General features: G+C 68.6%; 56 protein-coding genes and 2 tRNA genes (2 of these 58 running past the window's edge). 29 read left to right on the top strand and 29 right to left on the bottom strand.

What is annotated here, in order from left to right:
• Window positions 1-379, top strand: the 3' portion of a protein-coding gene (locus ACRAQ3_RS11650) for a DUF1801 domain-containing protein (RefSeq protein ID WP_432254729.1). It extends 50 nt beyond the left edge of the window; 379 of the gene's 429 nt are visible here — the last part of the coding sequence; its start codon lies beyond the left edge, outside the window; it ends in the stop codon at window positions 377-379.
• Window positions 380-404: 25 nt separating this feature from the next.
• Window positions 405-1,856 (top strand): MFS transporter, encoded by a 1,452-nt coding sequence (locus ACRAQ3_RS11645; protein WP_432254728.1) that lies wholly within the window; start codon window positions 405-407, stop codon window positions 1,854-1,856.
• Here the strand turns inward: ACRAQ3_RS11645 and ACRAQ3_RS11640 are convergent, their stop codons facing one another.
• Together ACRAQ3_RS11640 and ACRAQ3_RS11635 are read right to left on the bottom strand one after the other, a co-directional pair.
• Window positions 1,857-2,789 carry an MBL fold metallo-hydrolase gene (locus tag ACRAQ3_RS11640; protein WP_432254727.1) on the bottom strand — a complete coding sequence of 311 codons (933 nt, stop codon included), beginning with the start codon at window positions 2,787-2,789 and terminating at the stop codon, window positions 1,857-1,859.
• An 84-nt stretch (window positions 2,790-2,873) separates the two neighbouring features.
• Window positions 2,874-3,293: a metallopeptidase family protein gene (locus ACRAQ3_RS11635; protein WP_269398183.1), complete on the bottom strand. Its 420-nt coding sequence runs from the start codon at window positions 3,291-3,293 to the stop codon at window positions 2,874-2,876.
• A gap of 62 nt (window positions 3,294-3,355) precedes the next feature.
• Here ACRAQ3_RS11635 and gltX point away from each other — a divergent pair, with 62 nt between their 5' ends.
• Both gltX and ACRAQ3_RS11625 read left to right on the top strand, forming a co-directional pair.
• A complete protein-coding gene (gltX, locus tag ACRAQ3_RS11630) occupies window positions 3,356-4,675 on the top strand; it encodes a glutamate--tRNA ligase (RefSeq protein ID WP_432254726.1) in 1,320 nt (439 codons plus the stop codon).
• Between the two features lie 80 nt (window positions 4,676-4,755).
• Window positions 4,756-5,646, top strand: coding sequence for an NAD(P)/FAD-dependent oxidoreductase (locus ACRAQ3_RS11625; protein WP_432254725.1), 891 nt, complete (start codon window positions 4,756-4,758; stop codon window positions 5,644-5,646).
• Between the two features lies 1 nt (window position 5,647).
• Here ACRAQ3_RS11625 and ACRAQ3_RS11620 read toward each other — a convergent pair whose 3' ends face one another.
• On the bottom strand, window positions 5,648-8,173 hold the full coding sequence (locus ACRAQ3_RS11620) for an ABC transporter permease (RefSeq protein ID WP_432254724.1): 2,526 nt from the start codon (window positions 8,171-8,173) through the stop codon (window positions 5,648-5,650).
• Window positions 8,170-8,841, bottom strand: a complete 672-nt coding sequence (locus ACRAQ3_RS11615) for an ABC transporter ATP-binding protein (RefSeq protein ID WP_269398187.1) — start codon at window positions 8,839-8,841, stop codon at window positions 8,170-8,172. Before ACRAQ3_RS11615 ends, ACRAQ3_RS11620 begins: the two co-directional genes overlap by 4 nt.
• 52 nt (window positions 8,842-8,893) lie before the next feature.
• On the opposite strand from ACRAQ3_RS11615, the gene ACRAQ3_RS11610 reads away from it, so the two are divergent.
• Window positions 8,894-9,556, top strand: a complete 663-nt coding sequence (locus ACRAQ3_RS11610) for an arylesterase (protein ID WP_269398188.1) — start codon at window positions 8,894-8,896, stop codon at window positions 9,554-9,556.
• 34 nt (window positions 9,557-9,590) lie between these two features.
• Entirely contained in the window at window positions 9,591-9,794 is a 204-nt protein-coding gene (locus tag ACRAQ3_RS11605; RefSeq protein WP_085895531.1) for a dodecin family protein, read from the top strand.
• A 117-nt stretch (window positions 9,795-9,911) separates the two neighbouring features.
• Here the strand turns inward: ACRAQ3_RS11605 and ACRAQ3_RS11600 are convergent, their stop codons facing one another.
• On the bottom strand, window positions 9,912-10,118 hold the full coding sequence (locus ACRAQ3_RS11600; protein WP_085895532.1) for a cold-shock protein: 207 nt from the start codon (window positions 10,116-10,118) through the stop codon (window positions 9,912-9,914).
• Between the two features lie 235 nt (window positions 10,119-10,353).
• On the opposite strand from ACRAQ3_RS11600, the gene ACRAQ3_RS11595 reads away from it, so the two are divergent.
• The 3 genes from ACRAQ3_RS11595 to dacB all read left to right on the top strand — a co-directional run bounded on the left by ACRAQ3_RS11595 (window position 10,354) and on the right by dacB (window position 13,375).
• Entirely contained in the window at window positions 10,354-11,172 is an 819-nt protein-coding gene (locus ACRAQ3_RS11595) for a TolB family protein (protein ID WP_432254723.1), read from the top strand.
• Entirely contained in the window at window positions 11,169-11,777 is a 609-nt protein-coding gene (locus ACRAQ3_RS11590; protein WP_432254722.1) for a nicotinate-nucleotide adenylyltransferase, read from the top strand. The genes ACRAQ3_RS11595 and ACRAQ3_RS11590 overlap by 4 nt, the downstream gene beginning before the upstream one ends.
• A gap of 65 nt (window positions 11,778-11,842) precedes the next feature.
• On the top strand, window positions 11,843-13,375 hold the full coding sequence (gene dacB, locus ACRAQ3_RS11585) for a D-alanyl-D-alanine carboxypeptidase/D-alanyl-D-alanine endopeptidase (RefSeq protein WP_432254721.1): 1,533 nt from the start codon (window positions 11,843-11,845) through the stop codon (window positions 13,373-13,375).
• Window positions 13,376-13,406: 31 nt separating this feature from the next.
• On the opposite strand, the gene ACRAQ3_RS11580 is transcribed toward dacB, so the two are convergent.
• Window positions 13,407-13,586: a PLD nuclease N-terminal domain-containing protein gene (locus ACRAQ3_RS11580; protein ID WP_085895535.1), complete on the bottom strand. Its 180-nt coding sequence runs from the start codon at window positions 13,584-13,586 to the stop codon at window positions 13,407-13,409.
• Between the two features lie 58 nt (window positions 13,587-13,644).
• A complete protein-coding gene (locus ACRAQ3_RS11575; protein ID WP_269398192.1) occupies window positions 13,645-14,061 on the bottom strand; it encodes a tellurite resistance TerB family protein in 417 nt (138 codons plus the stop codon).
• 91 nt (window positions 14,062-14,152) lie between these two features.
• On the opposite strand from ACRAQ3_RS11575, the gene ACRAQ3_RS11570 reads away from it, so the two are divergent.
• Entirely contained in the window at window positions 14,153-15,733 is a 1,581-nt protein-coding gene (locus tag ACRAQ3_RS11570) for a lysine--tRNA ligase (protein ID WP_432254720.1), read from the top strand.
• Between the two features lie 55 nt (window positions 15,734-15,788).
• On the opposite strand, the gene ACRAQ3_RS11565 is transcribed toward ACRAQ3_RS11570, so the two are convergent.
• Window positions 15,789-16,688, bottom strand: a complete 900-nt coding sequence (locus ACRAQ3_RS11565; protein ID WP_432254719.1) for a CHAD domain-containing protein — start codon at window positions 16,686-16,688, stop codon at window positions 15,789-15,791.
• A gap of 135 nt (window positions 16,689-16,823) precedes the next feature.
• Here ACRAQ3_RS11565 and ACRAQ3_RS11560 point away from each other — a divergent pair, with 135 nt between their 5' ends.
• The 4 genes from ACRAQ3_RS11560 (at window position 16,824) to ACRAQ3_RS11545 (ending at window position 20,474) form a co-directional block, all read left to right on the top strand.
• Window positions 16,824-17,234 (top strand): DUF4864 domain-containing protein, encoded by a 411-nt coding sequence (locus tag ACRAQ3_RS11560; protein ID WP_432254718.1) that lies wholly within the window; start codon window positions 16,824-16,826, stop codon window positions 17,232-17,234.
• A gap of 206 nt (window positions 17,235-17,440) precedes the next feature.
• Window positions 17,441-19,699, top strand: coding sequence for a glycosyl hydrolase family 28-related protein (locus ACRAQ3_RS11555; protein WP_432254717.1), 2,259 nt, complete (start codon window positions 17,441-17,443; stop codon window positions 19,697-19,699).
• Between the two features lie 98 nt (window positions 19,700-19,797).
• Entirely contained in the window at window positions 19,798-20,124 is a 327-nt protein-coding gene (locus tag ACRAQ3_RS11550) for an antifreeze protein (protein WP_269398197.1), read from the top strand.
• A 95-nt stretch (window positions 20,125-20,219) separates the two neighbouring features.
• Window positions 20,220-20,474 carry a hypothetical protein gene (locus tag ACRAQ3_RS11545; protein ID WP_432254716.1) on the top strand — a complete coding sequence of 85 codons (255 nt, stop codon included), beginning with the start codon at window positions 20,220-20,222 and terminating at the stop codon, window positions 20,472-20,474.
• A 100-nt stretch (window positions 20,475-20,574) separates the two neighbouring features.
• Here ACRAQ3_RS11545 and ACRAQ3_RS11540 read toward each other — a convergent pair.
• The 4 genes from ACRAQ3_RS11540 to ACRAQ3_RS11525 all read right to left on the bottom strand — a co-directional run bounded on the left by ACRAQ3_RS11540 (window position 20,575) and on the right by ACRAQ3_RS11525 (window position 22,412).
• Window positions 20,575-20,650: transfer RNA gene (locus ACRAQ3_RS11540), tRNA-Ala, on the bottom strand.
• Window positions 20,651-20,685: 35 nt separating this feature from the next.
• A complete protein-coding gene (locus ACRAQ3_RS11535) occupies window positions 20,686-21,165 on the bottom strand; it encodes a pyridoxamine 5'-phosphate oxidase family protein (RefSeq protein ID WP_432254715.1) in 480 nt (159 codons plus the stop codon).
• Window positions 21,166-21,204: 39 nt separating this feature from the next.
• The gene (locus tag ACRAQ3_RS11530; RefSeq protein WP_432254714.1) at window positions 21,205-21,861 is read right to left on the bottom strand and encodes a hypothetical protein; all 657 of its coding nucleotides are present in this window, start codon (window positions 21,859-21,861) and stop codon (window positions 21,205-21,207) included.
• A 68-nt stretch (window positions 21,862-21,929) separates the two neighbouring features.
• Entirely contained in the window at window positions 21,930-22,412 is a 483-nt protein-coding gene (locus tag ACRAQ3_RS11525) for a YdcF family protein (RefSeq protein ID WP_432254713.1), read from the bottom strand.
• Between the two features lie 132 nt (window positions 22,413-22,544).
• On the opposite strand from ACRAQ3_RS11525, the gene ACRAQ3_RS11520 reads away from it, so the two are divergent.
• A complete protein-coding gene (locus tag ACRAQ3_RS11520; RefSeq protein ID WP_432254712.1) occupies window positions 22,545-22,817 on the top strand; it encodes a GlsB/YeaQ/YmgE family stress response membrane protein in 273 nt (90 codons plus the stop codon).
• A gap of 24 nt (window positions 22,818-22,841) precedes the next feature.
• On the opposite strand, the gene uvrB is transcribed toward ACRAQ3_RS11520, so the two are convergent.
• Window positions 22,842-25,049, bottom strand: a complete 2,208-nt coding sequence (gene uvrB, locus ACRAQ3_RS11515; RefSeq protein ID WP_432254711.1) for an excinuclease ABC subunit UvrB — start codon at window positions 25,047-25,049, stop codon at window positions 22,842-22,844.
• Between the two features lie 130 nt (window positions 25,050-25,179).
• Here uvrB and ACRAQ3_RS11510 point away from each other — a divergent pair, with 130 nt between their 5' ends.
• The 3 genes from ACRAQ3_RS11510 (at window position 25,180) to ACRAQ3_RS11500 (ending at window position 28,019) form a co-directional block, all read left to right on the top strand.
• Window positions 25,180-25,491 (top strand): ETC complex I subunit, encoded by a 312-nt coding sequence (locus tag ACRAQ3_RS11510; protein WP_085895881.1) that lies wholly within the window; start codon window positions 25,180-25,182, stop codon window positions 25,489-25,491.
• 151 nt (window positions 25,492-25,642) lie between these two features.
• Complete coding sequence (locus ACRAQ3_RS11505; RefSeq protein ID WP_432254710.1) at window positions 25,643-26,569, top strand: MYG1 family protein; 927 nt, start codon at window positions 25,643-25,645, stop codon at window positions 26,567-26,569.
• A 400-nt stretch (window positions 26,570-26,969) separates the two neighbouring features.
• The gene (locus tag ACRAQ3_RS11500) at window positions 26,970-28,019 is read left to right on the top strand and encodes a YihY/virulence factor BrkB family protein (protein WP_432254709.1); all 1,050 of its coding nucleotides are present in this window, start codon (window positions 26,970-26,972) and stop codon (window positions 28,017-28,019) included.
• A 183-nt stretch (window positions 28,020-28,202) separates the two neighbouring features.
• Here the strand turns inward: ACRAQ3_RS11500 and ACRAQ3_RS11495 are convergent, their stop codons facing one another.
• Together ACRAQ3_RS11495 and ACRAQ3_RS11490 are read right to left on the bottom strand one after the other, a co-directional pair.
• Window positions 28,203-28,595, bottom strand: coding sequence for a septal ring lytic transglycosylase RlpA family protein (locus ACRAQ3_RS11495; protein WP_269396152.1), 393 nt, complete (start codon window positions 28,593-28,595; stop codon window positions 28,203-28,205).
• Window positions 28,596-29,031: 436 nt separating this feature from the next.
• A complete protein-coding gene (locus ACRAQ3_RS11490; RefSeq protein WP_432254708.1) occupies window positions 29,032-29,622 on the bottom strand; it encodes a metallophosphoesterase in 591 nt (196 codons plus the stop codon).
• Window positions 29,623-29,816: 194 nt separating this feature from the next.
• Here ACRAQ3_RS11490 and ACRAQ3_RS11485 point away from each other — a divergent pair, with 194 nt between their 5' ends.
• Complete coding sequence (locus ACRAQ3_RS11485) at window positions 29,817-31,574, top strand: purine-cytosine permease family protein (protein ID WP_432254707.1); 1,758 nt, start codon at window positions 29,817-29,819, stop codon at window positions 31,572-31,574.
• A 166-nt stretch (window positions 31,575-31,740) separates the two neighbouring features.
• Here the strand turns inward: ACRAQ3_RS11485 and ACRAQ3_RS11480 are convergent, their stop codons facing one another.
• The 3 genes from ACRAQ3_RS11480 to ACRAQ3_RS11470 all read right to left on the bottom strand — a co-directional run bounded on the left by ACRAQ3_RS11480 (window position 31,741) and on the right by ACRAQ3_RS11470 (window position 34,206).
• A complete protein-coding gene (locus tag ACRAQ3_RS11480; RefSeq protein WP_432254706.1) occupies window positions 31,741-32,907 on the bottom strand; it encodes a benzoate/H(+) symporter BenE family transporter in 1,167 nt (388 codons plus the stop codon).
• A 179-nt stretch (window positions 32,908-33,086) separates the two neighbouring features.
• On the bottom strand, window positions 33,087-33,689 hold the full coding sequence (locus ACRAQ3_RS11475) for a ferric reductase-like transmembrane domain-containing protein (protein WP_432256283.1): 603 nt from the start codon (window positions 33,687-33,689) through the stop codon (window positions 33,087-33,089).
• A 13-nt stretch (window positions 33,690-33,702) separates the two neighbouring features.
• Entirely contained in the window at window positions 33,703-34,206 is a 504-nt protein-coding gene (locus ACRAQ3_RS11470; RefSeq protein WP_432254705.1) for a twin-arginine translocation pathway signal, read from the bottom strand.
• A 376-nt stretch (window positions 34,207-34,582) separates the two neighbouring features.
• On the opposite strand from ACRAQ3_RS11470, the gene ACRAQ3_RS11465 reads away from it, so the two are divergent.
• A tRNA-Arg gene (locus ACRAQ3_RS11465) sits at window positions 34,583-34,659 on the top strand.
• Between the two features lie 29 nt (window positions 34,660-34,688).
• On the opposite strand, the gene ACRAQ3_RS11460 is transcribed toward ACRAQ3_RS11465, so the two are convergent.
• Window positions 34,689-34,904 carry a hypothetical protein gene (locus tag ACRAQ3_RS11460; RefSeq protein ID WP_432254704.1) on the bottom strand — a complete coding sequence of 72 codons (216 nt, stop codon included), beginning with the start codon at window positions 34,902-34,904 and terminating at the stop codon, window positions 34,689-34,691.
• 226 nt (window positions 34,905-35,130) lie between these two features.
• Here ACRAQ3_RS11460 and ACRAQ3_RS11455 point away from each other — a divergent pair, with 226 nt between their 5' ends.
• Window positions 35,131-35,856, top strand: a complete 726-nt coding sequence (locus tag ACRAQ3_RS11455; RefSeq protein WP_085895553.1) for a hypothetical protein — start codon at window positions 35,131-35,133, stop codon at window positions 35,854-35,856.
• A gap of 14 nt (window positions 35,857-35,870) precedes the next feature.
• Here the strand turns inward: ACRAQ3_RS11455 and pcaD are convergent, their stop codons facing one another.
• From pcaD to ACRAQ3_RS11435, 4 genes are read right to left on the bottom strand one after another with little or no spacing between them, the layout of a single operon-like run.
• Window positions 35,871-36,680: a 3-oxoadipate enol-lactonase gene (gene pcaD / locus ACRAQ3_RS11450; protein ID WP_432254703.1), complete on the bottom strand. Its 810-nt coding sequence runs from the start codon at window positions 36,678-36,680 to the stop codon at window positions 35,871-35,873.
• Window positions 36,677-37,651: a threonine ammonia-lyase gene (locus ACRAQ3_RS11445; RefSeq protein WP_432254702.1), complete on the bottom strand. Its 975-nt coding sequence runs from the start codon at window positions 37,649-37,651 to the stop codon at window positions 36,677-36,679. The genes pcaD and ACRAQ3_RS11445 overlap by 4 nt, the downstream gene beginning before the upstream one ends.
• Window positions 37,648-38,490: an alpha/beta fold hydrolase gene (locus tag ACRAQ3_RS11440; RefSeq protein WP_432254701.1), complete on the bottom strand. Its 843-nt coding sequence runs from the start codon at window positions 38,488-38,490 to the stop codon at window positions 37,648-37,650. Before ACRAQ3_RS11440 ends, ACRAQ3_RS11445 begins: the two co-directional genes overlap by 4 nt.
• Window positions 38,490-39,167, bottom strand: a complete 678-nt coding sequence (locus ACRAQ3_RS11435; RefSeq protein WP_432254700.1) for a haloacid dehalogenase type II — start codon at window positions 39,165-39,167, stop codon at window positions 38,490-38,492. The genes ACRAQ3_RS11440 and ACRAQ3_RS11435 overlap by 1 nt, the downstream gene beginning before the upstream one ends.
• Before the next feature lie 177 nt (window positions 39,168-39,344).
• Here ACRAQ3_RS11435 and ACRAQ3_RS11430 point away from each other — a divergent pair, with 177 nt between their 5' ends.
• Window positions 39,345-39,779 carry an FKBP-type peptidyl-prolyl cis-trans isomerase gene (locus ACRAQ3_RS11430; protein ID WP_085895558.1) on the top strand — a complete coding sequence of 145 codons (435 nt, stop codon included), beginning with the start codon at window positions 39,345-39,347 and terminating at the stop codon, window positions 39,777-39,779.
• Between the two features lie 356 nt (window positions 39,780-40,135).
• On the opposite strand, the gene ACRAQ3_RS11425 is transcribed toward ACRAQ3_RS11430, so the two are convergent.
• Genes ACRAQ3_RS11425 through fabA form a run of 3 tightly spaced genes read right to left on the bottom strand, consistent with a single transcriptional unit; the run spans window position 40,136 to window position 42,706 of the window.
• Entirely contained in the window at window positions 40,136-40,921 is a 786-nt protein-coding gene (locus tag ACRAQ3_RS11425; protein WP_432254699.1) for an enoyl-ACP reductase FabI, read from the bottom strand.
• A 23-nt stretch (window positions 40,922-40,944) separates the two neighbouring features.
• The gene (fabB, locus tag ACRAQ3_RS11420) at window positions 40,945-42,174 is read right to left on the bottom strand and encodes a beta-ketoacyl-ACP synthase I (RefSeq protein WP_432254698.1); all 1,230 of its coding nucleotides are present in this window, start codon (window positions 42,172-42,174) and stop codon (window positions 40,945-40,947) included.
• A gap of 22 nt (window positions 42,175-42,196) precedes the next feature.
• Window positions 42,197-42,706, bottom strand: a complete 510-nt coding sequence (fabA, locus tag ACRAQ3_RS11415) for a bifunctional 3-hydroxydecanoyl-ACP dehydratase/trans-2-decenoyl-ACP isomerase (protein ID WP_269396140.1) — start codon at window positions 42,704-42,706, stop codon at window positions 42,197-42,199.
• Between the two features lie 138 nt (window positions 42,707-42,844).
• On the opposite strand from fabA, the gene irrA reads away from it, so the two are divergent.
• From irrA to ACRAQ3_RS11395, 4 genes are all read left to right on the top strand, one after another.
• Complete coding sequence (gene irrA / locus ACRAQ3_RS11410; protein ID WP_269396139.1) at window positions 42,845-43,270, top strand: iron response transcriptional regulator IrrA; 426 nt, start codon at window positions 42,845-42,847, stop codon at window positions 43,268-43,270.
• Window positions 43,271-43,474: 204 nt separating this feature from the next.
• Window positions 43,475-44,290 carry a pyrroline-5-carboxylate reductase gene (proC, locus tag ACRAQ3_RS11405; protein ID WP_432254697.1) on the top strand — a complete coding sequence of 272 codons (816 nt, stop codon included), beginning with the start codon at window positions 43,475-43,477 and terminating at the stop codon, window positions 44,288-44,290.
• Window positions 44,283-44,636 (top strand): tRNA-binding protein, encoded by a 354-nt coding sequence (locus tag ACRAQ3_RS11400; RefSeq protein WP_370160689.1) that lies wholly within the window; start codon window positions 44,283-44,285, stop codon window positions 44,634-44,636. Before proC ends, ACRAQ3_RS11400 begins: the two co-directional genes overlap by 8 nt.
• Window positions 44,633-45,595, top strand: coding sequence for a 2-hydroxyacid dehydrogenase (locus tag ACRAQ3_RS11395; RefSeq protein ID WP_269396136.1), 963 nt, complete (start codon window positions 44,633-44,635; stop codon window positions 45,593-45,595). Before ACRAQ3_RS11400 ends, ACRAQ3_RS11395 begins: the two co-directional genes overlap by 4 nt.
• Window positions 45,596-45,598: 3 nt before the next feature.
• Here the strand turns inward: ACRAQ3_RS11395 and ACRAQ3_RS11390 are convergent, their stop codons facing one another.
• The 3 genes from ACRAQ3_RS11390 to carB all read right to left on the bottom strand — a co-directional run bounded on the left by ACRAQ3_RS11390 (window position 45,599) and on the right by carB (window position 50,264).
• Entirely contained in the window at window positions 45,599-46,183 is a 585-nt protein-coding gene (locus ACRAQ3_RS11390; RefSeq protein ID WP_432254696.1) for a thymidine kinase, read from the bottom strand.
• Between the two features lie 103 nt (window positions 46,184-46,286).
• Window positions 46,287-46,871, bottom strand: coding sequence for an HPF/RaiA family ribosome-associated protein (locus ACRAQ3_RS11385; protein ID WP_269396134.1), 585 nt, complete (start codon window positions 46,869-46,871; stop codon window positions 46,287-46,289).
• Between the two features lie 63 nt (window positions 46,872-46,934).
• Window positions 46,935-50,264: a carbamoyl-phosphate synthase large subunit gene (gene carB / locus ACRAQ3_RS11380; RefSeq protein ID WP_432254695.1), complete on the bottom strand. Its 3,330-nt coding sequence runs from the start codon at window positions 50,262-50,264 to the stop codon at window positions 46,935-46,937.
• A gap of 181 nt (window positions 50,265-50,445) precedes the next feature.
• Here carB and ACRAQ3_RS11375 point away from each other — a divergent pair, with 181 nt between their 5' ends.
• The 3 genes from ACRAQ3_RS11375 to aspS form a co-directional block, all read left to right on the top strand.
• On the top strand, window positions 50,446-51,558 hold the full coding sequence (locus ACRAQ3_RS11375) for an aminodeoxychorismate synthase component I (RefSeq protein WP_432256282.1): 1,113 nt from the start codon (window positions 50,446-50,448) through the stop codon (window positions 51,556-51,558).
• Window positions 51,559-51,561: 3 nt separating this feature from the next.
• Complete coding sequence (locus ACRAQ3_RS11370; RefSeq protein ID WP_432254694.1) at window positions 51,562-52,203, top strand: aminotransferase class IV family protein; 642 nt, start codon at window positions 51,562-51,564, stop codon at window positions 52,201-52,203.
• Between the two features lie 71 nt (window positions 52,204-52,274).
• On the top strand, window positions 52,275-52,788 hold the start of the coding sequence (gene aspS, locus ACRAQ3_RS11365) for an aspartate--tRNA ligase (RefSeq protein WP_269396131.1). The gene runs 1,262 nt beyond the window's last position; only the first 514 of its 1,776 coding nucleotides appear in the window; the start codon lies at window positions 52,275-52,277; its stop codon lies beyond the right edge, outside the window.

Here is a 52,788-nt window from a genome sequence, read left to right as displayed (position 1 = left end):
CGAGGCAGTGACCCCGGACCGCCGACGCGAGGACGCCCTGGCACTGGATGCGCTGTTCCGGGAAGTGACCGGTTTCGTGCCGCAGATGTGGGGGCCGTCGATCGTGGGCTACGGCTCCTACGACTACGTCTACGAGAGCGGCCATGCCGGACGCTTCCTCGCCACCGGGTTTTCGCCTCGAAAGGCCAATCTCGTGCTCTACATCATGCCGGGATACGACGAGGCCAACCCGATCCTTGCCCGGCTGGGCAAGCACCGGATGGGAAAGTCGTGCCTTTACATCAACAAGCTCGCCGACGTGGATCGCGGCGCGCTGGCGGAGCTGATCCGGCACGGGCTCGACCGGCTGGCGGGGTATTGGCCGGTGCATCCGATCTGAGCGGCGGCGCGCGCCAGGGATCGCCATGACCGAAGAGGACACCCCGCTCAGGGGCCGCTGGATCGCCATGGCAGCGCTGTTGGTGGCGGGTTTCATGAACCTGATCGACGTCACCATCGTCAACGTCGCCATCCCCTCGCTGCAGGACGCCTTTCAAGCCAGCGACAGCCAGATCGAATGGGTCGTCGCGGCCTATATCCTGAGCTTCGCGCTGTTTCTGCTGCCCGCCGGTCGTCTCGGCGACGTGGTCGGGCGGCGGCGGATGTTCGTGATCGGGGTCGCGGTCTTCACCATCGCTTCGGCGCTATGCGGCCTCGCGCCCGGCATCGGCAGCCTCGTGGCCGCGCGGGTGCTGCAGGGCTTGGGCGGCGCGATGATGACGCCGCAGACGCTGGCGCTGGTGCCGGCGCTGTTCCCGCCGCGCGAACGCGGTGCCGCCTTCGCGCTGTTCGGGCTTTCGGCCGGGCTCGCCAGCGTCGCCGGCCCGCTCTTGGGCGGGGTGCTGATCGGGGCCGATATCATGGGGCTCGACTGGCGGCCGATCTTTCTCGTCAATATCCCGGTCGGCGCGGTGGCGGTGCTCGGGGCGCTGCGCTTCGTGCCCAAGGTGCCGGGCGACGCGGCGCTCAGGCTCGACCTCGTCGGCATGGCGCTGGCGGGCACCGGGCTGATGCTGCTGCTGTTTCCGCTGATCGAGGGGCGTCAGCTCGGCTGGCCCGTCTGGGTTTTCGCGATGATGGTCGCCGCCATGCCGACCGGCGCGGGCTTCGTCGCATGGCAGCGGCGGCAGGCGCGGCGGGGGGCGCCGCAGCTGATCCCGGCGAGCCTTCTGGCGAATGCCGACTACGTCACCGGCTCGGTGCTGGCGACGCTGCTCTTCGCCGGCATCCCCGGCTTCTTCCTCGTCTTCGCGATCTTCCTGCAGGTGGGCTACGGGCTGACGCCGCTCGAATCCGGAATCACCACCATGCCGTTCTCGCTCGGGGTGCTGGGCGCATCGGTCCTGTCGGGCCGTCTCGGGACCCGCTGGCCGCGCGAGCGGATCACGGCAGGCGCGGTGCTGCTGGTGATCGGCATGACCGCGCTGCGGCTGATGCTCCCCGAGGCGGGCGAGGCGCTGTCGCGCGCGGCTTTCATCCTGCCTCTGGCGCTCTCGGGGCTCGGCCTCGGCACCGCCGTCTCGCCGCTGTTCCAGACGGTGCTCGCCAACGTCGCCGACCGCGACACCGGCGCGGGCTCGGGCGCGCTGCAAAGCTTCCAGCAGGTCGGCGGCGCGCTGGGCGTGGCGGTGATGGGACAGCTGTTCTTCGGGATGCTGCGCGGGGGCGGCGGCTATCCGGATGCGCTGACGGCCGCGCTGTGGTTCAACGCGGCCGCCTTCGTCGCCGTGGCGCTGCTGGTCTGGCGGCTGCCCGAGCCGCGCCTCGTGCCGGGGCAGGGACCGGGCGGAAAGCCCGAGCCCACCCCGGCGGAATGATCACAGCGTCAGCTGGTAGCTGTGCGGCACCCAGGCAAAGCCGTCATCCACCGCCATGACGTAGCCCGCCCCCGGGAAGGGCATGTGGTAGCCGATCACCGGCATCTTGCGTTCGGCTGCCATCGACAGCACCCGGCGCCGGGTCTCGACCGCCATCTCCTTGTCGGAATCGAAGCTGACATGCCAATCGGGCTCGCCCACCGACCAGACGTAGTGGTTGGCGGTATCGGCCATCAGCAGCAACTCGCCTTCGCTCCCCGCCACGGTGAAGACGAGGTGGCCCGGCGTATGGCCGAAGGCCGCCATCGCGGTGAGCGGGCCGACCTGGTCGCCGTCCTCGAGGAATTGCAGTTCCCCCTCGAGCGGCCGCACCTTGGCCTCGAAGCCCTCGTTGTTCTGTCCGGCCCAGTGGTCGAACTCGACCCGGCCCGCGTGATGCGAGGCGTTGGGAAAGGTCTTTTCCCCGGCCTCGGTCATCAGCCCGCCGATATGGTCGCCATGCATGTGGGTCAGCACCACGTGGGTGACGTCCCCGGGCGAGCGGCCGGAGGCCTCCAGCGCCGCGGTGATGCCCGCCGCGTCGAGGCCGGTATCGACGAGGATCACGTCCTCGCCCGCCTCGACCAGCACCGGGTTGAAGAAGAACCGCGCCTCGTCGGAGGGGATGAAGTTCTCCTCGCTGACCTGCGCGAAGGTCTCGTCGTCGACATTGAGCCCGAAGATCGAGTGCGGCTCGGGCACGACGCGGCTGCCGGCAAGCAGGGTGGTCACCTTGACATCGCCCAGCGTAAAGGCGCGGTGCGTCGGAAGCTCGACCGCGTCGCCCGAGGGCGCGGTCTGGGCAATGGCGGTACCGGGCAGGCCCGCACTCGCAGCCAGCGGCAGCGCCGCGCCGGCCATGAGCGCCGCGCGGCGGCTGATGGAATGTGACATCTCACGTCTCCTCTGCGTTGTATGACGCAAAGGTTAGGGCATGCCGGGGCTTTGCCTAGCGCGGGGATGCACAAAGCCCCTGCATCACAGCCACCATTGGTCGATCGCGGCGATGTCGTCGTCGGACCAGCCGAAATGATGGGCGAATTCATGCACCGTCACATGCGCCACCATCTCGGCCACGGTCACGTCGCCGCGCTCGGCCCATTCGTCGAGGATCGGCCGCCGGAACAGCCAGACCACGTCCGGGCCCTGCGGCACGTCCCAGTTCGACTTCTCGGTCATCGGCGTGCCGTCATAGAGCCCTGTCAGCTCGAACGGCTCCATCTCCATCTGCTCGAGAATGTCGTCGGGCGCGAAATCGACGACGCGCAGCGCCACCTCTGCGGCCGCGCGGCGGAACGGCTCGGGCAGGGTGGCGATGACATGGCGCGCGATCGTCTCGATCTCATCGAGACTGGGCGCGAGAGGGCTGCCCGCGAAGGGGTCGGATGTGCTGTCCATGGCCCCCGATATGGACAAAACGGCCCGCCTGTGAAAGAGCCCATGGCGAACAGGAGAGCCCCATGACAACGACCCGTTTCGCCCCGTCCCCCACCGGTTGGCTGCATATCGGCAACCTGCGCGCCGCGCTGTTCAACCATGCCATCGCGCGCCAACAGGGCGGCGAGTTCATCCTGCGCATCGACGACACCGACCAGGAGCGCTCGAAGCCCGAATACGTGGACGGCATCCTCGAGGCGCTGGATTGGCTCGGCATCACCCATGACCGGGTGGAACGGCAATCCGACCGGATGGAGCGCTACGCGGCGGCGCGCGAGAAGCTGGTGGCCGACGGGCGGCTCTACGAATGCTTCGAGACCCCGACCGAGCTCGACCTCAAGCGCAAGAAGCAGCTCAACATGGGCAAGCCGCCGGTCTATGACCGGGCGGCTCTCGACCTGTCTGAAGAGGAAAAGAACCGGCTGCGCGCCGAGCGCGGCAGCCATTGGCGCTTCAAACTCGACCGCGAGCGGATCGAGTGGGAGGACGGCATCCTCGGGCCGATCTCGATCGATGCCGCGAGCGTGTCGGACCCGGTTCTGATCAAGGAAAGCGGGCAGGTGCTCTACACCTTCGCCTCCTCGGTGGACGATGCCGAGATGGGCATCACCGACGTGGTGCGCGGCTCGGACCACGTGACCAACACCGCGACGCAGATCCAGATCATCCGGGCGCTGGGCTACGAGCCGCCGCGCTTCGCGCATCACTCGCTGCTCACCGGCCCGCAGGGCGAGGCGCTGTCGAAGCGGCTCGGCACGCTGTCCTTGCGCGATCTCAAGGCGGCGGGGATCGAGCCGATGGCGATCCTGAGCCTGATGGCGCGGTTGGGCTCCTCGCAGCCCGTGGAACTGCGCCAGACGCCTGCCGAGGTGATCGAGGGCTTCGACATCTCGACCTTCGGCTCGGCACCCACCAAGTTCGACCCCGCCGATCTGGAGCCGCTAACCGCGCGCTGGCTGTCGCAGCAGTCGCTTTCGGAGGTCGCCGAGGACGTGCGCGCGGCGGGGGTGCCCGAGGATCTGGCCGAGGCGTTCTGGGCCACGGTGCGCGGCAACCTCAAGACCCGCGCCACGATTGCCAAGTGGTGGGCGGTGTTCCGCGACGGCGATGCGGGCCGCGCCGAGCCCGAGGATGCCGAATTCGTGGGGCAGGCTCTGGGGATGCTGGGCGAGCCGCCCTATGGCCCCGAGACTTGGAAATCCTGGACCGACGCGGTGAAGGCCGAGACCGGCCGCAAGGGCAAGTCGCTGTTCCTGCCGCTGCGCCGCGCCGTCACCGGCATGGATCATGGCCCGGAAATGGCCGATGTCATGGCGCTGATGCAGGTCAAGCCGCGGGTCTGATCGGGCAGGACCCGGGCTTCGGGCTGGACCCGGCCCGCCCGCGCCATATCTCCCGCCTCTGACGAGGCGGGAGATCGGCCATGAAGGATTGCATCATCGTGGGCGGCGGTCCGGCGGGGCTCACCGCCGGGATCTACCTCGCCCGGTTCCTGCGCGACACGGCGCTGTTCGATGCGGGCCGGCCTCGCGCGCATCGCATTCCGCGCACCCGCAACCTGCCGGGCTACCCGGACGGGATCGAGGGGCCGGAACTGCTCGACCGGATGCGCCGCCAGCTCGATCACTACGATGTGGAGATCCGCCGCGACCACGTCACATCGGCCAGCCGCATCGATGGCGGTTTCCGGGTCGAGGCCGATGGCGGCGCGCTCGAGACGCGGATGCTGATCCTTGCCACCGGCGTCACCAACCGCCCGCCGCAGATCCCCGAGGAGATCCATGACGAAGGGGTGGCGCGCGGGCTGATCCGCTATTGTCCGATCTGCGACGCCTACGAGGTGCGCGGCAAGAAGGTGGCGATCCTCGGCTCGGGTCCGCACGCCGTGGCCGAGGGCCGCTTCGTGCGTCACTACGCCGAGGACGTGACCGTGGTGCGTCCCGAGCACGCGCCGCTCGACGATGACGGCGAGCGGGCGCTGTCCAAGGCGGGGCTGAAGATCCTGCCGTCGCATCGCCGCAAGATCCGGCTCGTCGGTGACGAGATCGTGGTCGAGATGCAGGACGGGCGCGAGGCCCGTTTCGACACGCTCTATGTCGCGCTCGGCACCGATCCGCATTCCGATCTCGCCCGCGACCTCGGCGCGGATCTGACCGAGGCGGGCTGCATCCCGGTCGACGCGCATTGCGAGACCAGCATCGAGGGGCTCTTCGCCATAGGCGACGTGATCGCCGGGCTCGACCAGATCGCCTATGGCATGGGTCATGCCGCCGTGGCGACCACGGCGATCCATAACCGGCTGCTCGGGCGCTAGCTCAGTCCTGCGCCCGGAGCACCTGCGCCGGGCGCACCTTCAGGGGCCGCCAGGCGAAGCCCAGCCCCGCCAGCAGGCTCGCCAGCGCGCCGCCCAGCACGATGCCCACGGCCGAGGACCAGATCACCGAGAAATCGGTCTCCATCACGAAGCGCGCCACGGCCCAGCCGCCGAGCACGCCGGCGCCGAGCGCCACCAGCCCGGCCGCCGCCCCCAGAAGCGCCGCGCGCAGCGCGAAGCTCGACAGGATGCGGCGACGCGAGGCGCCCAGCGTCTTGAGGATCGCCGCCTCGTAGGTGCGCGACCGCTCGCCCGCCGCCGCCGCGCCGATCAGCACCAGGAAACCGGTGAGCAGAGTGGCGGCGGCGCCGTAGCGGGTCGCGGCGGCGATGCCATCGACCACCCGGGTGACCTGATCGATCGCATCGCGGACCCGGATCGCGGTGATGTTGGGATAGGCATCGGCGAGGTCGCGCAGGATCGCGGCCTCGGCCTCCTCCGCGGCATAGACCGTCGAAATCCAGCTATGCGGCGCACCGGCGAGCGCGCCGGGGTTCATCGACATCACGAAGGCGATGGCCGCCGAGCCGAAATCGACGCGCCGCAGATTGGCGATGGTCGCGGTCACGTCGCGGCCCAGAACATTGACGGTGATCTCGTCGCCGATCCCGAGGCCAATCTCCAGCGCTTCCTCCTCGGCGAAGCTCACCAGAGGCGGGCCCGCGTAGTCCTCGGCCCACCATTCCCCCGCGACGATCTCCTCGCCATCCGGCGGCGTGGCGGAATAGGTCAGGCCGCGATCGCCATGCAGCACCCAGTGATCGGCGACCTCGCGCGCGGCCCGGCCGTTGATCTCGCTGACGATGCCGCGCAGCATCGGCGCGCTGTCGACCCGGCTGACCTGCGGATCGTCGTCGAGCCGGGCCCGGAAGCCCTCGATCTGATCAGGCTGGATGTCGACGAAGAAATAGGCGGGCGCGACCTCCGGCAGGTCGTTCTGGATCGCCCGGCGCAGATTGCCGTCGATCTGGCCCACGGCCGCCAGCACCGACAGGCCGAGCCCCAGAGACAGCACCACCGAGCCGGTCTCGCCGCCGCGCTTGCCGATCGCACCGAGCGCCAGCCGCAGGCCGGGGCGTCCGCGCAGGCCGCGGCCGAAGCGGCGCGCCAAGGCCTGCACGCCGAGCGCGGCGAGAGTCAGCAGCAACAGCGCCCCCGCGATGCCGCCCGCGGTCGAGAGGGTGAGCTTCCACGTGCCCGAGAACAGCACCGCCGCGCCCAGAAGCACCGCCAGCAGCCCGAGGATCGCGCCCATATAGCGCCGCCGGGGCAGGGCGCGGCCCGCCCCCATCGCATCGCGAAACAGCGTCGCGGCCCGCACGTTCTCGGTCCGCGCCAGCGGCCAGAGGGTGAAGATCATGGCGACCAGCGCGCCGTAGAGCGCCGCCTCGATCAGCGGGCGCGGATAGATCGCGAACTCCGCCGGGATCGGCAGCCGCGCGGTGATCAGCGGCGCCAGCGCAAGCGGCACCGCAATGCCCAGCGCCAGGCCGATGGCAAGGCCCAGCAACGTCAGCGCGCCGATCTGCAGGAAATAGGTGAGGAAGATGGTGGCGCGCGTCGCGCCCAGCGTCCTGAGCGTGGCGATGGTCGCGGTCTTGCCCGCGAGATAGGCGCGCACCGCGGCCGAGATGCCGACACCGCCCACGGCAAGGCCCGACAGGCCGATCAGCACGAGGAAGGAGCCGAGCCGGTCGATGAAGCGCTCGGTGCCGCCGGCGCCGCGCCGCGCATCGCGCCAGCGCAGCCCGCTGCCCTCGAACCGGCTCTCGGCCTCGTCCTCGAGCGCCTGCAGATCGGCTTCGGGCGGCAGGTCGAGCCGGTAGGCGGTCGAGAACAGCGTGCCCTCGGCCAGAAGCCCCGATTCCGACAGGTCATCGGCCAGTACTAGGCTGCGCGGCCCCAGACCGAAGCCGCCCGCCGCGCTGTCGGGATAGCGCGCCAGCACCGCCATCAGCACGAAGTCCTGCGTGCCGAGCCGCAGCCGGTCGCCGGGCGACAGCGCCAGCCGGTCGGCCAGCGCCCGCTCCACCACGATGCCGGGCAGGCCGTCCGCACCCGCGAAGGCCGCTTCGATCGGCATTTCCGGTTCGAGCCGGACCTCGCCCACCAGCGGATAGGCCCCGTCGACGGCGCGGATCTGGGTCAAGGCGCGCTCGGTGCCGCCATCGCGCTCGACCACCGCCATGGAGCGGAAATCCACGGTTTCCGAGACGGTGGTCGCGACGCCCTGCATCCATTCCAGCTCGGCCGGATCGGCATAGCGATAGGTCAGCTCGATCTCGGCATCGCCACCGAGGATCGCGGCGCTCTCGCGCTCCAATCCGGCCTGGATCGCCGAGCGCACCATGCCGACCGCGGCGATCGCGGCGACGCCGAGCGCCAGACAGGCGAGGAAGATGCGAAAGCCGCGCAGCCCGCCGCGCAGCTCGCGCCGCGCGAGGCGGGCGGCGAGACCGGCGCTCACGCCGCCACCCGCCCGTCGGTGAGCCGCACCACCCGGTCGCAGCGCTCGGCTAGCTCGGGCGCGTGGGTCACCATCACCAGCGTCGCGCCGTGCCGGTCGCGCAGGTCGAACAGCAGGTCCATGATCTGCGCGCCATTGGCGGCGTCGAGATTGCCGGTGGGCTCGTCGGCAAGCAGGATCTTGGGATGCGGCGCGGTGGCGCGGGCCAGCGCCACGCGCTGCTGCTCGCCGCCCGAAAGCTGGCCGGGGTAATGCCCGGCGCGGTGGCCGAGGCCGACGGCTTCCAGCTGCGCCTCGGCGCGGTCATGCGCGTCGCGCAGGCCGGCGAGTTCGAGCGGGATCGCGACGTTTTCCAGCGCCGTCATCGTCGGGATCAGGTGGAAGGATTGAAACACCACCCCCATATTGTCCCGGCGGAACCGGGCCAGAGCGTCCTCGTCCAGCGCGGTGAGATCGTGGCCCAGCGCCGCGACGGAGCCGCCGGTGGCGCGCTCCAGACCGCCCATGAGCATGAGGAGAGACGACTTGCCTGAGCCACTCGGACCCACCAGCCCCAGGGTTTCGCCCGGCGTCACGTCGAGCGTGATCCCGTGCAGGATCTCCACCGGCCCCGCATTGCCCGAAAGCGTCAGTTCGGCATCCTTCAGGGAGAGAACGGGTTCGGTCATTCGCAGGGCCTTTCTTCGCGCACGCCCCGAGCGATATGGCGTGGCGGCGGGGATGCGCAAGCTGTTGCTCCCGCTGCTGATCGCCGCAGCCCCGCTCGCGGCGCAGGCCGAGGAGCTGGTGATCGCGGCGCTGGGCGACAGCCTGACCGCCGGATACGGTCTGCCGCAGGGTGAGGGGCTGGTGCCACAGCTGCAGGAATGGCTCGATGCCGAGGGCGCCGACGTGCGGCTGATCAATGCCGGGGTTTCGGGCGACACCTCGGCGGGCGGGCTGGCGCGCACCGACTGGACGCTCACGCCCGAGGTCGACGCGATGATCGTGGCGCTGGGCGGCAACGATTATTTGCGCGGTCTCGACCCTGACGAGATGCGCGCCAACATCGACGGCATCCTCGACAAGGCCGAGGCGGCCGAGGTCGAGACGCTGCTGGTGGGGATCAAGGCGGGGCCGAACTACGGCGCCGATTACGCGCAGGCCTTTGACGCCGCCTATGCCGATCTCGCGCAGGAGCACGAGGTTCCGCTCTACCCGGATTTCTTCGCGCCGCTGCAGGAGGGGCGCGGCGTCGACGAGGCCCGGCGCGCCTATCTGCAGCCCGACGGCCTTCACCCCAATGCCGAGGGCGTGGCGCTGATCGTCGAGGCGCTGGGCCCGGAGGTGCTGGCGCTGGCCGAGCGGGCGCGCGCGGGTGAATCGCGGGCCGAGCTGCGCTAGACTTCTCCCATGGCAACAGAGGGAGGTTCATGCCATGTCCGTCGCCAAGGTCACGGAAATCATCGCCGCCTCGCCAGACAGCTTCGATGACGCGGTGAAGAAGGGGATCGAGCGCGCATCCGAGACGCTTTCGGGCATCACGAGCGCTTGGGTCTCGGAGCAGAAGGTCGCGGTGGAGGGCGGCCGCATCACTGAGTATCGCGTCGCGATGCGGGTCACCTTCATTCTCGAGGATTGAAGGGAGCCGAGCAGCCGCAAGCCGGTCCCGGAAAGCTGACCCCAGACGAAAACGGGCGCGGCCAGCGCCGCGCCCGTTCGAAATTCCTGGCGAAGGGACCGGATCGGCCCCCGCGTCTTACATCGGCTTGAGGTTCACCGCCGATTCGCGGCCGTCGCGACCGGCTTCGATGTCGAAGCTGATCTTCTGGTTGTCGGCGAGGCCGGTCAGGCCCGAACGCTCAACGGCGGAGATGTGGACGAACACGTCCTTCTTGCCGCCATCGGGAGCGATGAAGCCGTAGCCTTTGGTGGTGTTGAACCATTTCACGGTGCCGGTAGCCATCGTGCTGTCTTCCTTAACAAGTACCCGCTCGCGGAATTGCAGCGGTCTTCGGCTCTGTCAGTGCTGATCGAGGGACTGAGGCCGTAAAGGAGACAGTGGTCGATAGAGGTAACGTCGCCTTGTCCAGTTAACCCGAATCGGCCAGAAAATCAATTCGCATTCGGAGGCGTCGCAGCCGAGCCGGCGGCGCGTCGCGCGCCCCGCGGCAGCGCGGTCCGGCAGTCCCGGGGGAGCGATGAAAAGCGAGATCTGCATCTGGCGGACCGATGGCACGGTCACGCGGCGCCTCTCCTGCGCGGGCCGGATCGAGGCCCCCAACTGGTGCGCCGATGGCGCGATCCTCGTGAACGCCGATGGGCGCCTTTGGAGACTCGCGCCGGGGGCGGAGCGGCTGGAGCCGGTCGAGACGGGCTTCGCCACGCGGCTCAACAACGACCACGCGCCGGCGCCCGACGGCTCGGTCATCGCGATCTCGGACAAGGTCGAGACCGGCGCCGCCTGCATCTATCTCGTGCCGATGACGGGCGGTGCGCCGCGCCGGCTCACGCGGCAGGTGCCCTCGTGGATGCATGGCTGGAGCCCCGACGGGCGGCAGGTGGTCCATGCCGGTGCGCGCGATGGCGGCCCCGTGGGGATCTACCTCACCGATGTGGAAACCGGGGCGGAGCGCTGCGTGACCGCCGGTTTCGACCATGCCGACGGGCCGGATTTCTCGGCCGACGGGCACTGGATCTGGTTCAACGGCGAGCGCGACGGCGCGGTCGATATCTGGCGCGTCCACCCCGACGGCACCGGGGCCGAGCGGATGAGCGACGGGCCGGGCATCGACTGGTTCCCGCACCCCTCGCCGGATGGCCGCCACGTCGTTCACCTGCGCTACCCTCCGGGCACCAAGGGCCATCCCGCCGATCTCGAGGTGGCGTTGTGGCTGATGCCGCAATCGGGCGGGGCAGGGCGCGAAATCGTTCAGATGCGCGGCGGTCAGGGCAGCATCAACGTGCCCTCATGGGCGCCCGATTCCTCCGCCTTCGCCTTCGTGAGGTACCCGGCATGAGCACGGGCTGGCCGCAGGCCCGGGCGGGGCAGGCGATCGGGCTTCTGGGCGGGTCGTTCGATCCGGCGCATGAGGGGCACATGGCGATCACGCTCGAGGCGATCCGGCGGTTCCGGCTGGACCGCGTCTGGTGGCTGGTCAGCCCGGGCAACCCGCTCAAGCCGCGCGGCCCGGCGCCGATGACGCAGCGGATCGCGCAGGCCGAGCAGGTGGCACAGCACCCGAAAGTCCGTGTCACCGACATCGAGGCGCGGCTCGGTACCCGCTACACCGCGCAGACCATCGCGCGGTTGAAGGCGCGCTACCCGGGCGTCGATTTCGTCTGGCTGATGGGGGCCGACAATCTCGTGCAGCTGCATCGCTGGCAGGATTGGCGGCGCATCGTCGAAACGGTGCCGATGGGCGTCTTCGCGCGGCCCGGCGACCGGCTGGCGGCGCGATTGTCGCAGGCGGCGCGGGTTTATCGCGGGGCCCGGCTGCCGATGCACGCGGCCGAAGGGCTGGCGCGCGCCCCGGCCCCGGCCTGGTGCTTCGTCAACCTGCCGATGTCGGCCGCTTCCTCGACCGCGATCCGCGCCGATGGCGACTGGCCGGGCGGCGGCTGAAAACTTGCGAAACCGTGAGGCGCGGGGCGTTGTCTCGACCCGCCCGCGCGCTCTATCTAACGGGTATGAAAGCACGACTGACCCGACGCGGGCTGCTCATTGGCGGCCTTTCCATGGCCGCCTCCGCCACGATGGCGCAGCCATTGACCTCATTGCGCCCGCAGGCCCGGCCCGATGGCGCCGTGGCGCTCGATGCGCAGCCCTCCGGGCTGCGTCCGAAGCTGCGCGATTCCACCGCCCGCTTCGTCGAGGAGGCGCGACTTGGCGGCCGGACCGGCTTCGTCGCGCTCGATGCCCGCACGGGCGAAATCCTCGACCAGCATGACGCCTATACGCGGCTGCCACCCGCTTCGGTGGCCAAGGCGATCACCGCGCTCTACGCGCTCGAGGCGCTCGGGAGCGATTTCCGCTTCGAGACCACGCTCGTGGCCACCGGGCCGATCGAGAACGGCATCGTGCAGGGCGACCTCGTGCTCGCCGGGACCGGCGATCCGACGCTGGATACGGACGCGCTGGCCGAGATGGCGCTCGAGCTCAAGGCGAAGGGCGTGCGCGGTGTCGCCGGCGGGTTCGTGGTCTGGGGCGGCGCGGTACCGCAGCAGAGCCAGATCGACCCGGTGCAGCTGCCGCATCTAGGCTACAACCCGGCGGTCTCGGGGCTCAACCTCAACTACAACCGCATCTATTTCTCGTGGGCGCGGTCGGGCGGCGACTACGAGTTGTCGCTCGATGCGCGTGGCACCAACACCCGTCCCGAGGTCTCTCTGGCGACGATGGAGGCGGTGGATCGCGGCACGCCGGTCTACACCTACGCGCAGAAAGACGGCGTCGACGTCTGGACCGTGGGCCGTCGCTATCTCGGCGACAGCGGCTCGCGCTGGCTGCCGGTGCGCCGCCCGGCGCTCTATGCGGGGCAGGTCTTCGCGGCGCTGGCCGAGGAGCAGGGGATCGAGCTCGGGACCGTCTCCGAGGCGGCCTCGGCACCGCGCGGCACGGTTCTGGTGCGGCACCAAAGCGCCGATCTGACCAAGCTGATCCGCGACATGCTGCTCTATTCGACCAATCTGATCGCCGAGCAGATCGGCCTCGCGGCCTCGGTCGCGCGCGGCACCGGCGTGACCGACCTGCCCGGATCGGGACGGGCCATGTCGGACTGGGTCGAGACGCGCTTCGGCGCGGCGCCGGACCTCGTCGATCATTCGGGGCTGGGCGGCGCCAGCCGGATCAGCGCCATGCAGATGGCCAAGATCCTCGCCACGCCGCAATCGCGCGAGGAGTTGCGGCCGCTGCTGAAGTCGATCCGCCTCTTTGGCCCGCGTGGCGAGGCGCTGCCGCGGCCGCCGGGCGTGGTGGTGGCCAAGACCGGCACGCTCAACTTCGTCAGTGCGCTGGCGGGCTACGAACGGACGCTGGGCGGGCGCGACATCGCCTTCGCGATCTTCTCGGGCGATGTCGCGCGCCGGATCGACGCGCAGGACGAGGAGGAGGAACGCCCCGAGGGCGCGCGGACCTATAACAGCCGCGCCAAGTGGCTGCAGCAAAGGCTGCTGCAGCGCTGGGGCATCGCCTATGCGGCCAAGGCGGAAACCACCAACTAGGGCCCGAGGGGCCCGCGCCGGGGCCCGCCCGTCAGATCCGGGCGCCCCGGCCGCGCGGCCCCATGAAGAACCACACGATCAGGCCCAGCACCGGCAGGATCAGGATGGCGAGCGTCCAGAGCACCTTCTTGCCGGTCGAGGCGGATGAGGTGATGACGTTCCAGATGGCATAGAGGTCGAGCAGGAAGACGATCAGTCCGAAGATGCGCATGGCACGGCCCTTTCATGGCTATGCCCGCTGAACGCGCATCCCGCCCGGCGGGGTCCGCTCAGACGGTGAGATGCCGCGCCCGCGCGCCGCGCTCGATCGCCGCCGCGTGCAGCCGGTCGATCTTCAGCTCGTAGCGGATCTCCTCGAGCATCCGGCCCTCGCCCTCGGTGACGTTGCCGTCGGCGGCCGCCACGTCGCAGGCCAGCGCGTAGGCGGTCTCGTAGAGCCGCTCGGGCAGTGCCTCGCGGATCAGCCCGAACAGCGCGTCGAGCCCGTCCTCCTGTTCCAGCAGGTCGAACACGGTGCTGGCCATGCCCGACAGGTCGTCGCCGTAATCGGCGAAGACCGGCAGGTGGTTGACCATGTTGGAGATCTTCACGAGCTCCGATGTGCGGATGTTCTCGTCCGAAGCCGAGACGGCGATCATCAGCGCCACCAGCGCATCCTGCGCGGTCAGGGAAGGGGTGTCGCTCATGGGTCTGGCTCCTTGCATTCAGGGGCCAATTTATTGACGCCGTGACCCCCCCGCAATAGGAGAGCCGGGATCATTCCCAAGAGGTGACACGATGTCCGAGATGCGCGACGCGGCGATGCAGAGCAAGGCCTGGCCCTTCGAAGAGGCGCGCGCGCTCTTGAAACGGTTGGGCGGCAAGGACCCCGAGAAGGGATACGTGCTGTTCGAGACCGGCTACGGTCCCTCGGGGCTGCCGCATATCGGTACCTTCGGCGAGGTGCTGCGCACCACGATGATCCGCCGCGCCTTCGAGGCGATCTCGGACATCCCGACGCGGCTGGTCTGCTTCTCGGACGATCTCGACGGCATGCGCAAGGTGCCCGAGAACGTGCCGAACCAGGAGATGATGCACGAGAACCTGCAGCGGCCGCTGACCTCCGTGCCCGATCCTTTCGGCACACATGACAGCTTCGGCGGGCACAACAACGCCATGCTGCGCCGCTTCCTCGACACCTTCGGCTTCGAATACGAGTTCATCTCGGCGACCGAATTCTATCGCTCGGGCAAGTTCGACGACACGCTCAAGCTCGCCACCGAGCGCTATGACGACATCATGGCGATCATGCTGAAGAGCTTGCGCGACGAGCGGCGCGAGACCTATTCGTGCTTCCTGCCGATCCACCCCGAGACCGGCCGCGTGCTCTACGTGCCGATGAAGCACGTCGATGCCAAGGAGCACACCGTCACCTTCGACGACGAGGACGGCCGCGAATGGACGCTGCCAGTGACGGGTGGCAACGTGAAGCTGCAGTGGAAGCCCGATTTCGGCGCGCGCTGGGCGGCGCTCGGTGTCGATTTCGAGATGTATGGCAAGGACCACTCGACCAACACGCCGATCTATGACGGGATCTGCAAGGTGCTGGGCGGCCGCGCGCCGCACCACTTCACCTACGAGCTGTTCCTCGACGATCAGGGCCAGAAGATCTCCAAGTCCAAGGGCAACGGCCTGACCATGGACGAGTGGCTGAGCTACGCCTCGACGGATTCCTTGAGCTACTTCATGTATCTCAAGCCCAAGACCGCGAAGCGGATGCATTTCGACGTCATCCCCAAGATGGTGGACGAATATCACCAGCAGCTGCGCGCCTATCCGGGGCAGGATCTCAAGGCACGGCTCGCCAACCCGGTGCATCACATCCACCAGGGCGAGGTGCCCGCCTCTGACATGGTGGTGCCGTTCCAGATGCTGTTGAACCTCGTCTCGGTGTCGGGCGCCGAGGACAAGGACACGCTGTGGGGCTTCATCCGTCGCTACGCGCCCGAGGCCAGCCCCGAGACGCATCCCGGCCTCGACGCCGCGGCGGGCTTCGCGATCCGCTATTACGAGGATCGCGTGAAGCCGACCAAGACCTACCGCGCGCCCACCGACGAGGAGCGTGCCGCGCTCGAGGACCTGCGCGCACGGCTTGCCGCGTGGGAGGGCGGGGCGGATGCCGATGGGCTGCAATCCGAGGTCTTCGCGGTGGGCCGCGAGCGGGCGTTCGAGCCGATGCGCGCCTGGTTCAAGGCGCTTTACGAGGTGTTGCTCGGTGCCTCCGAGGGGCCGCGTTTCGGCGGCTTCATCGCGCTTTACGGTGTCGAGAACACGATCGCGCTGATCGACCGGGCGCTGGCGGGCGAGCTCTCCGCCTGAGGTCACGGGGCCCTGCGCGCGGCACTTGAGGGGCTGTGCGCAGGGGCTTCCGGCGCTACCTGCGATCCTTGGTTTCGCGGCGCCACTGCCGCCATGTTTCTACGATCCGCGCCGCCACCTCGTCCGGTGCCTCACCGAAGAGCCTGCGGGCCGGCGGCATCGCCTGCGCCGCCAACTCCCCCTGTCGCCGCGCCGCCAGCGCGCAAAGCGCGTCGCGTGCCGTCTCGTCGCGCGGCAGGGCGCGCTCGCCGACGAAGCCGCACAGCGCGTCGAGATCGTGGTGATCGCCGATCAGCGTTGCCAGTCGCTTGGCGGTCTTTTCCCGGGCGCCGATCATCTGGGACCAGGCCGGGCGCAAGAGCCGCATCTGGGCGCGGTGATCCTTGGCCCGCTTGCGCAGTTCGTGCAGCCGCTCCGGTGTAGGGTCGCGCTCGGTCGCCTCGAGTGCCGCATGGCCGCGCCGCAGCGTACGCGCCAGCCCCTCGCGCAGCAGGTCGCGTCCCTTGCCGCGGATATCCCACTCATCGCTTCGACGCGCCGTCTCCTCAAGCGCCGCAACCATGGCGTCGAGATCAGCCCCTGTCCCCCGATCGGCGGCGTGCGCCTCGCGATGAAGCGCGCTGCGCAGCCCCGCGAAGGCGCGGCGGTCGAGTTCGTCCGCGTAATGATCGATCAGCGCCTCGAACGTCTCTACCCTGACGGCCGCGTCGCGATGCCCCGACAGGGTGCGGGCAGCGTCGCGCAGACGGCCATTCGCCGATTTGAAATCCGCCATTCCCGGCCGCGCCAGCCGCAGCACGGCGCGCAGCTTGCGCGCGTCCTTGCGCAGCACATGGACGGCCTCGTCGGGCGGAAGCGCCGCGAGCTTGCCGCTTGCCCGGTTGCCGCGCTCGGACATGATCCGGCGCAGCGTGGCCTTCAGGCTGGCATCTTCGGGCGTGATCCGAAACGGCATGGTTTCTCCGAAGGGTGATGGAATAAAACCGTGGCGTTACATGGCGGTTCCACGAACCGGTGCGGCGGAGACCCGCCGGGTGAAACCTTGTTCCGCTCTCATTCGTATATAGTCCGTACGAACGGAGATCGAACGATGCGAATGGGTTGGGCGGCGCTGGCGCTCTTTGGAACGCTGACTGCCGCGGCAGTGGCACAGCAGGCAAACGAGATGACGATCCCCGAGGTGATCGGGGACCAGCTGTCCGACTTTACCGCGCGCGATCTCGACGGCGCCTTCGCGCATGCCAGCGAGATGATCCAGCGCCTCTTCGACAACCCGGAGAATTTCGGCCGCATGGTCGAGCAGGGCTACCCGATGGTCTGGAACAATGACAGCGCGCGCTTCATGAGCCTGCGCGAGGAGAGCGATGCCTCGTTCCAGACGGTATTGATACGCGATGCGCGCGGCGTGCCGCATCTGCTCGAATACCGGATGATCGAGACGCCGCAGGGCTGGCGCATCGACGGTGTGACCCTTTTGGCCGCGCCCGGGTTGGGCGTCTGAGGCGTTGCACGGCGGCGGTCCGGCCGCGCGGTGCATGACGGGCTCGTTCATGCAAAGACGGTAATCCTGTCTCCTGTCCGGCGGTCTTCGAGGCCGCATGGACGCGGACCGGGCGGGCCGGGATGGCGACGGGCAGGGGGGCCTTGTCGCCTTCGGCCCGCCGCAGCGACAGGGGCCAGACCGCCATGCCGATCTTGGATGCATTGATGCCGACGCCGTTCGCCGCAGGGCTGGAGGTGTGGTCGAGCGGCGACGGCACGCCCGGCTCGGACACCTATGCCCAGTCCGGCAGCGGTGTCTTCGTGCCCGCCGATCAGGATTTCGGCGGCGCGTTGGAGGTCCTCAAGACCGCGGCGGTCCAGAAGCTGCGCTACATGGGCGAAACGCCGATGCGGCCCGGCCTCTACATCCGGGTGCGGGCGCGCGCGAAGGCCTTGTCGGGGCCGATGCCGGGACTGCGCATCGCCGGCTGGGCCGGCCGGGCCGACGGCACCCGGCTCGGCGGCGTCGAGGGCACGGGACCCGCGACCCAGCTCGCCGCTTATGGCGAGGTGGTCGAGGTCTCGGCGATCATCGGGCCGGGGCGGCAGGCCGGGGTCGATCTGGTCTGGACCGGCGCCGATCTCGGGCATCTGGGCGTCGACCTCACCGGACCTTCGGGCGGGGTGGTGCGCCTCGACGATCTGGTGTTCGAGGATGTCACGCATCTCTTCGCGGCCGATCTCGCGGCGGTGGTCGATGTGCGCGATTTCGGCGCGCGGGGCGACGGCAGCGGCGACGACGCCGCCGCATTCGAGGCCGCCGACGCGGCGGCGGGCGGCCAACGCACGGTGCTGGTCCCCGAGGGCCGGTATCGCCTGGCGAGCAACGTCACCTTCCGCAGCCATGTGCGCTTTGTCGGCACCGTGGTGCCGGTCGGCGCGGCCAAGCTGATCCTTCAGCGCGACTTCCGCTTCGGGGCCTATCTCGACGCGCTGGGCGACGAGGAACTGGCCTTCACCAAGGCGTTCCAGGCGCTCCTGAGCTTCTCGGACCACGACTCGCTCGATCTCGAGGGCCGTCGGATCGGCCTGTCGAAGCCCTTCGACATGGCTGCCGCCGTGCCCGACCGCGAGACCTTCGCCACGCGGCGGGTGGTGCGCAACGGCCAGTTCCAGCCGATCGACGGGGCCGCGTGGACACCCCGGGTGGTGCGGGCGCAGGCCAGCTATTCGCCGGCCAACTCGACCCGGCTCGCCGATGTCGCCAACATCGCCGACATCGCGCCCGGCAGCCTCGTCACCGGCAACGGGGTGGGCCGCGAGGTCTATGTGAAATCGGTCGATGTGGCGAACCGGCGGATCACCCTGAGCCAGCCGCTGTTCGATGCCGAAGGGGTGCAGGTCTTCACCTTCACCCGGTTTCGCTACCTGATCGATTTCTCGGGTTTCAAGGATCTGAGCCAGTTCGTCTTCGACGACATCGAGTTCCAGTGCAGCGGTGTTGCCAGCGGCATCATCCTGCCGCCCGCCGGCCTCACCTTCCACCTGCGCGACTGCTTCGTGACCAAGCCGCGCGACCGTGGCCTCACCTCGCATGGCAGCGGCTGCCAGGGAATGATGATCGACCGCTGCCAGTTCCTCTCGAACGAGCAGGGCCTGCCGGTGGAGCAGCGGAAGACGCTGTGCTTCAACGCCAACGCCAACGACGTGAAGATCCGCGACAGCCGGATCGTGCTGTTCGAGCATTTCTGCGTGCTGGCGGGCACCGGGAACCTGATCTCGAACAACCACTGGTTTCACGGGGACTCGGAATCCGACGGCGTGCGCAAGGGTGGCATCATCCTGACCCGGCCCAACCCGGCGACGCTGATCGTCGGCAACTACATCGACAACAATTTCATCGAGTGGAGCAACGAGCATGACGAAAGCCCGGCGCTGGGTCAGCAGTTCAGCTTCGGCGGGCTGACGATCACCGGCAACATCTTCATCTGCACGGATGCGGCACGCTGGTTCAACTGGATCGTCGTCAAGCCGCGCGGACCGGGGCATTTCATCCACGGGCTGCACGTCACCGGCAACGCGTTCCGGGCCTTCAACGGATATGTCGACCGCGTCGAGCGGGTCGATACCAGCTTCGCCGATCTCAACTATGGCCGGATGCGCGACATCACCTTCTCGGGCAACGCGTTTCACGGGGTGAACCAGCCGGTGCGCAACCCCGCCAGCCTTACCCATGCGGAGCCCGCGCCGGCGCGGATCTGGGTGGTCGATACCGCGCCGCATCTGCCGTTCGGCGGCCGGGCGCGGGTGATCGAGGCGGCGGTGCCGGTCGGGCGGCTCGCCGATGCCGCAGGCAAGAGCGTGCACGAGCTGCCCTGGATCGACCCCGAACATGGCAATGACCGGCGCAAGTTCCGCATCGTGTTCGATACCGCCGTGTCGGGAGAGATGCGCTGCAGCGTGCGCATGGACCGGCCCGCGTGATCGGCTCCTGCATATCGGGATTGCAGGAACCCGCAGGGGGGCTTGTGCGTCGTGCCGTGTCTGCCCGTGTTCTGCGGGCGTTGTTTCCGGAGCGGAAGATGACCAAAATGGCGACCCCGGCCGAACTGGCACGCACGTCGATGACTTTCTGGACTCTGATGGCCGAAACACAGGCGGTGATGGCGTACCGCCTGATGGGGATGGCCGGGCTATGGGCCGTGACCGGCACCGAGAACAACCGCATGGTGGATGAGAAGGGTCCGGCCTTCGCCGAGGCGATACTGGCGGGCAACCGGGCGATCTGGTCCGGCAAGCGCCCGGACCAGATCGCCATGGCGGCGATGATGCCGTTGCAGCGCCGCACCGCCTCGAACAACAAGCGTCTGGCGCGTCGGGGCCCGAACTTCCTGAAGATGAGCCGCTGACGGCCGGTTTCCGCCGGGGCCACGCTTGCCTCGGAACGCGCCGGCGCATCCATGGGTTGAGAGGGTGCACTCACCTCCCAGGAAAGGTCCAAGAGATGGACAACCGCTATTACACCATGCCGCTGCAGATGTGGCAGGCCGGTTTCAAGATGTGGAGCACCGCGTTCGACATGCAGATGTCGATGATGAGCGCCTTTCTCCCCAAGGCCCGCGAGATAGCCGAAGAGGGTGCCGATCTGACCCAGGAGGCCGGCAACGCGGCTCTGGCCGGCAGCGACTTTGCCCGCAAGGCGGCGCAGAGCGTCGCCAATGCGAACGCCGGTAATCAGGACCGTGCCATGCCCGTCTGAGCCGATGGATTCATGCGCGCCTCGCGGCGTCGTGGCACCAGCTACGGCGCCATTTTCGTATCGAGAAGAGGAAAATTTTTCGTATCGAGAAGAGGAAAATTGGTGGAGTCGAGGGGGATCGAACCCCTGACCTCGTCATTGCGAACGACGCGCTCTCCCAACTGAGCTACGACCCCACTGGGAGCGTATCTGGCCCGACTCGGCGGCGGTGTCAACCGGGACCCTTCGAGTTTTCCAGATCGGCGCGCGACAGCTCGAAGGCGCGGCCGAAACCGCCGACCAGAAAGCCGTGGCTCACCTCCAGCCGCATCAGCCTGAAATCGGCGAAGTCGTAGTAGAGCGCGGCCTTCGGGTGCCAGGCGAGCCATTCGGGCTTCAACGCTTCCTTCTGCGCCATCGTGGCCCGCACGGCGAGGGTCAGGCGGGGCGCGGCGAGAGGGTCGCCCTCGGGGCCGGGCTCTCCGAGCAGCAGCGAGCAGTCGGGCCGGGCCTCGAGCGCGGCCCAGTGGCGTGACAGGGTCGAGACCAGCATCAGCAGGTCCGCGCCATCCGGGCGCAATGCCACGCGGCTGACCTGCGGCGCCCCGCTGGCGGGGTCGATCACCCCCAGCGCGCCGTGCCGGGCCGTGCCGAACAGGCGCTGGGCCTGCCGACGGGCGCCGTCATCGGTGGGGCGGACGAGATCTGCCATGCACGGAGCCTGTCGCGCCGCGCCGCGCCGATCAAGGCTCTAGAACCTCCACCAGGCCTCGAGCGTCAGCCCGCCGCCGCGATCGCCGGTCAGGGCGCGGGTGAGGCCGAGCCGCAAATCGAGCCCCGGTGTCGCGTGCAGTATGCCGGAGGCGCCGAGCTTGGCATAGGTGTCGCCCGAGAGCCCGTAGCCGATCTGACCCTGCATCAGCCCGGTCCAGCGAGGGCTGAACTTGCGGCCCCAGCTCGCCTCGATCTTGGCCTGATGCGACAGGCGGGTGACGCCGAGCTGGCCCTGCGCGTCGAGCGCGAGCCAGCCATTCTCCAGCCCGCGCCCCCAATGCAGGCCGAGCCGGCTCGTCGCCTCCTGAGCGCCGTCGGGCAGCAGCGTCGTGCCCAAACCCGCCGAGACCGCCCAGACATCCCCGGTCGCATCGGGGCGCCACGGCACGCGCAGCCAGGCGAAGAGGCTGCCTGCGGTGCCGGCATCGGCGGTATAGCCGTCGAGCCCGAGGGTGAGCCGCTCGGTCAGCCCGTATTCGAGATAGATGGTCGGGTCGTAATGCACCGGCCGGACCGCGTCGCCGAACAGGGCGACATTGCCGCCGAATGACAGGAACAACTCGCCCTCCTCGCGGGGCCAGGCCCCGGCCCGGGCCATCACGCCGGTCAGGACGATCACGAGCGACAGCAACATGGCCCGAATCATGCAGCCCCCCGGCGCAGCCCTCCAACGAGGCTGTACCGCAGAGGGTTAAGCCCGCCTTAAAGCCGCCGCAGCCGCCACAGATAGGCGGCGCAGGCAGGGATCTCGCGCAGTGCCATCCGGGTCTGGGTGGCGATCCGCGCGCCGCCGCGCGGGGCGCTGCCACGCGCCTCAAGGCCCAGCCGCCGTGCCACCATCAGGGCCCGCGGCAGATGCGGCGCGTCGGTGACGATGATGACCAGCGATGCGCCGATCCGCCCGAGGACCGGCAGCGCGTTGCGGATGTTCTCCAGCGTGTCGCGCGAGGTGGTCTCGGGATGGATCGCTGTGTCGGGCACCTCGGCGTCCAGCAGCAGGTCCCGCATCGCCTCGCCTTCGCTCGGCGCATGCCGCCCGAGCCCGCCGCAGGGCACCAGATGCGCAACGCGGCCCGCGTGGTAGAGAGTCGCGGCATGCGTCGTGCGCCGTCGCAGCGTGGGCGAGGGGCCGCTTTCCCAGACGGCGGCGCCGAGGATCAGCGCGGCTGTGACGTCATCGGCCATCGGGGCTCCTTCCGGCTGTGGTCATCGAAGCGCGGTGCCGGGCCGCCGGTACCGCGATCCCCCTGCATCGTCGCCCCTTTCCCGGCCGACGTCTCGCGCTAGGCTCGTGCAGGCAACAAGGGGAGATGGCTCATGGAAGAGCTCTTGCAGGGCATCGGCGTCGCGGCGCTGGTGATACTCGCGCTGGTGGGGCTCGCCACGGGCTGGCTGGCGAGCAAGCTCGCGGGCGGGCGCAACATGGCGCTCTACATGATCGTCGGCGCGCTGGCGGCGATGGTCACGCCCTTCGTGCTGGCGGCGCTGGGCGTGACGCTGCTCGCGGCCGGTGGGCTGCTGGTGGTGGTGATCGTGGCGCTGATCGGCGCGGCGCTGGTGCTGGCGCTGGTTCGGGCAATCGCGAAATAGGCGCATCGGATCGGCAAGCCGCGCTCAGCGCGGCTTGCGGTTCTTGGTGCGCTGCACGTTGCCGCCGCGCTGGCCAGGTCGCCCGGCAGTGGAGCGGCCGGAGGATTTCACCGCCGCCTCCGAGGCGCGCTCGACCGCCTGCTGCCGGGCCATCGGGTCGTCCGAGACCATCAGATCGACCGCTTCGAGACGCTTCACCTCGTCGCGCAGCCGTGCCGCCTCCTCGAATTCGAGGTTCTCGGCGGCCTTGCGCATGTCGGTCTTGAGCCCCTCCAGCACCGCCTGCAGGTTCGCCCCCGCCATCGGCTTGTCGACCTTGGCGGTGACCCGGTTCATGTCGACATCGCCCTTGTAGAGACCGGCGAGGATGTCCTCGACGTTCTTCTTGACGGTGGCCGGGGTGATGCCGTGCTCGGTGTTGTAGGCGATCTGCTTCTCGCGCCGCCGCTCGGTCTCGGCCATGGCGCGTTCCATGGAGCCGGTGATCCGGTCGGCATACATGATGACGCGGCCCTCGGCGTTGCGCGCGGCCCGGCCGATGGTCTGGATCAGCGAGGTCTCGGAGCGCAGGAAACCCTCCTTGTCGGCATCGAGAATCGCCACCAGCCCGCATTCGGGGATGTCGAGCCCCTCGCGCAGCAGGTTGATGCCGATCAGCACGTCGAAGGCGCCGAGGCGCAGGTCGCGCAGGATCTCGATCCGCTCGATCGTGTCGATGTCGGAATGCATGTAGCGCACCTTGATGCCCTGCTCGTGCAGGTATTCGGTGAGGTCCTCGGCCATGCGCTTGGTCAGCGTGGTGCACAGCGTCCGATACCCCTTGGCCGTGACCTTGCGGATCTCGTCGAGCAGGTCGTCCACCTGCGTCTTCACCGGCCGGATCTCGATCTGCGGATCCAGAAGGCCGGTGGGACGGATCACCTGCTCGGTGAAGACGCCGCCCGCCTGTTCCAGCTCCCAGGCGGCGGGGGTGGCCGAAACGAAGATCGATTGCGGCCGCATCGCGTCCCACTCCTCGAACTTGAGCGGGCGGTTGTCCATGCAGGACGGCAGGCGGAAGCCGTGCTCGGCCAGCGTGAACTTGCGCCGGTAGTCGCCGCGATACATGCCGCCGATCTGCGGCACCGAGACGTGGCTCTCGTCGGCGAAGACGATGGCGTTGTCGGGGATGAACTCGAACAGGGTGGGGGGCGGCTCGCCCGGTGCGCGCCCGGTGAGATAGCGCGAGTAGTTCTCGATGCCATTGCAGACCCCCGTGGCCTCCAGCATCTCGAGATCGAAATGCGTGCGCTGCTCCAATCGCTGCGCCTCGAGAAGCTTGCCCTCGCCGACGAGCTGGTCGAGCCGGGTCTTCAGCTCCGCCTTGATGCCCTTGATCGCCTGCGCCATGGTCGGGCGCGGCGTCACGTAGTGGCTGTTGGCATAGATGCGGATGCGGTCGAACTCGTCCGTCTTCGAGCCGGTGAGCGGGTCGAACTCGGTGATGCTCTCCAGCTCGTCGCCGAAGAAGGACAGCCTCCAGGCCCGGTCCTCGAGGTGGGCGGGCCAGACTTCGAGGCTGTCGCCGCGCACCCGGAACGAGCCGCGCGCGAAGGCGGCATCGTTGCGCCGGTACTGCTGCGCCACGAGGTCGGCCATCACGGCGCGCTGTTCGTAATTCTTGCCCTTGTGCAGATCGACCGTCATCGCGCCGTAGGTCTCGACGCTGCCGATGCCGTAGATGCACGACACCGAGGCCACGATGATCACGTCGTCGCGCTCCAGGAGCGCCCGGGTGGCCGAGTGACGCATCCGGTCGATCTGTTCGTTGATCTGGCTCTCCTTCTCGATGAAGGTGTCCGAGCGCGGCACGTAGGCCTCGGGCTGGTAGTAGTCGTAATAGGAGACGAAATACTCGACCGCGTTGTCCGGGAAGAAGCCCTTGAACTCGCCATAGAGCTGGGCCGCGAGCGTCTTGTTCGGCGCGAGGATGACCGCCGGGCGCTGCGTCTCCTCGATCACCTTGGCCATGGTGAAGGTCTTGCCGGTGCCGGTGGCGCCGAGGAGCACCTGGTCGCGCTCGCCGGTCTCGATGCCGCCCGCAAGCTCCGTGATCGCGGTGGGCTGGTCGCCCGCGGCGCTGAACTCGGTCTGCATGCGGAACCGCTTGCCGCCTTCGAGCTTTTCGCGCCGTTTCACCTCGGGGGCGGGCGCGTGCAGGATCGGCATCTGTTCGGGCGAGTTGTTGTGCATGGGCGGACTCCTCGGGACCGAACCAATCTGGCCTCTTTTCGTTCCTGTGCAAGAGGGGTGCGGCGTCTTTGCCCGCTTGCATGGCGACGCCGTTTTGTCGATAACGCCGCGAGATCAGAAGGGACCAACGATGCGCGCACGGATCTACAGACCCGCCCGGACCGCCACCCAGTCGGGCACCGCCAAGACCGAGGCCTGGATCCTCGAATACGCGCCGGCGTCCAAGCGCGAGATCGACCCGCTGATGGGCTGGACCAGCTCGACCGACACCCAAAGCCAGGTCCGGATGTATTTCGACAGCCGCGAGGCGGCGGTGGCCTATGCCGAGAAGCACGGTCTCGACGCGATCGTGCAGGAGCCGCATGTGCGCAAGCACAACATCCGTCCCGGCGGCTATGGCGAGAACTTCTCGACCACCCGCCGCGGGGCCTGGACGCACTGACTTGTAAATCCGACTCAAGTTGAGGCGGTTTCGCGGTGAAGATCCGGCGAAGAGGCCGGATGCCACAACATCGAGTGTCCGAGCGGACCGGATGCATAGACTTCTACCGAGGGCGGCCTGACGGCCGCCCGTTTCGTTTCAGGGACCAGACATGACCATCACCCATCTCGTCACCCATTCGGGCGGCTTCCACGCCGACGAACTCCTATCCTCGGTCATCCTGACCCGGCTGTACCCCGAGGCCGAGATCGTTCGCAGCCGTGACAAGGCCTGGATCACTCCCGGCGAGGGGCGGATCATCTACGATGTGGGCGGTCAGTACGACGCCGAGGCGCGGATCTTCGACCACCATCAGAAGCCGAACCCGCTGCGCGAGGACGGGCAGCCCTACAGTTCCTTCGGACTGGTCTGGGTTGAATACGGCCGCGACTACCTGCGCGCGCTGGAGGTTCCCGAGCATGATATCGACGCGATCCATGCCTCGTTCGACCGTGGCTTCGTGCTGCCCGTCGATCTGCTCGACAATGGCGCGGTGGACGCCTCGGCGGCGGGTCCGCTGTTCTCGGGGCTGACGCTGCCGGCGTTGCTCGAAAGCCTGAAGCCCGCCTTCGACGACCGCGAGGAAGGCGCGGACGATCGTGCCTTTGCCGCCGCCGTGCCGATCGCGCGTGCCTTTGTCGAAGCCCGCATCCGCCGCTCGGCCGCGAAACGGCGCGCCGAGGGAATGGTCGCCAAGGCGATCGCGGCAGCGGGCGAGGGGCGGGTGCTGGAGTTGCCCATGGGCATGCCGTTCCGGGCCGGTGTCGAGGCGGCGGGAGCCGATCACCTGCTCTTCGTCGTCCACCCGCGCGGCAGCGACTGGGCACTGACCACGATCCGCACTGGCGACGACACCTTCGAGACCCGTGCAGACCTGCCCGCCGCATGGGCGGGGCTGACCGACGAGGCGCTGGAAAAGGCGTCCGGGGTGAAGGGCGCGAAGTTCTGCCACAACGGCCGCTTCATCGCCGTGGCCGACAGCCGCGAGGCGATTATGGCGATGGCGGAGTTGGCAGTGTCGGAGGTCGCGGCGGGCTAGGCCGTACGACCCTGCATCGTCCCCGGCCGTTGCGTCCGCTGCGCGCAGGGAGGGCGGTGCGGGGACGAAGCCCGGCCAGACGCAGGGCAAGTCCGTTGCGGTGACCAAGCTCGGAGCAAACTCTGCGAACCGGCTTGGCTTGGCCGGTCATGGGGGGCGCCATCCGCCGAAAGGCGGCAATGCGCCGTTCAATAGGGAGCAAGGCGACGTGGAGGCTGCCAGGTTCGCCACCGGAACTTCCGCCTCTCTCGTGATGGTCCCCCTTAGCTTTCCGGTCGGCCAAGGTATTGAACGCCAAGACGGCGACAAAGGATGACGGCACCGCGCGGACCAAAGGCCGGTCCTTTCGCGTTCCATATCATGGGCCGCCCGCATGGCGGCGCTGAAGAAGGCGGAAGGCATGCAGGACCGACGCGGCGAAGGGCCCGGGCCCGGCGTAGGGGCGAACCCGCATTCAGAGGGTGAAGGGCCGACTGAACCAGCGGCGCCCGAGGAGGCCGGGCGGGAACGCGGCCGCGGGCGCGAGGCGTGGCGGCCGGATCAGATCCACCCGGCGGGCTGGCGCGACATCTGGCTGCGCGTCACCGGGCGGATCGGACGGGAGCTCGTCCCGCTCGTCGCGGCGGGGGTCGCCTTCTTCGGCATGCTGGCGCTGTGTCCGGCGATCGCGATGCTGGTGTCGCTGGCCGGGCTGTTCTTCGACCCCGAACTCGTCATCGATCAGCTCGACGCGCTGGACGGGCTGGCCCCGGCCGAGCCGCTCGGGGTGGTGCGGGATCAGGCAGTCGAGCTCGTGAGCCAGGCCCCGGGTCAGGCGACGGCCACGGCGGTCATCAGCCTGGTGCTGTCGTTGTTCTGGGCGTCGCGCGGGATCGACAACCTCGTCAGCGGCATCAACATGGCGCATGCGGAGGACGAGTCGCGCAACATCATCATGCGCAACCTCGTGTCGCTGGGATTGACGGCGGTGCTGACGGCAATGGCCCTTGCGGCCTTGGCGCTCGCGGTGGCGGCGCCGCCGGCTGCGGAGGCGCTGGGCCTCTCGGGCTGGACCGACACCATCGTCAGCGTGGGCCGCTGGCTGGTGCTGGGGCTGCTGTCGATGGCGGCGCTGGGGCTGCTCTACCGTTACGCGCCGGCGCGAAGGCCCCCGCGATGGAGCTGGGTCACGCCGGGGGCGGTCATCGCCACGGCGCTTTGGCTGGGAAGCTCGGTGCTCTTCGCGCTTTTCGTGCGTAATTTCGGTAGCTACCAGCCGACCTACGGCGCGCTCGCCGGAGTGGTGATCCTGCTTCTCTACATATGGATGACGGCGTTCGTGGTTCTGCTCGGAGCCCTGCTGAATGCCGAGATGGAGCATCAATCGCGGCGCGACACCACGCGGGGTCGCGTCAGGCCGATGGGAGAGCGTAACGCGGAGATGGCCGATACGCTCGGGCCAAAGCCATGAGCGACGGTCGAAGCCGGACTGTTCCCATGGAGCGACGTGGTTGGACGCCGAGTTCGGGTCGGCGGCCACAAGCCGAAGCCTTTGCGCGGGGATTCTCGCAATGGCGAGCGATACATGGCCACTGCGATGAGGCGAACCGGGCGACGGCTGGTCCTTCGCAACTTTGGTCAGCCGCAAGGCGGCTCAGGCGCTGGCCAGCACCTCGACCGTCACGTGACCGACACCGCTGCTGAGCAGGCCGATATCGTCCGCCGCGCCCTTGGACAGGTCGATGATGCGGTTCTTGGCGTAGGGGCCGCGATCGTTGATCCGCACCACCACGGATTCGTTGGTGGCCTCGTTGGTGACGCGCACGCGGGTGCCGAAGGGCAGGCTGGGATGGGCAGCGGTAAGGCTGTTCATGTCGTAGGTCTCGCCATTGGCCGTCTGGCGCCCGTGAAAGCCCGGCCCGTACCAGGAAGCGGCCCCCTCGAAGGTCTGGGTGGCGCTACCGGAATGCGCGGTGGCGAAAGGTGCCGCCGCGAGCAGGCAGCTTGCGGTCAAGAGGGTCCGAAGCGTGGCGTTCAGCTTGTTCAAGAGGCCCGTCCTTCAGTGGTGGTCCTAGGGTGTGCGCCCCACTTGAACACCCCTGCGCCATGGCGCAACGCCGAAGGGCCGATGGTTCCCCTGCGAGCCAAAGGCTGGCAAAGCCTCGCCATTTTCCGCAGCCCTCGCCGGCACGCATCCGCCGAAATCACGGGACTGGCCATCGTTTCGCGGCGCGGGTCTTGAAACGGAGGTAATGGGCACGATGTCGAGCCGTCCGCTCGGCCGAGTTCCGCCGCCGCAGCATGGACGCTGCCGCCCGGCACCTGCCTCGTCGGCGATTGGCGAAGGTGACGCCGGGGTTGTCGAGCCATGGGCTTCATGGGTTCGGCTCCAGCGCGAATCCCGATGCCAGTTCCCGTCGCCTCGTCCGTCCCGCTGAATGGCTCTATGCCAGCCGGGGGCAGGGCAGGGGCGCACCGGCTGCTCAGTAATCCCCCGGGACAGCGAAGCCATCCGTTCTGAGCTCGTCGAGATGGGCGATCACATCGCGCAGCCGGATGGGACGGAACTGCCAGACATCGACGCCCGCATCGACCCGGCCCCCGAATTCGGTGGCCATCGGCGGCACCGAGCCATGGGTGTGACCGTGCAGATGGATGCTGTTGCGTGCGCCAGCCCATGAGGCCATCGGGTAATGCGACATCACCAGCTTTCGCTTCCCGCCATCCGGCATGAGAACCGTCGCTTCGAGGTAGTCGCAGACCCGGGCCCACTTGCGGGACTTCACCACGACCTGCCTGTCGTGGTTGCCGCGGATCAGCAGCCGGTGCTTCCCCGGCAGCCGTTTCACGTCGATGTCGCTGGCGTTGTTCCAGGTCAGGTCGCCCAGCACGACCAGAGTGTCCTCCGCCCCCACGCGTTCGAGGTTCCTCCGGATCGTCGCATCCATCTCCTCGACCGAGGGAAACGGACGGTCGCAATGCCGGCGGATCGCATCATGGCCGAAATGCGGATCGGCGATGAACCATGTCCGCTCCTCGTGCAGCAAGATTCTCTGCGTGGTCGTGTCGATCATCGTGGCGGGTACCTTTTGCTCCGGGCGCCCATGGATAGCTCAACAATCTATACGTGTAACGTGCTGATCTTGCGGGCAGTCCCGGCCAGGGTGGGATCGGAGGCCAATGACCCTGCGACAACCGCTGGTACATGGGCGGTCCAGACGCTAGAAGGCGCCGGATATTTCAGGCCGACCAGAAAAGAACGGGTGTCATGGGAGAGACTTCAACCGAGCTGCGCCGCGCCATCGCGGGAATGGACGACGAACAGCTTCCGGTGCCGCAACATCGTCTGCATGGGCCGGGGCATTTCCTCGGGCTCTATGCGGCCGAACACGTGGCGGCGACCGAATTCGTGATCGGCGCGGCCTTCGTGGCGCTGGGCGCCACGATCCACGACATCCTGATCGGCCTGCTGATCGGCAACCTGCTGGCGGTGCTGAGCTTCTGGCTGATCACCGCGCCGATCGCCGTGAAGACCCGACTCAGCCTCTACACCTATCTCGAACAGAACATGGGCGAGCTGTTCTCGCGGCTCTACAATGGCGCGAACGTCCTGATCTTCATCGTCATTTCGGCGGCGATGATCACCGTCTCGGCCACAGCTCTGAGGGTGCTCTTCGGGGTGCCGCCGCAGCACATGCCCTATCCGACGAGCGCCTCCTTCGTGCTGATCGCCGCCTCGGCCAGCGTGATCGCCGTGCTGGTGGCCTATTACGGCTTCAACGTGCTCAGCGAGTTCGCCTCGATCTGCGCGCCATGGTTGATGGTGATGTTCACGGCGGGCGGCATGGTGCTGATCCCGGCGCTGAACGAGTCGCTGACCGGGCAGACCGTGCTGGCGAGTTTCGGGGACTTCGTGGATCTGGCGGGGGCCACGGTGTTCACCGGAACCAATGCCGATGGCGAGCCGGGAATCGGCATCTGGGAGGTCATCGGTTTCGGCTGGGCCGCCAATACCTTCGCCCATTTCGGCCTGATCGACATGGCGCTGCTGCGCTATGCCCGCAAGAAGCGCTACGGTCTCTGCACGGCGACCGGCATGATGTTCGGCCACTACGTCGCGTGGATTTCCGCCGCGCTGATGGGCGCCGCGACCGCGGCCTTCATGCAGACCTCCATCGCGTTCGTCTCGCCGGGCGATGTGGCCTATCTCGCCCTCGGCGCCAGCGGCTTCGTCATCGTCATCGTCGCGGGCTGGACCACGGCGAACTCCAACCTCTACCGCGCGGGCCTCGCCGCGCAGGCGGTGTTTCCCAACATCTCGCGCACCAAGGTGACGCTGATCGTGGGCGCCGTGGTGGTGGTGGGCAGCTGTTTCCCGATCATCTACCGTAGCTTCCTGCCGCTTCTGACCTATGCGGGCCTGCTGCTGGTGCCCGTGGGCGGCATCGTCTTCGCCGAGCAGCACCTGTTCCCGCGCATGGGCATGAAGACCTACTGGCACAGGCTGCGCGGCGCGCATCAGAACTACCCGGCGGTCATCACCTGGGCCGTGGCGCTGATCTTCGGCTTCGGGTTGAACATGATCGACCTGTTTCCGTTCTATTACCTCTTCGTGCCGACATGGATCCTGTCGGTCCTGCTTTACACCGGGCTGGCGAAGCGTGCCGGGGCGGACCGCGCCTGGCCCGAGGCCGAAGCCCGGCTCGCGGCATTCGACGAGGCGGTGAAGGAACATCATCGGGAACTGGCGGCGCGGGAAGTCACCGAACCGGTGAAGGACACGAGCGTTCTGACCAAGATCATCCGGGCGGTCTGGATCGTGGTCGGACTGCTGATCCCGGCCGTGCTGGCGTGGCGCGTCCTGTTCGACAGCCCCGATCTCGACAGCTATTACGCGAACCGGGAGCTGTTCTACAGCCTGACCATCTGGTGCACCGCGATCTATTTCAGCTTCGCATGGTGGGACCTGAAGCGGTCGAAGGCGCCCCGGCGGACGGCCATGCCCGTGGAGTGCCCCGCGGAATAAATCGCGGGGGAGGTGGATCAGGTGCCCGGATAAGGCGTTCCGGATTGCGGAACGCCTGGTTGGATCCGGGCGCGTCAAAAACGGGAAACCGCTTTCCGAGACGAGGCGGCGCCTGGGCCGCTTCGCCCCTCGGATCGGAGGCGGCGGCAGCGGTTCCGCGGTCGCGTCAGCTCGGGCGCTTCAGCAGCCAGACCAGCACCCCGGCGAGCGTGCCCCAGAAGGCGCCGCTGACGCCGAGAAGGGTCATGCCGCTGGCGGCGAAGAGAAAGGTCAGTGCCGGCGCTTCGAGCCGGCCCGGCACGCTGAAGGCACCCGACAGCGACGAGACCAGCGCCGGGATCAGCGCCAGACCGGCCACGGCGGTGATCAGTTCGGACGGTGCAATGCTGGCCAGCGCCACGATCGGCTCGGCAAAGAGCGCCATGGCGACATAGGCCAGCCCCGAGGCGATCGCGGCCCAGTAGCGGCGCGACGGCTCGCGGCCTGCATCCTCACCCGACATCATGGCGGCGGTGATCGCGGACATGTTGACGGGGATGGCGCCGAAGGGGGCGATCAGCAGGCTGGCGAGGCCGGTGCGGCGGATCAGCGGCTGCCGCTCCACCGCGTAGCCGTTCAGTTCCAGCACCGCGAAGCCGGGGATGTTCTGGCCCGCCATCGTGACGAGGTAGAGCGGCAGCGCCACCGAGACGAAGCCCTGCAGGCTGAAGACCGGCATCAGCGGCACCAGATCCGGCAGGCCGGTGCCGCTCGCCGCCATCGCGCTGGCCGGGGCCTCGACGGCGAAGAAGGTCACGGCGAGAAAGGCGAGGATCGTCAGCGGCATCGCCGCGAGGCGGTGCCAGGCCAGTCCCGCCGCCCAGGCCAGCAGGAGCGGCAGGATCAGGGCGGGGGCCGTGCCGAGCGCCTGCGCAGGCGCGAAGCAGAGCCGCAGCAGCACGCCCGCCAGAAGCGCGTTGGCGACGGGCTTCGGGATCGCCGCCACGAGGCGTCCCAGCACCGGCACGAAGCCGGTGGCGAGGATCAGCGCCGCGCAGAGGATCATCGACCCCACCGCCTCGGCGAAGCCGCCGGGCAGGGCGCTGGCCGAGGCGAGAAAGGCCGCGCCGGGGGTCGACCATGCGACGGCGGCCGGGATCCGCGAGACGGCGGGCAGCCATATGCTGCACAGCCCCATCCCCAGCGTTGCGAAGAACAACCCCGTGGCGACCTGCGCCTCGGTGGCGCCCATCGCGCTCAGCCCCGCGAGCACGATCGCGAATGAGGCCGAATAGCCCACGAAGGCGGCAAGCAAGCCCATGTAGATCGCCGAAAACGAGGCTTCACGTATCATCGCGACGATGCCCTTTCGATTGTCCGCGGGCACGTCGCCCCTGCCACCTAGGGGCTACCTACGTGAAGTCATTCGGATATGCGAGTTCCTGCCGGCTCGCCGCGGTTCAGGCCCGGTCGCGGCCCCGATGGGGGCGTTCGGCCAGACCGTTCAGCCCGAGGCCCGGCGCGAACATGTGCTCAGGCCCGGCGTCTGCCCCATAGGGCCCAGACCCGAAGGTCGAACATGACCTTGGCCGTCGCGGCGAGAACCAGAAGGCAAAGCGCCGTCTTCGACACGGTTCCCATCGTTCCCTCGATCAGCAGCGCGTGGATCACGCTGCCCAGCGCGATGACCATCGCGAGGGTGGTGTGCGCGAGACGCCAGCGCCTTGGCCGGATGCGACGCTGTCGTCGCAGGATCGCCAGCAGCGCCGAGGCGAAGACGGCCCACATGGCGATGACGCCCCAGGCCGAGAAGGGTGTCGGGGAGGTAAAGAGCAGCGCGTCGATCACGTCGGGCGGGCTGGTCAACCAGAGCCCCGCGACATGGGCGGTGACGGCCACGACCAGCGTTCCGCCGATCCAGCGATGCACCCGGCGTCCGCGCAGCGATGGCAGGCCGGGCAGGTATCCCCCCGCGAGGAGCGGCTGCAACAGGATCAATGCCATCGCGGCGACCCCGGCGAAGCCGGCGCCGATATAGACCGGGTCGCGCCAAGCCAGCAGCGGGCTCGTCGCGGCCACGGCAAGGGGCACCACGATGGCGACCGAGAGCGCGCCCCAGATCAGGACCGGACGCAGCCGCACCGGGTACTCAGGCCGGTTGAAGCACGAATTGCGCGCTAAGGCTGGTGTCGCGCGCGCTGGCCATCACCGGGCGCAGGAACACCGTCTGGAAGGCATCGTCGTCATAGGCGAGGTGCCCGTGCGGCTGGCCGAAGGCGGGCACGATCTGCGGCATCTCCAGCCGGAACTGGCCATTGGCGTCGGTGAGCGTGGCGCCATGGCTGTGCGGATCGCGCTCGTGCCCCTCGGTGGTGTGGGCCCAGATCTGGATTCGCACCCCTGCGAGCGGCGCACCGTCACCGGCGCGGCGCACCGAGCCGGTCATCCAGAACCCGCCACCGCCGATGCGATCGACGATGGGCGCGCCGGGGAGGTAGTTGTTGGAGCCACCGCGCATGCTGGGCGTCGGCGCGAGCCCCTGCGCCCGGGCCGGCATCAGGAGACCCGAGGCCCCCGTGAGCAGCGCCGCGGCCATGGCGGCCGAGCCGGTGGCAAGGAAGGTACGGCGGGTCGTCGGTCGATCATGGATCATCTCGGTCCCTCCTGTCTGAGCCCACGAGGTCCGCGATGCCTCCCGGGACGGTCATGACTGCGTGCGGAATTCCCTATGGAAGCCATAGCAAATTCCGGCGTCGAAAGGGATGCGGGATGTCACCGCGCCCACGGCTTCGTGATGGGCCCTCCACCGGTCCGGGCATGATAACTCGACCGGGGAAGAGCGAGTCGCATCCGTTCGCCCAAGCCTCCATTGACACGAGATGGCTGTGGCGACGGTCATTCCAGGCTTCGGGCAGACCGTTTCGCCACGGACGGGACGGGAATATCCCCAATATACCCTTGATCCCAAGGGGTGGTTCTTGCAACTTCCAGCCAGCCCGAGTCGACCGGTCCCGCCCGGTCAGAGGCAAGGTCCCATAGCTCAACTGGATAGAGCAGCTGACTTCTAATCAGCAGGTTCGGGGTTCGAGTCCTCGTGGGATCGCCAGCCGCCTCGCGGCGGGTCTCGATCCGGTCTCAGCCTTTCTTCCCTTCCAGGCGCGCCGCGCGCAAAGCGGCGATCTTGGCGTTGCGGGCCTCGGTCTCGGCGTCGAGGATCGCCTTGGCGGCGCGGGTGGTGACGTCGCACTTGGTCTCGGGGACGGGGGTCGGGGCAGGACGATCGGGTGCCGCGCCGGTAGCGCGGATCATGCGGGCTTCGAGTTTGGCGAAAGTGGATTCGAGGGCGTTCATCAAACTGTCCTTTGATCGGGCGTCCGCTGTGCCGACGACATGCCGGCTCGGGGCCTCGCTGCAATAGAGATATACCGGCCCCATCGCTCGGCAAGGTCCCGCGCATCCGGCGCGGTGCGGCGGTCCAGACGGATCAAGGTGCGAATAGGGCTGTGGCCCGATCACGGGGCGGTGTAGAAAGCGATCGCGGAAACGGCATCAAGACCAACCAGCGGAACATGAGCAGATGATCACACGGGCATTCACGGCGGCAGCATTCGGCATCGTCGCGGCGGGCGCGGCGCAGGCGCAAGGCTTTGCGGGCGGCACGCTTTCGGTCGAGACCTCGGCCTTCTTCGAGGAGGCCGATATCGGCTACACCACCTATTCGGGCGGGTTGCAGTTCGATGTCGGCGCGGGCTTCGGCCTGGCGCTCGACCTCGCCTCCTATGGCTTTTCCGGCTTCGGCTCGGATGGCACCAACGCGACGCTGCACGCGATCTATGATTTCGGGCCGCTGATGGCGTTCGGCGATGCCCGCTTCGGGGCCTTCATCGGCCGCGACGGCTATGAGGATGGCGACGCCGAGATCTTCGGGATCGAGGGCGCGGGCGAGGTCTACGGGCTGCGCGCCGAGGGCTATCTGGCGCGGCATGACGGCGATCTGGGCGACATCAACCTCGCGGGCGTCTCGGCGCTTTACGACATCACGCCGCAGATCTTCGCCACGGGCGATTTCGGCGTCGCCGATGGCGAGGGCAATGCCGAGCTGATGCGCGTGGCGCTCGGCGGCGGCTACCGGATCGATGGCGGGCCGCGGCTCTGGGGCGAACTGGGCCGGATCGAGGCCGAGGAGGACGCCTTCAGCGGCGACGAGACCTATCTGGCGATCGGCGCCGAGATCGGCTTTGGGCCGATGTCCGGGACCAGCTTCGACAGCCGCAGCCTGTTCGACATAGTGCCGGGTCTCTGAGCCGGCTCAGGCTCTCAGGGCGCGCCGGGCGGGACCCCGGCATGCCCGATCGCGCGCAGGAAGCCTGTCACATGCGCGGCCCAGTCCTCCGGGCGTTCCGCAGGTGACAGGTGTCCGGCGCGTCGGATGATTTCGAACCGGGCGCCGGGGATCAGCTCCACCGTCTCGCGCATCAGGTCGGGGGGCGTCGAGCGGTCCTCGGCCCCTGCGAGACCCAGAACCGGAAGGCGCAGCCCCGACACCGGTGTCCAGAAATCGGTGCCCGAAACGGCGGCGCTCGACCCGGCATATCCTTCGAGCGGGGTGCCGGTCAGCACCCGGCGCGCCCGCGCCGCCACCGATCCGTGCCGCGCGTCGCGCCCGAGCCAGCGGTCGAGCACCGCGTCCGCCTGCGCGGCGACGCCGCCGCGACGGATCGCGGCGATCCGCTCCTCCCACAGCTTCGGCGTGCCGATCTTGGCGGCGGTGTTCGACAGCACCAGCCCGCGCACCAGATCGAGCCGCTTCACCGCCAGCCCCTGCGCCACCATGCCGCCCAGCGACAGCCCTGCGAAGACCGTGTCGGCGAGGCCGTGCGCCTCGATCACCGCCTCGGCGTCCGAGACCAGCTGGCCCATCGAATAGGGGGCGGGCGGTGCGTCGGAATTGCCGTGGCCGCGCAAATCGTAGCGCAGCACCCGGATGTCGCCCGGCAGGAGCGGCAGCACCGCGTCCCACAGCGTCATGTCCATGCCCAGCCCATGCGCCAGCACCAGCGCAGGCGCGCCATCCGGCCCCTGCAGCCGCGTCGCGAGGCGGCAGCCATCTCGCGCCTCGACGATCACGCGAGTGTCTCCAGCGCGCGGGCATAGAGCGCGGCATCGACATTGCCGCCGGTGGCCACCGCGATCACCGCGTCGCCATCGATCCGTTCGGGCCTGAACAGCGCCGCCGCAAGCGCCACGGCACCGCCCGGCTCGATCACCACCCGCAGGTGGCGGAACGCGAGCGCCATGGCGCGCAGCGCCTCCTCGTCGCCGACCGCGAGGCCGGGGCCGCAGAGCCGCTTCAGGATCGGAAAGGTGAGCGTGCCCGGCTGCGGCGTGACGATCGCGTCGCAGATCGAGCCCGAAAGCCTGTCGTTACGGCGGATCTCGCCTGCCGCGAGGCTGCGTGCCACGTCGTCGAAGCCCTCGGGCTCGGCAGGGCGCACCCGCAGCCCCGGGGCCTCGGCCTCGAGCGCCAGCGCCACGCCGGAACTCAGCCCGCCGCCGCCGCAGCAGACCAGCACCTCGGCGTGCGTGACGCCGGCCTCGGCTGCCTGCTCGGCCAGTTCGAGGCCCAGCGTGCCCTGGCCCGCGATCACCAGGGGGTCGTCGAAGGGCTTGATCAGCGCCAACCCGCGCGCCTCGGCCAGCGCCGCGCCCATCGCGTCGCGATCGTCGGTGTTGCGATCGAACGGCACGACCTCCGCGCCCAGCGCGCGGGTGTTGTCGATCTTGGCCTGCGGCGCGTCGACCGGCATCAGGATCACCGCCGGGATGCCATGCTCGCTCGCCGCATGCGCGACGCCCTGCGCGTGGTTGCCCGAGGAAAAGGCGATGACGCCACGCGCCCGCATATCCTCGGGGATCGCCGAAACGGCGGACCAGCCGCCGCGCGCCTTGAACGAGCCGGTGACCTGCAGGCATTCGGCCTTCACAAGCACCCTGCGGCCCGCGATGGCGTCGAGCGCGGGCGAGGACAGCAGCGGCGTGCGCCTCAGGTTGCGACCGATGCGGGCGCGCGCGGCCCGGATCATCTCGATATCGCTCAAGTCTCGTCCTCCATCGCGGTCCGGCAGCGCCCCAGCCAGTCTTCCAATGCCGCGAGCGCTTCCGGTTCGTCAAGGAAGGGGACATGACCGCGCCCGGGGACCTCGGCGAAGATCATGTCCGGGTGGCGGCGGCGCATCTCGGCCGCCGTGTCCGCGGTCAGGAGTTCGGAATTCGCACCGCGGATCAGCGCGGTGGGCAGGCCCCCGAGCGCGTCGAAGAGCGGCCAAAGATCGGGGGCGGGCTGCACCGCCCCGCCCAGTACCGCGTCGCGCAGCGCGGGGTCGTAGCGCAGGGCCAGCCCCTCCGGCGTCTCCTCGTAATGGCCGCGCACCTCCGCGAGCCAGCGCTCATGCGGCACCCCCTCGAAGCCGGTCCAGCTGCGGGCCCGGTCGCGCGCCGCTTCCTCCAAGCTCTTCTGCGCGGGCGTGATGCCGAGATAGCCCTTGATCGTCTCGAGGCCCGCCGGCGCGATATCGGGTCCGATATCGTTGAGCGCCACACCGATCAGCCGGTGCTTCACGGTGGCCGCCAGCGCCATGGCGATCAGTCCGCCGCGCGAGGTGCCGAGGATCGCGGCGCGCGACAGGCCGAGATGGTCCATCAGCCCCAGCACGTCGCGCGATTCCTGCATCACGGTATAGGTCGCGGGATCGGCCCAGGCCGAGCGGCCGCGACCGCGATAATCGGGCCGGATCAGCCGCGCGCCGCGCAGATGCGGCGCGACATGGTCGAAATCGGCGGCGTTGCGCGACAGGCCCGGAAGGCACAGGAGCGGCAGCCCCTCGCCCTCGTCGAGATAGTGCAGCCGCGTCCCATCCTCGGCCCGGAACTCGGGCATCAGGCGAACTCCGCGATATGGGTAAGATCGGGCAACTCATGGGTCGGTCGCGACCAGAGCCGGTCGCGCGGCTCGCCATGGCGGTTCACCCAGGCGGTGATGAAACCGTAACCGGTCGCGCCGGCGATGTCCCAGAAGTTCGAGCTGACGAAAAGCACCTCGTTCTTCTCGCAGCCGAAACGCTGGCCCACGAGGTCGTAGACCCGGGCATCGGGCTTGTAGACCCCGGCGGCCTCGGCCGAGAGCACCGCGTCGAGGCTGCCGCCGATGCCGGCGGATTCGACCGCGCGGTCGAGCATCTCGGGCGCGCCGTTCGACAGGATCGCGACGTTGCGGCCCTTGGCCTTGAGGTCGGCGAGCACCTCGCGCGCTTCGGGAAAGGCGGGCAGGGTGTCGTAGAGCGCCAGGAGCCGCGCCCGCAGGTCCGGGTCCGACAGCCCGGCCTTTTCGAGCGTCCAGGTCAGCGCGTCGGCGGTGACATGGCCGAAATCGATGTGATGGCCGGCGATGCTGCGCAGCCATGTGTATTCGAGCTGCTTGGTGCGCCAGTCCCGCGACACCTGCTCCCAGTTCTCCGCCAGCGCCTCCCCGCCGGGCTCGGCGCTGGCGATGCGGGCCGCGCCGCCGACGTCGAAAATCGTGCCGTATGCGTCGAAAACGATTGTGGTGATGGTCATGAAATCCCCCTCTGGTGGCGAGGCTGGCATGCCCCGCCTCCTAGGGAAAGGCTTCTCGGGGCGATCGGGTTGCGATCCGGGGTCAGGCTTCCTACCTTGGGGGGGACCGACGAGGAGCACCCGCCAGCAGCGGCCTCCAGACATTCACCCGCAAGAACCCCATTCAAGGAGAGGCTCATGACGCAAGTCAAGCAGGGCGACACCGTGCGCATCCATTACACCGGCACCCTTTCGGACGGCCAGACCTTCGATTCGAGCGAGGGCCGCGAGCCGCTCGAGTTCCAGGTCGGCTCCGGCCAGATCATCCCCGGTCTCGACAGCGCCATGCCCGGCATGGAAGTCGGCGAGAAGAAGACCGTCGAGGTGGCCTGCGACAACGCCTATGGCCAGCCCGATCCGAATGCCCGCCAGGCCGTGCCGCGCGACTCGATCCCGGCCGACATCCCGGTCGATCCGGGCACCCGCCTGCAGATGCAGACCCCGCAGGGCCAGGTCGTGCCGGTGACGGTGATGGAAGCCACCGAGGAGCAGGTGGTGCTCGATGCCAACCACCCGCTGGCCGGTCAGGACCTGACCTTCAAGGTCGAACTCGTGGGCGTCGACCCGGCCTGATCCCGGTGACATGACCAAGAAAGGCCCTGGCGACGTTTGTCGCCGGGGCCTTTTCGTGTCCGCTCCCCGCCCATGCCGGACCCGGTCCGGAACGCCCGGCAACCCATGCGCGGCAGCAGACGGACCCCGTCCGGTCCGTCGGGGGCCTGGAGAGGTCCGGGCCCGTTTGTCAAAGGCAGGATCGGTAACGAGCGGCCCCGCAAGACGACGAGCCGGTCGCCTCGCTCCGTCGATCCGCTGTCGCCGACTTCGGTTCGGGGCCGATATCCGGCAGTGCCCGGATATCGGTGCGAGGCCGCCGGTCATGGGCCGGAGGCGCCTGTCCTGCGCTCCCGCCGCGCGCTTCGCAGTCTGTTTTAGATGTTCTCGCTCTGCGGCATGCCCAGCACGTGGTAGCCGCCATCGACATGCACGATTTCGCCGGTGGTGCAGGCCGCCGCGTCCGAGCAGAGATAGAGCGCAGTGCCCCCCACGGCCTCGAGCGTCGCGTTTGAGCGCAGCGGCGCATTCATGTTGGTGTGCTTGAAGGTCTTGCGCGCGCCGCCGATGGCAGCGCCCGCCAGCGTCTTCATCGGGCCGGGGGAGACCGCGTTGACGCGGATGCCCTCGGGGCCGAGGTCGTTGGCAAGGTAGCGCACGCTGGCTTCCAGCGCCGCCTTGGCCACGCCCATCACGTTGTAGAAGGGCGTCACCTTGTTCGAGCCCTGATAGGTCAGGGTGATGATCGAGCCGCCGGCGCTCATCAGCGGATGGGCGCGGCGAGCGATGTCGATCAGCGAATAGCAGGAGATGTCGAGCGAGTTGCGGAAGTTCTCCCGGCTGGTGTTGATGAACCGGCCGGTCAGCTCGTCCTTGTTGGAATAGGCGATCGCGTGGACCACGAAATCCAGTCGGCCCCAGCGCTCCTCGATCTTCTTGAAGGCGGCGTCGAGCGAGGCGTCATCGGTGACGTCGACATCGAGCAGGAAATCCGAATTGAGCTGCGCCACGAGCGGCGCGACGCGCCGCCCGAAGGTTTCGCCCTGGTAGGAGAAGGCCATCTCGGCCCCGGCGCCATGCAGCGCCTTTGCGATGCCCCATGCGATAGAGCGGTCGTTCGCGACCCCCATGACAAGCCCGCGCTTGCCCACCATCGACATCATGTCCGTCTCTCCTGCCTGTCTCGTCAGTCGTTGAAGCGCGACAGCAGCATCGAGCCGTTGGTGCCGCCGAAGCCGAAGCTGTTGGTCATCACCGTGTCGAGACCGGCATTTTCGCGCAGTTCGGTCGCGATCTCGCCTTCGTTGATCCCCTCGGCGAGGTTCTCGACGTTGATCGACGGTGCGATGTAGTCGCCCTTGAGCATCAGCAGGCAGTAGATCGCCTCCTGCGCGCCGGTCGCCCCCTGGCTGTGACCGGTCATCGACTTGGTCGAGGAAATGGGCGGCGTGTTGCCCTCGCCGAAGACGCGGCGCACCGCCTCGACCTCGCCCACGTCGCCCACCGGCGTCGAGGTGCCATGCGCGTTGATGTAGCCGACCTTGCGATCCTCGGGCAGGGTGGAGAGCGCGATGCGCATCGCCCGCTCGCCGCCTTCGCCCGAGGGCGCCACCATGTCATGCCCGTCGGAGGTCGCGGCGAAGCCGGTGACCTCGGCGTAGATCTTGGCGCCGCGCGCGCGGGCGTGGTCCAGATCCTCGAGCACCACCATGCCGCCGCCACCGGCGATGACGAATCCGTCACGGTCGCGGTCGAAGGCGCGCGACGCCTTCTCGGGCGTGTCGTTGAACTTCGAGGACATCGCGCCCATCGCGTCGAACAGGCAGGACAGGGTCCAGTCGAGCTCCTCGCCGCCGCCGGCGAACATCACGTCCTGCTTGCCCATCATGATCTGCTCGGCGGCGGCGCCGATGCAGTGCAGCGAGGTCGAACAGGCCGAGGTGATCGAGTAGTTGATGCCCTTGATCGCATAGGCGGTCGAGAGGTTCGCCGAGACGGTCGAGGACATGCCGCGCGGCACCATGAGCGGCCCGATGCGCTTCGGCGAGCCGGTCTTGAGCACGGTCTGATGCGCGGCGAAAAGGTTCGAGGTCGAGGGACCGCCCGAGCCCGCGATCAGGCCGGTGCGCTCGTTCGAGATCTCGGTCTCGGTCAGCCCGGCATCGGCGATCGCCTGGCGCATCGAGAGGTAGGCGTAACCCGCCCCCGGTCCCATGAAGCGCAGGGTCCGCTTGTCGATCTCTTCCTTGAGGTCGATCTTCAACGTGCCCGCGACACGGCTGCGAAAGCCGTATTCGGCCATTTCCTCGGAGGCCTCGATGCCCGAGCGGCCCGCGCGCAGCGCGGCATCCACTTCCTCGGCCGAGTTTCCGATGGGCGAGACGACCCCGAGGCCGGTGACGACGACGCGACGCATGGCGCCTCCTTCCTTGACGGGTTCAGCTCTCGGAGAGAGCGACCTTCATGTCCTTGACGAGATAGATGGTCTCACCGTCGGCCTCGACCCGGCCGTCGGCGACGCCCATGGTGAGACGGCGGGTCTGAACCGCCTTGGTGAAATCAACGTAATAGGTGAGCTTCTTGCGATCGGGGCGCACCATGCCGGTGAGCTTCACCTCACCGACGCCGAGCGCGTAGCCGCGCCCCTTCCAGCCGCGCCAGCCGAGGTTGAACCCGGTCAGCTGCCACAGCCCGTCGAGGCCGAGGCAGCCGGGCATGATCGGGTTGCCCGGAAAGTGGCACTCGAAGAACCACAGGTCAGGCGTGATGTCGAACTCGGCCACGACATGGCCCTTGCCGTGCTCGCCGCCATCGCCCGAGATGTCGGTGATGCGATCCATCATCAGCATCGGCGGCGCCGGAAGCTGGGCGTTGCCCGGCCCGAACAGTTCGCCGCGCGAACATTTCAGCAGCGCGTCCTTGTCGAACTGGGTCGGATACTGTGACATGTGGCCCCGTCGGTTCGTTTCGGTTTCGTTGGCACAAGCCTCTAGCACCGGGCCGCGCGATAGGGCAAGGGCGGGGGCCGTGCGGCGCGATTGCGCGACATTGAAATTGCCGTGGATAAAGGGCATATCTGGTTCGTCATGACGCACACGTCCCAACCTCGCGCCCGTCGCGGCGCCGATTGGCTGGCCACGGCCGGGCTGCGCCCGACGCGCCAGCGGCTCGCGCTCGCCACGCTGCTGGTGGGCGACGGGCAGGATCGCCATGTCACCGCCGAGAGCCTGTTCGAGGCGGCCTCGCAGGCCGGCTACAAGGTGTCGCTCGCGACGGTCTACAACACGCTCTCGGCCTTCTGCGCCGCCGGCCTGATGCGCGAGATCACCGTGGACGGCTCGAAGAGCTATTTCGACACCGACATGACCGACCACCCGCATTTCTACTGGGAGGACGACGCGCGGCTCTCCGACGCGCCGGCCGATCAACTCGAGATTTCGCGGCTGCCCTCGGCCCCCGACGGCGCCGAGATCGCCAAGGTCGACGTGGTGATCCGGCTGCGCCGGCGCTGAATCGATCCTCGGGTCGGGTATCACGCGCAGGAGCGGGTTGCAGAAAAGGGTCTGAAGGCAAGGGCGAAGCCAACCCGCTTTGCGCCTCATCTTTCTCCAAATACGCAGTCTGCAAGGCCGGCCCCGCGCTGCCTTCGGGTCATCTGCTTGCAGCTTCCTGTCCACGCGCCTAGCCTCCCGCGCAAACTCAAAGGAGGTTGCGCCATGCAGATGGATGAAGTTGCGCGCCGGGGCCTCGTGCTCCTGGGCTGCGGCAAGATGGGTTCGGCGATGCTGGCGGGCTGGCTCGAAGGCGGTCTGCCGAAGCAGTCCGTCACCGTGCTCGACCCCAAACCCTCGGAGTGGCTGCAAAAGCAGGGCGTGCGCCTGAACGAGGAGCTTCCCGAAGACCCGGCGATCGTGCTGGTCGCGGTGAAGCCGCAGATGATGGGCGACGCTTTGCCCTCGATGCAGGCCAAGGGCAACGGCACGACGCTGTTCGTCTCGGTCGCGGCCGGTACGCCGATCGCCACCTTCGAACAGGCGCTGGGCGAGAGCACCCCGATCGTGCGCGCCATGCCGAACACGCCTTCGGCGATCGGCCGCGGCATCACCGCGATCATCGGCAACGCGCATGCCACGCCCGAACAGGTCGATCTTGCGGAAGAGCTGCTGCGGGCCGTGGGACAGGTGGTGCGGCTGGAATCCGAGGACCAGATGGACGGCGTCACCGCCGTGTCGGGCTCCGGTCCGGCCTATGTGTTCCATCTGATCGAGACCATGGCCAAGGCGGGCGAGGAGCAGGGGCTGAGCCCCGAGCTGGCGCTCCAGCTTGCCACCGCCACCGTGGCGGGTGCGGGCGCGCTGGCCGATGGCTCGGACGAGCATCCCGGCAAGCTGCGCGAGAACGTGACCTCGCCCAACGGCACAACCCAGGCCGCGCTCGACGTGCTGATGAACGAGAAAGACGGCTTCCCGGTACTGCTGAGCCGGGCGCTCAAGGCCGCGGCCGACCGCTCCCGCGAGCTTGCGAATGGGTGAGGCGCGGTCTTCGGAGATCGTCTTCGACGATTTCGCCAAGGTGGACATCCGCGCGGGCACGGTGACCCGCGCGGAGCCCTATCCGGAAGCCCGCAAGCCCGCGATCAAGCTCTGGATCGATTTCGGCGAGGAGATCGGCGAAAAGCGGTCCTCGGCGCAGATCGCGACACATTACGACCCCGCCGATCTGGAGGGCCGGCAGGTGCTGGCGGTGGTGAACTTTCCGCCGCGCCAGATCGGTCGGTTCCTGTCGGAGGTGCTGGTGCTCGGCCTGCCCGACGCCGAGGGCGCGATCGTGCTGATCGGCCCGGACCAGCCTGTGCCGTCGGGAGGGCGGCTGTCATGACCAAGAAGACCATGCTCGTCACGCGGCCGCTGCCGCAATCCGTGCTCGACGCCTGCGCGCAGAAGTTCGAGGCGACCTTCCGCGACGCCGATCGCGGATTGACTGAGGCCGAGGCGGCCGAGGCGCTCGGCGCCTATGACATCATCCTGTGCACGCTGGGCGATCGTTTCACCGCGCAAGCCTTCGCGCAGGCCGGCGAGATCCGCTGTGGCCTGCTCGCCAATTTCGGCGTGGGCTACAACCATATCGATGCGGATGCCGCACGCGCGGCCGGCGTCGCGGTGTCGAACACGCCGGGCGCGGTCACCGATGCCACCGCCGATATCGGCCTGACGCTGCTTCTGGCCACGGCGCGCCGTGCCGGCGAGGGCGAGCGGCTGGTGCGGGCCGGGGCGTGGACCGGCTGGGCGCCGACGCAGATGCTGGGCGCGCATGTGACCGGCAAGACCGTCGGCATCGTCGGCATGGGCCGGATCGGCCAGGCCGTGGCCAAGCGCTGCGCGCTCGGCTTCGACATGCAGGTGCTCTATCACAGCCGCTCGTCCAAGGCGGTGCCGCTGCCCGCGATGCAGGTGGGCGATCTCGAGGAACTGATGTCCTCGGCCGATTTCGTGGTGGTGACGGTGCCGGCCACGCCGGAGACCAGGCACCTGATCAGCCGCGACATGCTGTCGGTGATGAAGCCGGGTGGCGTCCTCATCAATATCTCGCGCGGCGACGTGGTCGACGAGACGGCGCTGATCGAGGCGCTGGAGGCGGGTCGGATCGGCGGCGCCGGGCTCGATGTCTACGAGAACGAGCCCGAGGTGCCGGAGCGGCTGCGCAGGCTCGACAATGCGGTGCTGCTGCCGCATCTGGGCACGGCGGCGCTCGAGGTGCGCGAGGCGATGGGGCGGATGGCCTTCGACAACGCCTGCGCCTTCGTCAAGGATCAGGCACCGCCGAACCTCGTCAACTGATCCTCAGGCGGGGCGGTCGCCGATCGCCTCGCGGAAATGCCGGCGGCAGAGCGAGACGTAGCGGTCGTTGCCGCCGATCTCGACCTGGTCGCCCGCCATCGCCACCCGGCCCTCGGCATCTTTGCGCACCACCATGGTCGCCTTGCGGCCGCAATGGCAGATGGTGCGCACCTCGCGCATCTCGTCGGCCAGCGCCAGCAGCGTCGCCGAGCCGGGAAACAGGTGCCCGAGAAAGTCGACGCGCAGCCCGTAGCACATCACCGGGACCTTCAGATCGTCCACCGCGCGGGCGAGCTGCCACACTTGGTCGGGGGACAGGAACTGCGCCTCGTCGACGAAGACGCAGGCGCAGGGTGTTTCGAGCCGCGCCCTGATCTTCTCGAACAGGTCGTCGCCCGCGTCGAAGGTGTCGGCCCTCGAGCCGATGCCGATCCGGCTCTTGATGAAGCCCTCGCCCGAGCGGTTGTCGAAGCGCGCGGTCAGCAGGTAGGTCTGCATACCCCGCTCGGCGTAGTTGTGCGCCGCCTGCAACAGCACCGTCGACTTGCCGGCGTTCATGGTCGAGTAGTTGAAATAGAGCTTGGCCATGGCCCGGTCACATACAAAGGGCGGCGCGTCCTGACAACGCGCCGCCGGGGCCGGGGGCAAGAGTTTTGCAAAACTCTTGCGCAAATCCTTCGAAGGATTTGGATCAGGCCTGGGAGGGAACGTCGCCCTGCAATTGCATCCGGCCGATCGGCCGCACGCTGGTCGCCTGCGGGCCCATGCCGTTCGGGCCGTCATCGACGATCGACAGCTCCACGGGCGTATTCTCCTCGAGCTTGCCGAAGCCGTCCTCGGCGACGCTCGCCTTGTGGAACCAGATGTCGCGACCGTCGAGAGTCTCGATGAAACCGTATTCGGTGAAGAGCTGACGCACCCGGCCCTGTGGCGGCCCCTCATGCGCCTTCACGTCGCCCTGTACCTTCTGGGCGGCATGCTCGAGCTGGCGCTCCATCGCGTAGAAGGCATCCCGCACGGCGAGGTAGGGATCATGCTTGTCGCCCTTGCCCGGGTCATGGCTCACCACGAGCTCCTTGCCCGGCACGCGGCATTCAACGCGCACGTGGTAGCCCTTGGCGCCGCCCTGGCTGCGGTTCGGGACCTCGACCACGACGTGACAGCTCGTGATGTGGTTGTGAAAGCGCTCCAGCTTGGCGGCGCGTTCGCGGATCCGGGCCTCCAGCCCGTTCGAGCTGTCCATGTTGTGGAAGGCGATCTCGAGGGGGGTATCCATGCGTTTCTCCCTTCTGGTTGGTAAGGGAGAAACGCATGGTCGCTCACGCCGTTCCGGTCAGCGTCAAGCCTGCAGCGAACGCACGCCGACCTCGCCCTCGACCCGGGCCTTCATCGCCTGGGCCGCGGCCTGCGCGGCGGCGGCGGTGGTGAAGTAGGGGATCTTGGCGTGCAGCGCCGCCGAGCGGATGTCGCGGCTGTCCTCGATCGCCTGCGCGCCCTCGGTGGTGTTCATCACCAGCGCCACGTGGCCGTCCTTGAGCCGGTCGACGATGGTGAGCCCGCCCTCGTAGAGCTTGTTCACCAGCTCCGCCTCGATGCCGTTCTCCTTGAGCCAGGCCAGCGTGCCCCGAGTGGCAAGGATGCTGAGCCCGAGATCGGTGACGGTGCGCGCGGCCTCGGCCATGGCCGGGGTCTTGTCGCCGTCGCGGATCGACAGGAACACGCGGCCCTCGCGTGGCAAGTCCGAGCCCGCTCCCATCTGTGCCTTGAGGAAGGCCAATGCGAAGCTGCGATCCCAGCCCATCACCTCGCCGGTGGAGCGCATCTCCGGCCCGAGAATGGTGTCGACGCCGGGGAAGCGGGCGAAGGGCAGAACCGCCTCCTTGACCGAGAACCACGGCATGTTCGGATCGGCCAGGGTCATCGGGTCGGCGAAGGGCAGGGGGGTGTCGTAGTCGACGTTTTCATAGGCCGGGCGGAACGGGAAGGCCGAGAGCTTCTCGCCGGCCATCAGACGTGCCGCGATCGAGGCGATGGCGCTGTCGGTGGCCTTGGCGACGAAGGGCACGGTGCGCGAGGCGCGCGGGTTCACCTCGATCAGGTAGACCTCGTCGTCCTTGACCGCGAACTGCACGTTCATCAGCCCGACCACGCCCAGCGCCTTGGCCAGCGCCTCGGTCTGGCGCCGGATCTCGGCCTGGATCTCTTCGCTAAGCGAATGCGGCGGCAGGCAGCAGGCACTGTCGCCCGAATGCACGCCGGCCTCCTCGATATGCTGCATGATGCCCGCGACATGCACCTGTTCGCCGTCGCACAGCGCGTCGACATCGACCTCGGTCGCGCCCGAAAGATAGCTGTCGAGCAGCACCGGGCTCTTGCCCGAGACAACCACGGCATCGCGGATGTAGCGCTTAAGGTGGTCCATGTCGCGGACGATCTCCATGGCGCGCCCGCCCAGCACGTAGGAGGGGCGGATCACCAGCGGGAAGCCGATGCTTTCGGCGATGTCGAGAGCCTGGGCGTCGGTCGAGGCGATGCCGTTCTTCGGCTGCTTGAGCCCGAGCCGGTTCACCAGGTCCTGGAACCGCTCGCGGTCCTCGGCGAGGTCGATCGCGTCGGGGGTGGTACCGAGGATCGGGATGCCCTCGTCATGCAGCGCGTTGGCGAGCTTGAGCGGGGTCTGGCCGCCGAACTGCACGATCACGCCATGCAGCGTGCCGCGCTCCTGCTCGACCCGCAGGATCTCCATCACGTGCTCGAAGGTCAGTGGCTCGAAATAGAGCCGGTCGGAGGTGTCGTAATCGGTCGAGACGGTCTCGGGGTTGCAGTTGACCATGATCGTCTCGTAGCCCGCATCGGTCAGCGCGAAGCAGGCGTGGCAGCAGCAATAATCGAACTCGATGCCCTGGCCGATCCGGTTCGGCCCGCCGCCGAGGATCACCACCTTCTTGCGGTCCGAGGGGCGCGCCTCGTCCTCGACCTCGCCCATCACCGGGTGCTCGTAGGTCGAGTACATGTAGGGCGTCTGCGCTTCGAACTCGGCGGCGCAGGTGTCGATCCGCTTGAACACCGCGGTGACCCCGAGATTGCGCCGCGCGCGACGGACATTGTCCTCGTCGCGCCCCGTGAGCATCGCGAGGCGCGCATCGGAGAAGCCCATCATCTTGAGGTGGCGCAGCCCTTCCTCGGTGGTCGGCAGGCCATTCCTGCGGATCTCGGCCTCAGTCTCGACGATCTCGCGGATGCGGGCCAGGAACCACGGGTCGAACTTGGTCACGGCCTGGATCTCGTCGTTCGACAGCCCCTCGCGCATCGCCTGCGCGATGACCCGAATCCGGTCGGGGGTGGTCTTCGACAGCGCCTTGGTGATCGCCGCCTTGTCCGGTGCGCCGGCGATCTCGATCTCGTCGAAGCCGGTCAGACCGGTCTCCATCGAGGCCAGCGCCTTCTGGAAGGATTCGTGGAAGGTCCGGCCGATCGCCATCGCCTCGCCCACCGACTTCATCGCGGTGGTCAGATGCGGCTCGGAGCCGGGGAACTTCTCGAAGGCAAAGCGCGGGATCTTGGTGACGACGTAATCGATGGTCGGCTCGAAGCTTGCCGGCGTCACCTTGGTGATGTCGTTGTCGAGCTCGTCGAGCGTGTAGCCCACGGCGAGCTTGGCCGCGATCTTGGCGATCGGGAAGCCCGTGGCCTTGGAGGCCAGCGCCGAGGAGCGCGAGACGCGCGGGTTCATCTCGATCACCACCATGCGGCCGTCATCGGGGTTCACCGCCCACTGCACGTTCGAGCCGCCGGTCTCGACGCCGATCTCGCGCAGAACGGCGATCGAGCCGTTGCGCATGTGCTGGTATTCGCGGTCGGTGAGGGTCAGCGCCGGGGCGACGGTGATCGAATCGCCGGTATGCACGCCCATCGGGTCGACGTTCTCGATCGAGCAGACGATGATGGCGTTGTCGGCGCGGTCGCGCACCACCTCCATCTCGTATTCCTTCCAGCCCAGCAGGCTCTCGTCGACGAGAATCTGGCCCACGGGCGAGGCATCCATGCCGGTGCGGCAGTAATGCTCGTATTCGGCGCGGTTATAGGCGACGCCGCCCCCCGTTCCGCCCAAGGTGAAGGCCGGACGGATGATCGCCGGCAGGCCGATCTCCTCGAGCGCCTCGATGGCGAGGCTGACACCTGCGTTCAGGTCGCGCTTGCCATTGGCCAGCTTCGGCGCGGTGATGATCGTGGCCTTCGGGTTCTCGAGCCCGATCCGGTCCATCGCCTCGCGGAACAGCTTGCGGTCCTCGGCCATCTCGATGGCCTCGCGCTTGGCGCCGATCATCTCGACGCCGAACTTTTCCAGCACGCCCATGTCGGCGAGCGCCAGCGAGGTGTTGAGGCCGGTCTGCCCGCCCATGGTGGGCAGCAGCGCGTCGGGGCGCTCCTTCTCGATGATCTTGGCCACGACCTCGGGGGTGATCGGCTCGATGTAGGTGGCGTCGGCCAGCCCCGGATCGGTCATGATCGTCGCGGGGTTGGAGTTCACGAGGATGACCCGGTAGCCCTCTTCGCGCAGCGCCTTGCAGGCTTGCGCGCCCGAGTAGTCGAACTCGCAGGCCTGGCCAATGACGATCGGCCCCGCGCCGATGATCATGATCGAGCGGATATCGGTTCTTTTCGGCATGGGACCCTCGTGTTTCTCGCGCAGCCTCAAGGGGAGGGGGCCGCGCAAATCGTCGCGGTTATAGACATGGGCGGGCGCAGCGCAAGGCCCCGCGGTCCCGCTAGGGAAAGCAATCGTCCCGCCCCCTGTCGCCCGGCCGTCCGGCGATGTATCGGGGAGGCGCAAAAGAATGTGGACGAAGATGCGGATAGGCTTCGACAGCGGCCCCGGCGGGCGGGGCGCAATCTTCTCGCGCCCGCAGCGGCTGATCGAGGCGTGGCAGCCCGGCGGCGTGCCGCTGGCGCTGGCCGCCATCGACGCGGCGCGGGCCGAGGGGGCTTGGGTCGCGGGCTATGCGAGCTACGAGCTGGGCTATGCGCTGGAGCGGCGCCTGGCCCCCGCGATGCCCGCGCCGCGCCGTCTGCCGCTCCTTCGCTTCGGCGTGTTCGAGACAGAACCCGAGCGATGGTCTCCCCGGGCCGGCCCCGCCAGCCTCGGGGCCTTCGTTCCGCGCTGGACAGCCACCGAGCACGCGGCCGCGCTGGAACGGGTGCGGGCCTATATCGCGGCGGGCGACATCTATCAGGCCAATCTGACCTTCCCACTGGATGCGGCGTGCTCGGGAAGCCCCGAGGCGCTGTTCGCGGCGCTGTCGCGCGGCCAGAGGGTGTCGCACGGGGCGTTGGTCGAGCAGGAGGGGCTGCCGGCGCTGGTCTCGCGCTCACCGGAGCTGTTCTTCGCCACGGACGGGGCCGGGCGCATCGAGACCCGGCCGATGAAGGGCACGCGGCCGCGCGGCGCGACGCCCGCGGAGGACGCCGCGCATCGCGCCTTTCTCGCCGCCGACGAGAAGAACCGCGCCGAGAACCTGATGATCGTCGATCTGCTGCGCAACGATCTGAGCCGGGTGGCGTTGCCGGGCAGCGTTTCGGTGCCGAAGCTGTTCGACATCGAAACCTATGCGACGGTGCACCAGATGGTGAGCCATGTCGCGGCACGGCTCGCGCCCGGTGTCGGCCTCGGGGCAGTCCTCGCGGCGCTGTTTCCCTGCGGCTCGATCACCGGCGCGCCCAAGCTGCGGGCGATGGAGATCATCCGCGAGCTGGAGCCGTGGCCGCGCGAGGCCTATTGCGGCGCGATCGGCTGGGCCGCCCCCGATGGTCGGTCCTCCTTCAACGTCGCGATCCGCACGCTGATGGTCGAGGCGGGGCGCGCCACGCTCAATGTCGGCGGCGGCATCGTCTGGGACAGCGATGCGGCTTCGGAATGGGACGAGGCGTTGTGGAAGACCCGCTTCGCCCGCATTCCGGGCTGAACCATGGCCACTTTGTTCTCCAAATACGCAAATCCGCCGGTGGCGCCCGGTGCGCGGCCGCAGATCATCGAGACGCTTGGCGCGCATCCCGGCGAGGGCCCGCGCCGCTTGCCCGCGCATCTCGACCGCATGGCAGCCACCGCCGAGGCGCTGGGCTACCCCTTCGACCGCGCCCACGCCGAGACGCTGCTCGACCTCGCGCCCGAGGCGCCGCTGCGCTGCCGCCTGACGCTTGGTCCCGGTGGCGAGCTCGGCCTGACCACGGCGCCGCTCGGGCCGAACCCGCCGGAATGGCGCGTGGCGATCCATCCCGAGCCTCTCGACCCGTCCGACCCCTGGCTCTACCGCAAGACGACGCGGCGCAGGCTCTACGACGAGGCGCGGGCCGCGCTGCCCGAAGGCGTGGACGAGTGGCTGTTCCTGAACCGGGCGGGCGAGGTTTGCGAGGGCACGATCACCAATCTCTTCGTCGGGGATCGCACGCCGGCTTTGTCCTGCGGCCTGTTGCCCGGCGTGCTGCGGGCCGAGCTCTTGGGGCAGGGCTGGCGCGAGGCGGTCGTGACACCGGACGAGCTCGCAGGTGCGGGCTTCTACATGGGCAACTCGCTTCGCGGACTGATCCCGGCGCGGCTCGTCGCGGGCTGACCCCTCGGCTTGCTTGACATCAAGGCCCCAACCCGGTGTATCGGCGCGACACCCGCCGAAAGGGACCAAGAATGCACGCCTACCGCACCCACACCTGCGCCGCCCTGACCCGTGACAATGTCGGCGATACCGTCCGGCTGTCGGGCTGGGTGCACCGGATCCGCGACCATGGCGGCATCCTGTTCATCGACCTGCGCGACCATTACGGCGTCACGCAGGTGCTCTGCGACCCCGACAGCGCCGCCTTCGCCGAGGTCGAGAAGCTGCGCTCGGAATGGTGCATCCGCATCGACGGCGAGGTGAAGGCCCGCGCGCCCGAACTGGTGAACCCCAAGCTGCCGACCGGCGAGATCGAGGTCTTCGTGCGCGGCGTCGAGGTGCTGGGCGCGTCGAAGGAGCTGCCGCTGCAGGTCTTCGGCGATCAGGAGTACCCCGAGGAGACGCGTCTCAAGTACCGCTATCTCGACCTGCGTCGCGAGGCGATGCAGGCCAACATGACGCTGCGCTCGGACGTGGTCCGCTCGATCCGCCAGCGGATGTGGGACCAGAACTTCCGCGAGTACCAGACGCCGATCATCACCGCCT

The sequence above is a fragment of the Limimaricola sp. AA108-03 genome, from assembly GCF_050847355.1.
Lineage (GTDB): Bacteria > Pseudomonadota > Alphaproteobacteria > Rhodobacterales > Rhodobacteraceae > Limimaricola.
Note: the sequence above shows the minus strand (reverse complement) of the source record. Positions and strands in the feature narration are given on the sequence as shown.

Bases quoted from the DNA above. Each gene is read 5' to 3' on its own strand.
- ACRAQ3_RS11570 (WP_432254720.1), top strand. From the start codon at position 14,153: ATGTCCGAGATGCGCGACGCGGCGATGCAGAGCAAGGCCTGGCCCTTC.
- ACRAQ3_RS11395 (WP_269396136.1), top strand. From the start codon at position 44,633: ATGACCAAGAAGACCATGCTCGTCACGCGGCCGCTGCCGCAATCCGTG.
- ACRAQ3_RS11580 (WP_085895535.1), bottom strand. From the start codon at position 13,586: ATGCGCATCTTCGGACTGATCGTCTTCCTGCTCGACCTCTATGCCATC.
- ACRAQ3_RS11440 (WP_432254701.1), bottom strand. From the start codon at position 38,490: ATGCCCGAGTTCCGGGCCGAGGATGGGACGCGGCTGCACTATCTCGAC.
- ACRAQ3_RS11460 (WP_432254704.1), bottom strand. From the start codon at position 34,904: ATGAACGCCCTCGAATCCACTTTCGCCAAACTCGAAGCCCGCATGATC.
- ACRAQ3_RS11590 (WP_432254722.1), top strand. From the start codon at position 11,169: ATGAGCACGGGCTGGCCGCAGGCCCGGGCGGGGCAGGCGATCGGGCTT.
- ACRAQ3_RS11385 (WP_269396134.1), bottom strand. From the start codon at position 46,871: ATGGATACCCCCCTCGAGATCGCCTTCCACAACATGGACAGCTCGAAC.
- gltX (WP_432254726.1), top strand. From the start codon at position 3,356: ATGACAACGACCCGTTTCGCCCCGTCCCCCACCGGTTGGCTGCATATC.
- ACRAQ3_RS11430 (WP_085895558.1), top strand. From the start codon at position 39,345: ATGACGCAAGTCAAGCAGGGCGACACCGTGCGCATCCATTACACCGGC.
- ACRAQ3_RS11635 (WP_269398183.1), bottom strand. From the start codon at position 3,293: ATGGACAGCACATCCGACCCCTTCGCGGGCAGCCCTCTCGCGCCCAGT.
- ACRAQ3_RS11575 (WP_269398192.1), bottom strand. From the start codon at position 14,061: ATGAGCGACACCCCTTCCCTGACCGCGCAGGATGCGCTGGTGGCGCTG.
- ACRAQ3_RS11530 (WP_432254714.1), bottom strand. From the start codon at position 21,861: ATGTTGCTGTCGCTCGTGATCGTCCTGACCGGCGTGATGGCCCGGGCC.
- ACRAQ3_RS11490 (WP_432254708.1), bottom strand. From the start codon at position 29,622: ATGATCGACACGACCACGCAGAGAATCTTGCTGCACGAGGAGCGGACA.
- ACRAQ3_RS11470 (WP_432254705.1), bottom strand. From the start codon at position 34,206: ATGATCCATGATCGACCGACGACCCGCCGTACCTTCCTTGCCACCGGC.
- ACRAQ3_RS11370 (WP_432254694.1), top strand. From the start codon at position 51,562: ATGGCCACTTTGTTCTCCAAATACGCAAATCCGCCGGTGGCGCCCGGT.
- ACRAQ3_RS11480 (WP_432254706.1), bottom strand. From the start codon at position 32,907: ATGATACGTGAAGCCTCGTTTTCGGCGATCTACATGGGCTTGCTTGCC.
- ACRAQ3_RS11625 (WP_432254725.1), top strand. From the start codon at position 4,756: ATGAAGGATTGCATCATCGTGGGCGGCGGTCCGGCGGGGCTCACCGCC.
- ACRAQ3_RS11400 (WP_370160689.1), top strand. From the start codon at position 44,283: ATGGGTGAGGCGCGGTCTTCGGAGATCGTCTTCGACGATTTCGCCAAG.
- ACRAQ3_RS11565 (WP_432254719.1), bottom strand. From the start codon at position 16,688: ATGCCGTTTCGGATCACGCCCGAAGATGCCAGCCTGAAGGCCACGCTG.
- ACRAQ3_RS11510 (WP_085895881.1), top strand. From the start codon at position 25,180: ATGCGCGCACGGATCTACAGACCCGCCCGGACCGCCACCCAGTCGGGC.
- ACRAQ3_RS11535 (WP_432254715.1), bottom strand. From the start codon at position 21,165: ATGGCAGATCTCGTCCGCCCCACCGATGACGGCGCCCGTCGGCAGGCC.
- ACRAQ3_RS11610 (WP_269398188.1), top strand. From the start codon at position 8,894: ATGCGCAAGCTGTTGCTCCCGCTGCTGATCGCCGCAGCCCCGCTCGCG.
- dacB (WP_432254721.1), top strand. From the start codon at position 11,843: ATGAAAGCACGACTGACCCGACGCGGGCTGCTCATTGGCGGCCTTTCC.
- ACRAQ3_RS11640 (WP_432254727.1), bottom strand. From the start codon at position 2,789: ATGTCACATTCCATCAGCCGCCGCGCGGCGCTCATGGCCGGCGCGGCG.
- ACRAQ3_RS11645 (WP_432254728.1), top strand. From the start codon at position 405: ATGACCGAAGAGGACACCCCGCTCAGGGGCCGCTGGATCGCCATGGCA.
- ACRAQ3_RS11525 (WP_432254713.1), bottom strand. From the start codon at position 22,412: ATGGCCGATGACGTCACAGCCGCGCTGATCCTCGGCGCCGCCGTCTGG.
- ACRAQ3_RS11505 (WP_432254710.1), top strand. From the start codon at position 25,643: ATGACCATCACCCATCTCGTCACCCATTCGGGCGGCTTCCACGCCGAC.
- fabB (WP_432254698.1), bottom strand. From the start codon at position 42,174: ATGCGTCGCGTCGTCGTCACCGGCCTCGGGGTCGTCTCGCCCATCGGA.
- ACRAQ3_RS11600 (WP_085895532.1), bottom strand. From the start codon at position 10,118: ATGGCTACCGGCACCGTGAAATGGTTCAACACCACCAAAGGCTACGGC.
- ACRAQ3_RS11500 (WP_432254709.1), top strand. From the start codon at position 26,970: ATGCAGGACCGACGCGGCGAAGGGCCCGGGCCCGGCGTAGGGGCGAAC.
- ACRAQ3_RS11390 (WP_432254696.1), bottom strand. From the start codon at position 46,183: ATGGCCAAGCTCTATTTCAACTACTCGACCATGAACGCCGGCAAGTCG.
- ACRAQ3_RS11375 (WP_432256282.1), top strand. From the start codon at position 50,446: ATGCGGATAGGCTTCGACAGCGGCCCCGGCGGGCGGGGCGCAATCTTC.
- uvrB (WP_432254711.1), bottom strand. From the start codon at position 25,049: ATGCACAACAACTCGCCCGAACAGATGCCGATCCTGCACGCGCCCGCC.
- ACRAQ3_RS11545 (WP_432254716.1), top strand. From the start codon at position 20,220: ATGGACAACCGCTATTACACCATGCCGCTGCAGATGTGGCAGGCCGGT.
- carB (WP_432254695.1), bottom strand. From the start codon at position 50,264: ATGCCGAAAAGAACCGATATCCGCTCGATCATGATCATCGGCGCGGGG.
- ACRAQ3_RS11605 (WP_085895531.1), top strand. From the start codon at position 9,591: ATGTCCGTCGCCAAGGTCACGGAAATCATCGCCGCCTCGCCAGACAGC.
- proC (WP_432254697.1), top strand. From the start codon at position 43,475: ATGCAGATGGATGAAGTTGCGCGCCGGGGCCTCGTGCTCCTGGGCTGC.
- irrA (WP_269396139.1), top strand. From the start codon at position 42,845: ATGACGCACACGTCCCAACCTCGCGCCCGTCGCGGCGCCGATTGGCTG.
- ACRAQ3_RS11550 (WP_269398197.1), top strand. From the start codon at position 19,798: ATGACCAAAATGGCGACCCCGGCCGAACTGGCACGCACGTCGATGACT.
- ACRAQ3_RS11425 (WP_432254699.1), bottom strand. From the start codon at position 40,921: ATGATGTCGATGGTGGGCAAGCGCGGGCTTGTCATGGGGGTCGCGAAC.
- fabA (WP_269396140.1), bottom strand. From the start codon at position 42,706: ATGTCACAGTATCCGACCCAGTTCGACAAGGACGCGCTGCTGAAATGT.
- ACRAQ3_RS11555 (WP_432254717.1), top strand. From the start codon at position 17,441: ATGCCGACGCCGTTCGCCGCAGGGCTGGAGGTGTGGTCGAGCGGCGAC.
- ACRAQ3_RS11485 (WP_432254707.1), top strand. From the start codon at position 29,817: ATGGGAGAGACTTCAACCGAGCTGCGCCGCGCCATCGCGGGAATGGAC.
- ACRAQ3_RS11455 (WP_085895553.1), top strand. From the start codon at position 35,131: ATGATCACACGGGCATTCACGGCGGCAGCATTCGGCATCGTCGCGGCG.
- ACRAQ3_RS11595 (WP_432254723.1), top strand. From the start codon at position 10,354: ATGAAAAGCGAGATCTGCATCTGGCGGACCGATGGCACGGTCACGCGG.
- ACRAQ3_RS11435 (WP_432254700.1), bottom strand. From the start codon at position 39,167: ATGACCATCACCACAATCGTTTTCGACGCATACGGCACGATTTTCGAC.
- ACRAQ3_RS11560 (WP_432254718.1), top strand. From the start codon at position 16,824: ATGCGAATGGGTTGGGCGGCGCTGGCGCTCTTTGGAACGCTGACTGCC.
- ACRAQ3_RS11615 (WP_269398187.1), bottom strand. From the start codon at position 8,841: ATGACCGAACCCGTTCTCTCCCTGAAGGATGCCGAACTGACGCTTTCG.
- ACRAQ3_RS11520 (WP_432254712.1), top strand. From the start codon at position 22,545: ATGGAAGAGCTCTTGCAGGGCATCGGCGTCGCGGCGCTGGTGATACTC.